Annotated in this window: 57 protein-coding genes, 1 pseudogene and 1 riboswitch (2 of these 59 only partly in view); of the genes and pseudogenes, 12 read left to right on the top strand and 46 right to left on the bottom strand. The window is 61.0% G+C overall.

Annotation, left to right across the window (positions count from 1 at the left end; genetic code table 11):
- Positions 1–533, bottom strand: partial view of a diaminopropionate ammonia-lyase gene (gene dpaL, locus DXD24_RS02915; protein WP_055252227.1) — the 5' portion only. Its footprint begins 682 nt before the window's first position; only the first 533 of its 1,215 coding nucleotides appear in the window; the start codon lies at positions 531–533; the stop codon falls past the left edge of the window.
- 277 nt (positions 534–810) lie between these two features.
- Here dpaL and DXD24_RS02910 point away from each other — a divergent pair, with 277 nt between their 5' ends.
- Together DXD24_RS02910 and DXD24_RS02905 are read left to right on the top strand one after the other, a co-directional pair.
- Positions 811–1,464, top strand: coding sequence for a transcriptional regulator (locus DXD24_RS02910; RefSeq protein WP_117564173.1), 654 nt, complete (start codon positions 811–813; stop codon positions 1,462–1,464).
- 123 nt (positions 1,465–1,587) lie between these two features.
- Positions 1,588–2,562, top strand: a complete 975-nt coding sequence (locus tag DXD24_RS02905) for a hypothetical protein (RefSeq protein ID WP_117564172.1) — start codon at positions 1,588–1,590, stop codon at positions 2,560–2,562.
- A gap of 37 nt (positions 2,563–2,599) precedes the next feature.
- Here the strand turns inward: DXD24_RS02905 and DXD24_RS02900 are convergent, their stop codons facing one another.
- Positions 2,600–3,922 (bottom strand): ATP-binding protein, encoded by a 1,323-nt coding sequence (locus DXD24_RS02900; RefSeq protein WP_117564171.1) that lies wholly within the window; start codon positions 3,920–3,922, stop codon positions 2,600–2,602.
- Between the two features lie 269 nt (positions 3,923–4,191).
- A riboswitch (SAM riboswitch) is annotated at positions 4,192–4,282 on the top strand.
- 8 nt (positions 4,283–4,290) lie between these two features.
- On the opposite strand from DXD24_RS02900, the gene DXD24_RS02895 reads away from it, so the two are divergent.
- The 4 genes from DXD24_RS02895 (at position 4,291) to DXD24_RS02880 (ending at position 6,551) form a co-directional block, all read left to right on the top strand.
- On the top strand, positions 4,291–4,713 hold the full coding sequence (locus DXD24_RS02895; RefSeq protein ID WP_117564170.1) for a hypothetical protein: 423 nt from the start codon (positions 4,291–4,293) through the stop codon (positions 4,711–4,713).
- A gap of 572 nt (positions 4,714–5,285) precedes the next feature.
- Positions 5,286–5,741 (top strand): helix-turn-helix transcriptional regulator, encoded by a 456-nt coding sequence (locus DXD24_RS02890; protein ID WP_117564169.1) that lies wholly within the window; start codon positions 5,286–5,288, stop codon positions 5,739–5,741.
- 12 nt (positions 5,742–5,753) lie between these two features.
- Entirely contained in the window at positions 5,754–6,281 is a 528-nt protein-coding gene (locus DXD24_RS02885; protein ID WP_117564168.1) for a hypothetical protein, read from the top strand.
- Positions 6,282–6,332: 51 nt separating this feature from the next.
- A complete protein-coding gene (locus DXD24_RS02880) occupies positions 6,333–6,551 on the top strand; it encodes a hypothetical protein (RefSeq protein ID WP_117564167.1) in 219 nt (72 codons plus the stop codon).
- 537 nt (positions 6,552–7,088) lie between these two features.
- Here DXD24_RS02880 and xdh read toward each other — a convergent pair.
- The 5 genes from xdh to DXD24_RS02855 form a co-directional block, all read right to left on the bottom strand.
- Positions 7,089–9,866, bottom strand: coding sequence for a selenium-dependent xanthine dehydrogenase (gene xdh / locus DXD24_RS02875; protein WP_117646112.1), 2,778 nt, complete (start codon positions 9,864–9,866; stop codon positions 7,089–7,091).
- Positions 9,867–9,878: 12 nt separating this feature from the next.
- Positions 9,879–10,358 (bottom strand): 4Fe-4S binding protein, encoded by a 480-nt coding sequence (locus tag DXD24_RS02870; protein WP_035137469.1) that lies wholly within the window; start codon positions 10,356–10,358, stop codon positions 9,879–9,881.
- Between the two features lie 11 nt (positions 10,359–10,369).
- Entirely contained in the window at positions 10,370–13,369 is a 3,000-nt protein-coding gene (gene ygfK, locus DXD24_RS02865) for a putative selenate reductase subunit YgfK (protein WP_117646111.1), read from the bottom strand.
- Between the two features lie 148 nt (positions 13,370–13,517).
- Entirely contained in the window at positions 13,518–14,873 is a 1,356-nt protein-coding gene (gene ssnA / locus DXD24_RS02860; protein ID WP_117564164.1) for a putative aminohydrolase SsnA, read from the bottom strand.
- Positions 14,874–15,068: 195 nt separating this feature from the next.
- Positions 15,069–16,463, bottom strand: coding sequence for a uracil-xanthine permease family protein (locus DXD24_RS02855; protein WP_055285183.1), 1,395 nt, complete (start codon positions 16,461–16,463; stop codon positions 15,069–15,071).
- 351 nt (positions 16,464–16,814) lie between these two features.
- Between DXD24_RS02855 and DXD24_RS02850 the strand changes: the two genes are divergently transcribed.
- Positions 16,815–17,471, top strand: coding sequence for a transcriptional regulator (locus tag DXD24_RS02850; RefSeq protein WP_233502309.1), 657 nt, complete (start codon positions 16,815–16,817; stop codon positions 17,469–17,471).
- A gap of 122 nt (positions 17,472–17,593) precedes the next feature.
- On the opposite strand, the gene DXD24_RS02845 is transcribed toward DXD24_RS02850, so the two are convergent.
- Complete coding sequence (locus DXD24_RS02845; protein WP_089572469.1) at positions 17,594–17,971, bottom strand: RidA family protein; 378 nt, start codon at positions 17,969–17,971, stop codon at positions 17,594–17,596.
- 298 nt (positions 17,972–18,269) lie between these two features.
- Between DXD24_RS02845 and DXD24_RS02840 the strand changes: the two genes are divergently transcribed.
- Together DXD24_RS02840 and DXD24_RS02835 are read left to right on the top strand one after the other, a co-directional pair.
- Positions 18,270–20,765, top strand: coding sequence for a U32 family peptidase (locus DXD24_RS02840; protein ID WP_117646110.1), 2,496 nt, complete (start codon positions 18,270–18,272; stop codon positions 20,763–20,765).
- 15 nt (positions 20,766–20,780) lie between these two features.
- Positions 20,781–21,440: an RluA family pseudouridine synthase gene (locus DXD24_RS02835; protein ID WP_231500732.1), complete on the top strand. Its 660-nt coding sequence runs from the start codon at positions 20,781–20,783 to the stop codon at positions 21,438–21,440.
- 395 nt (positions 21,441–21,835) lie between these two features.
- Here the strand turns inward: DXD24_RS02835 and DXD24_RS02830 are convergent, their stop codons facing one another.
- Together DXD24_RS02830 and DXD24_RS02825 are read right to left on the bottom strand one after the other, a co-directional pair.
- The gene (locus DXD24_RS02830; protein WP_117646108.1) at positions 21,836–22,582 is read right to left on the bottom strand and encodes a DeoR/GlpR family DNA-binding transcription regulator; all 747 of its coding nucleotides are present in this window, start codon (positions 22,580–22,582) and stop codon (positions 21,836–21,838) included.
- A gap of 3 nt (positions 22,583–22,585) precedes the next feature.
- Positions 22,586–23,665 carry a Gfo/Idh/MocA family protein gene (locus DXD24_RS02825; RefSeq protein WP_117646107.1) on the bottom strand — a complete coding sequence of 360 codons (1,080 nt, stop codon included), beginning with the start codon at positions 23,663–23,665 and terminating at the stop codon, positions 22,586–22,588.
- Positions 23,666–24,296: 631 nt separating this feature from the next.
- Here DXD24_RS02825 and DXD24_RS02820 point away from each other — a divergent pair.
- On the top strand, positions 24,297–24,533 hold the full coding sequence (locus tag DXD24_RS02820) for a hypothetical protein (protein WP_147326344.1): 237 nt from the start codon (positions 24,297–24,299) through the stop codon (positions 24,531–24,533).
- A gap of 116 nt (positions 24,534–24,649) precedes the next feature.
- On the opposite strand, the gene DXD24_RS02815 is transcribed toward DXD24_RS02820, so the two are convergent.
- The 8 genes from DXD24_RS02815 to DXD24_RS02780 all read right to left on the bottom strand — a co-directional run bounded on the left by DXD24_RS02815 (position 24,650) and on the right by DXD24_RS02780 (position 32,683).
- Entirely contained in the window at positions 24,650–25,534 is an 885-nt protein-coding gene (locus DXD24_RS02815) for an ROK family protein (RefSeq protein ID WP_197032144.1), read from the bottom strand.
- 79 nt (positions 25,535–25,613) lie between these two features.
- Positions 25,614–26,738, bottom strand: coding sequence for a glycoside hydrolase family 172 protein (locus DXD24_RS02810; protein WP_117646105.1), 1,125 nt, complete (start codon positions 26,736–26,738; stop codon positions 25,614–25,616).
- Between the two features lie 12 nt (positions 26,739–26,750).
- Entirely contained in the window at positions 26,751–27,149 is a 399-nt protein-coding gene (locus DXD24_RS02805; protein ID WP_089572475.1) for a PTS sugar transporter subunit IIA, read from the bottom strand.
- Positions 27,150–27,175: 26 nt separating this feature from the next.
- On the bottom strand, positions 27,176–28,009 hold the full coding sequence (locus DXD24_RS02800) for a PTS system mannose/fructose/sorbose family transporter subunit IID (protein WP_089572476.1): 834 nt from the start codon (positions 28,007–28,009) through the stop codon (positions 27,176–27,178).
- A 2-nt stretch (positions 28,010–28,011) separates the two neighbouring features.
- The gene (locus DXD24_RS02795) at positions 28,012–28,797 is read right to left on the bottom strand and encodes a PTS sugar transporter subunit IIC (RefSeq protein WP_089572477.1); all 786 of its coding nucleotides are present in this window, start codon (positions 28,795–28,797) and stop codon (positions 28,012–28,014) included.
- A gap of 9 nt (positions 28,798–28,806) precedes the next feature.
- A complete protein-coding gene (locus DXD24_RS02790; protein ID WP_117646104.1) occupies positions 28,807–29,280 on the bottom strand; it encodes a PTS sugar transporter subunit IIB in 474 nt (157 codons plus the stop codon).
- A 123-nt stretch (positions 29,281–29,403) separates the two neighbouring features.
- Positions 29,404–32,145, bottom strand: coding sequence for a PRD domain-containing protein (locus DXD24_RS02785; protein ID WP_117646103.1), 2,742 nt, complete (start codon positions 32,143–32,145; stop codon positions 29,404–29,406).
- Positions 32,146–32,338: 193 nt separating this feature from the next.
- Positions 32,339–32,683: a 5'-methylthioadenosine/S-adenosylhomocysteine nucleosidase gene (locus DXD24_RS02780; protein ID WP_233502308.1), complete on the bottom strand. Its 345-nt coding sequence runs from the start codon at positions 32,681–32,683 to the stop codon at positions 32,339–32,341.
- A gap of 329 nt (positions 32,684–33,012) precedes the next feature.
- On the opposite strand from DXD24_RS02780, the gene DXD24_RS10230 reads away from it, so the two are divergent.
- Entirely contained in the window at positions 33,013–33,114 is a 102-nt protein-coding gene (locus tag DXD24_RS10230; protein WP_231501554.1) for an IS3 family transposase, read from the top strand.
- A 768-nt stretch (positions 33,115–33,882) separates the two neighbouring features.
- Here the strand turns inward: DXD24_RS10230 and rplX are convergent.
- The 25 genes and pseudogenes from rplX to DXD24_RS02650 form a co-directional block, all read right to left on the bottom strand.
- The gene (gene rplX / locus DXD24_RS02770) at positions 33,883–34,188 is read right to left on the bottom strand and encodes a 50S ribosomal protein L24 (RefSeq protein WP_006235043.1); all 306 of its coding nucleotides are present in this window, start codon (positions 34,186–34,188) and stop codon (positions 33,883–33,885) included.
- Between the two features lie 13 nt (positions 34,189–34,201).
- Entirely contained in the window at positions 34,202–34,570 is a 369-nt protein-coding gene (rplN, locus tag DXD24_RS02765; RefSeq protein ID WP_006235041.1) for a 50S ribosomal protein L14, read from the bottom strand.
- Positions 34,571–34,688: 118 nt separating this feature from the next.
- Positions 34,689–34,949, bottom strand: a complete 261-nt coding sequence (rpsQ, locus tag DXD24_RS02760; RefSeq protein ID WP_006235040.1) for a 30S ribosomal protein S17 — start codon at positions 34,947–34,949, stop codon at positions 34,689–34,691.
- 16 nt (positions 34,950–34,965) lie between these two features.
- The gene (rpmC, locus tag DXD24_RS02755; protein WP_006235039.1) at positions 34,966–35,181 is read right to left on the bottom strand and encodes a 50S ribosomal protein L29; all 216 of its coding nucleotides are present in this window, start codon (positions 35,179–35,181) and stop codon (positions 34,966–34,968) included.
- A 107-nt stretch (positions 35,182–35,288) separates the two neighbouring features.
- Positions 35,289–35,684: pseudogene (gene rplP, locus DXD24_RS02750) on the bottom strand (50S ribosomal protein L16); the annotation flags it as partial.
- Positions 35,684–36,394 carry a 30S ribosomal protein S3 gene (rpsC, locus tag DXD24_RS02745; RefSeq protein WP_006235037.1) on the bottom strand — a complete coding sequence of 237 codons (711 nt, stop codon included), beginning with the start codon at positions 36,392–36,394 and terminating at the stop codon, positions 35,684–35,686. The pseudogene rplP and the gene rpsC, both read right to left, overlap by 1 nt.
- Before the next feature lie 6 nt (positions 36,395–36,400).
- Entirely contained in the window at positions 36,401–36,772 is a 372-nt protein-coding gene (rplV, locus tag DXD24_RS02740) for a 50S ribosomal protein L22 (RefSeq protein ID WP_006235036.1), read from the bottom strand.
- 14 nt (positions 36,773–36,786) lie between these two features.
- A complete protein-coding gene (gene rpsS / locus DXD24_RS02735; protein ID WP_006235035.1) occupies positions 36,787–37,047 on the bottom strand; it encodes a 30S ribosomal protein S19 in 261 nt (86 codons plus the stop codon).
- A gap of 32 nt (positions 37,048–37,079) precedes the next feature.
- Positions 37,080–37,910, bottom strand: a complete 831-nt coding sequence (rplB, locus tag DXD24_RS02730) for a 50S ribosomal protein L2 (protein ID WP_055250219.1) — start codon at positions 37,908–37,910, stop codon at positions 37,080–37,082.
- Between the two features lie 179 nt (positions 37,911–38,089).
- Positions 38,090–38,377, bottom strand: coding sequence for a 50S ribosomal protein L23 (gene rplW / locus DXD24_RS02725; RefSeq protein WP_006235033.1), 288 nt, complete (start codon positions 38,375–38,377; stop codon positions 38,090–38,092).
- The gene (gene rplD, locus DXD24_RS02720; protein WP_006235032.1) at positions 38,378–39,004 is read right to left on the bottom strand and encodes a 50S ribosomal protein L4; all 627 of its coding nucleotides are present in this window, start codon (positions 39,002–39,004) and stop codon (positions 38,378–38,380) included.
- 46 nt (positions 39,005–39,050) lie between these two features.
- Positions 39,051–39,671, bottom strand: coding sequence for a 50S ribosomal protein L3 (rplC, locus tag DXD24_RS02715; protein ID WP_117646102.1), 621 nt, complete (start codon positions 39,669–39,671; stop codon positions 39,051–39,053).
- Between the two features lie 448 nt (positions 39,672–40,119).
- Complete coding sequence (locus tag DXD24_RS02710; RefSeq protein ID WP_117646101.1) at positions 40,120–40,746, bottom strand: histidine phosphatase family protein; 627 nt, start codon at positions 40,744–40,746, stop codon at positions 40,120–40,122.
- Between the two features lie 39 nt (positions 40,747–40,785).
- Positions 40,786–41,940 carry a cation diffusion facilitator family transporter gene (locus tag DXD24_RS02705; RefSeq protein ID WP_117646100.1) on the bottom strand — a complete coding sequence of 385 codons (1,155 nt, stop codon included), beginning with the start codon at positions 41,938–41,940 and terminating at the stop codon, positions 40,786–40,788.
- Between the two features lie 149 nt (positions 41,941–42,089).
- Positions 42,090–43,304, bottom strand: a complete 1,215-nt coding sequence (locus DXD24_RS02700; protein WP_158550127.1) for a PTS transporter subunit EIIC — start codon at positions 43,302–43,304, stop codon at positions 42,090–42,092.
- A 40-nt stretch (positions 43,305–43,344) separates the two neighbouring features.
- Complete coding sequence (gene accD, locus DXD24_RS02695; protein WP_117646098.1) at positions 43,345–45,069, bottom strand: acetyl-CoA carboxylase, carboxyltransferase subunit beta; 1,725 nt, start codon at positions 45,067–45,069, stop codon at positions 43,345–43,347.
- Positions 45,056–46,399, bottom strand: a complete 1,344-nt coding sequence (locus DXD24_RS02690) for an acetyl/propionyl/methylcrotonyl-CoA carboxylase subunit alpha (RefSeq protein ID WP_035137491.1) — start codon at positions 46,397–46,399, stop codon at positions 45,056–45,058. Before DXD24_RS02690 ends, accD begins: the two co-directional genes overlap by 14 nt.
- A 10-nt stretch (positions 46,400–46,409) precedes the next feature.
- Complete coding sequence (gene fabZ / locus DXD24_RS02685; RefSeq protein WP_117646097.1) at positions 46,410–46,832, bottom strand: 3-hydroxyacyl-ACP dehydratase FabZ; 423 nt, start codon at positions 46,830–46,832, stop codon at positions 46,410–46,412.
- 9 nt (positions 46,833–46,841) lie between these two features.
- Positions 46,842–47,315 (bottom strand): acetyl-CoA carboxylase biotin carboxyl carrier protein, encoded by a 474-nt coding sequence (gene accB, locus DXD24_RS02680; protein ID WP_117646096.1) that lies wholly within the window; start codon positions 47,313–47,315, stop codon positions 46,842–46,844.
- 3 nt (positions 47,316–47,318) lie between these two features.
- The gene (gene fabF / locus DXD24_RS02675; protein WP_117646095.1) at positions 47,319–48,566 is read right to left on the bottom strand and encodes a beta-ketoacyl-ACP synthase II; all 1,248 of its coding nucleotides are present in this window, start codon (positions 48,564–48,566) and stop codon (positions 47,319–47,321) included.
- Positions 48,567–48,605: 39 nt separating this feature from the next.
- Complete coding sequence (fabG, locus tag DXD24_RS02670) at positions 48,606–49,379, bottom strand: 3-oxoacyl-[acyl-carrier-protein] reductase (protein WP_117646094.1); 774 nt, start codon at positions 49,377–49,379, stop codon at positions 48,606–48,608.
- Between the two features lie 30 nt (positions 49,380–49,409).
- Entirely contained in the window at positions 49,410–50,336 is a 927-nt protein-coding gene (locus DXD24_RS02665) for an ACP S-malonyltransferase (RefSeq protein WP_117646093.1), read from the bottom strand.
- Complete coding sequence (locus DXD24_RS02660; protein WP_117646092.1) at positions 50,324–51,268, bottom strand: nitronate monooxygenase; 945 nt, start codon at positions 51,266–51,268, stop codon at positions 50,324–50,326. Before DXD24_RS02660 ends, DXD24_RS02665 begins: the two co-directional genes overlap by 13 nt.
- Positions 51,269–51,270: 2 nt before the next feature.
- Entirely contained in the window at positions 51,271–51,507 is a 237-nt protein-coding gene (locus DXD24_RS02655) for an acyl carrier protein (protein WP_006235019.1), read from the bottom strand.
- 52 nt (positions 51,508–51,559) lie between these two features.
- Complete coding sequence (locus DXD24_RS02650; protein ID WP_117646091.1) at positions 51,560–52,519, bottom strand: 3-oxoacyl-ACP synthase III family protein; 960 nt, start codon at positions 52,517–52,519, stop codon at positions 51,560–51,562.
- A gap of 176 nt (positions 52,520–52,695) precedes the next feature.
- On the opposite strand from DXD24_RS02650, the gene DXD24_RS02645 reads away from it, so the two are divergent.
- Positions 52,696–53,472, top strand: coding sequence for a biotin--[acetyl-CoA-carboxylase] ligase (locus DXD24_RS02645; RefSeq protein ID WP_117646090.1), 777 nt, complete (start codon positions 52,696–52,698; stop codon positions 53,470–53,472).
- Positions 53,473–53,587: 115 nt separating this feature from the next.
- On the opposite strand, the gene rpsJ is transcribed toward DXD24_RS02645, so the two are convergent.
- The 3 genes in view from rpsJ to rpsG are tightly spaced (at most 60 nt apart) and all read right to left on the bottom strand, a layout consistent with a single transcriptional unit that may run on beyond the window.
- The gene (gene rpsJ / locus DXD24_RS02640; protein WP_022094184.1) at positions 53,588–53,896 is read right to left on the bottom strand and encodes a 30S ribosomal protein S10; all 309 of its coding nucleotides are present in this window, start codon (positions 53,894–53,896) and stop codon (positions 53,588–53,590) included.
- A 60-nt stretch (positions 53,897–53,956) separates the two neighbouring features.
- Complete coding sequence (gene fusA, locus DXD24_RS02635; protein WP_022094183.1) at positions 53,957–56,056, bottom strand: elongation factor G; 2,100 nt, start codon at positions 56,054–56,056, stop codon at positions 53,957–53,959.
- Between the two features lie 19 nt (positions 56,057–56,075).
- A protein-coding gene (rpsG, locus tag DXD24_RS02630) for a 30S ribosomal protein S7 (RefSeq protein ID WP_006235013.1) crosses the window boundary here: on the bottom strand, positions 56,076–56,268 show its final stretch. It continues 281 nt past the right edge of the window; only the last 193 of its 474 coding nucleotides appear in the window; its start codon lies beyond the right edge, outside the window — the gene reads right to left on this strand; it ends in the stop codon at positions 56,076–56,078.

The following is a 56,268-nucleotide window of genomic DNA, read 5'->3' as shown; positions in this document are numbered from 1 at the left end:
GCCATGCGCACGCACTCGTCGTAGTTGACCTCTTCGATGGTCACCGTGGCGCCCTCGGCGGCAATGTTATCGAAGCGGGGCTTGGTGGAACCCTTGGGCATGTGCACGACGGCCTTCTGGCCCAGCTTGTTGGCAGCCCATGCCACGCCGCGGCCATGGTTGCCGTCGGTGGCGGTAAAGAAGGTGGCCTGGCCAAAGTCCTTGGCAAGCTGATCGGAGGTCAGGTAATCGAAGGTGCACTCGGCAACGTCCTTGCCGGTCTCGTCGGCAATGTAGTTGGCCATGGCAAACGATCCGCCCAGGACCTTAAAGGCGTTGAGGCCAAAGCGATAGCTCTCGTCCTTAACGCACAGGTTGGACAGGCCTAGGCGCGCGGCCTGGCCATCCAGGCGGGCAAGCGGAGTGACGGTGTACTGGGGGAACGACTGGTGGAAGGCGCGGGCCTTCTTCACGTGGTCGAGGCTCATGATTCCCAAGTGCTTGTCATCGCTCTTGGGCATCGTGTTGCCCGCCCACTGGATCTTATCGGCCATACGGTGAACTCCTTAAGTTCTCTCTTGCCGGCCCCCGCATACGCGTTTCAGCCCGATCCCATTCACACGGCTGAACTTTTATGTGGATGCCAAACAAAAAGTTTGTTAGCACTGTTCTATCACACTTTTTGATTGGAAAACCTAACAAATTGTTTGTTGCCGTAATCGGTACCTTTTCGCCGCCGAACGGTCACATAACACAGCGACGCTTTCGTTATTTGCGAACAAGTGGGGTTTATGGCACAGTGAGCCCAAACTAATTTTTAGGAAGGCACCCATGACCCCCGCACAGATTGAGTTCTACAAGCGCCTTGCACACGGCCTGGCGCTCCAATTTGGCCCCAACTGCGAAGTCGTCGTCCACGACCTGGAGACCGAGGACGTGGACCGCTCCATCGTAGTGATCGAAAACGGCCACGTTAGCGGGCGCAAACTGGGTGACGGCCCCAGCCATATTGTGCTTGAATCCATGCACGAGGGCACCGCCGACGTGCACGACCGCGAGCCGTACCTCACCAAAACCGCCGATGGCAAGCTGCTCAAGTCCTCGACCATCTTTATCCGCAACGACGAGGGCAAGCCCGTCGGCATTTTGGGCATCAACTTTGACATTACGCTTATGAAGGCTTTTGAGCGTTCGCTCGACGCCTTTACCGGCACCGGCGGCACGGGCTACACCGAGCCCGAGCCCATTACCAAGAACATCGGCGACCTGCTCGAGGACCTGCTGCACGAGTGCGAGCAGTTTGTGGGCAAGCCCGCGGCGCTCATGACCAAAGACGAGCGCATTCGTGCCATTGGCTACCTCGACCGTCGCGGCGCCTTCCTCATTTCCAAGTCGAGCGAACGCGCCTGCGAGTTCTTTGGCATCTCCAAGTACAGCTTCTATAGCTACCTCAATGAGGCCAAGGCGGCAGCAGGCGACAAGTAGGCACTCGCCTGGATTGCCCCTCCCCTTTTGGGCGCGAGTTCTGGAAAGCATGAATCCAAGACCGAGCCGCTTGGAAAGTTCCATATAATCGATGTCATTAGTATTTCGGAAGGATGGAACAGAATGGCGTTGAGCAAGGCATCATGCACCGGTCGCGGATTGATTCCGGCAATTGGTGGACATGTGCACCGCATGTTCGATGAGGGTGAAGACGACCTGTTTTCGCTGAGCCTTGACGACGTGATGAATGATCGCCCGTGGACCGCCGACGAACTCATGGGCGGCGGGGCTCGTCCGTCAAGCCTCAATCCCGCACTTGCGCCTAAGCCCGCATCTGCGCCGACTCCTGCGCAGTCGCCTGTTTCGACGCCCGCACTCACTTCGGCGACCACGCCCGCTCCCCGCCCCGCAAGCGACCCGTCCGAAACGGCGGCATTTCTCGCTGCAGCGACGCAGGGCAAATCGGCCGACAGCACCGTTATGTACAGCGCCCAGCAGTTGCCTGTTCCTGCGGCACGCAAGCCTCCGGTCACAAGGCTCGATGAGCCCGTTGCCCATCAGGTTGCCTACGATTCCTGGGCTGCAACCGATCTGGATGAGACCTCTACCGGCATGCCGGCGCTCGACGTTCCAGTTAACCCGCTTTTTGCCGCCAACACGAGTGCCGCGGACTATGAGAGCGGTACGGCATTTTCCGATTATTCCGATGGCTATGCTGGCAACGGTCGCATCGAGACCGAGGATTATGGCACCGCATCGAGCGATTATCTCAACGATCCGTACGCTGCCACGCCTGCACCGGAATATGACCCGGAGGCCGCGTCCGCGCCGGTGTATACCAAAAGCACAGGCGAAGAATGCTTCGCCGATTATTACGCCGAGGAAAAGGCGCTGCGTTTCTCGGAATTTCCGCAGGCAGTCAAGGTTGCCTTTATCGCCATTGTCATTGCCCTGCTCGGTGTCATTGCGTTTGAGGGATTCCGGCTGTTCTCCGGCCCCACCCAAGCGGAGTCGGAGACCCAGCAAAAAGAGGACGATAACGAGTATCTGGACATCAACACCCTCAAGGGCGACCCCAACGACGGGGACGACGAGTAGCGAGGGCTAAGGGAGGGTCGGAAGAGTCGGCGGCACGTTACGGCTCCAAAAGCCCTGCCATAAAGATGGGCAGATACAGCACGTCACCATCGCGGTGAAGATTACATTCCGCAAGTACCAGGGCGCGATCGATTCCGTAGCCCTTCGTTGCCAGTGCGTTATCGAGCGCCGCGTGGGACTTAAAACTCTTGCCCGATTTGACCTCGATGGCGAGCACTTCCCCATCGAACGTCTCTTCCACAAAATCGAGCTCACCGACCTTTTTGGACGTAAAGTAGCGCAATCTAAATCCGTGGGCTTTGAGCTCTTGGGCAACGAAGCCCTCGAATGCCGCCCCCATATTCATGCCAAAGGGGCCTTCTGCCTCCCCATCAAAAACGCCTTGGGCGACCCTTTTGGAATACGACGACATAAGCATTCCGGTGTCCAAGTAAAACAGCTTAAACAGATTTCGTTGCTCCCCCAATAAAAGGGGTGCCACGGGCGCCGTTACGCTATACACAGGAAGCGCGACACCCGCCTCCGATAGCCAGAGGAAATGATCTGTCACCTGCGAAAAACGTTTGACACCGTTAATCGATGACAGTTTGAATCGCTTGTTTTTGGAACCGGCCTCGCTGGGAATCAGATCATAGATATCGCGAATAACCAAGCGCAGCTCGGGCGGAGCGTACTTTGCGATGTCATCGCGATACAGGGCGTGAAGATCGCGGTGGATGTTTCGAACCTCGTCGACATTGCGCGTCGCCAAGAAGGAATTGACCGCGTCGGGCATGCCTCCCACCACCACATACTGATGGAACAGATCGAGCAAGCGGTCATACAGATAGCCGGGAAGCTCCCCCTCATTCTTTAGACAGCCCCTGAGCATGTCAAACACGCTGGCACCAACGCCATTTGCCCAGCAAAACTCCTCAAAGTCGAGCGGGTACATCTGGACCTGCTCGACATACCCCACCGGCAGGGAATCGATGCCCTCGAGCTCAACGCCAAGGAGCGATCCGGTAAGGATGTATCGAAAGTCGCCGCGCTGGACCAGATATTTGATAAACGTCACCACGTTGGGGCATCGCTGCACCTCGTCGATAACCACAACGGTCTTGTTCGCAACCATCGGCTGCGTTGCAGCAATAGACATACGCATAAGCAGATCATCCGCACTTTTCGCCGCCAAAAACGAATCGCGCACGGACGCGTCGGCGATAAGGTCGAACGTCACGACATTTTCGAACGATTCATTTGCAAAGACGTTGACCAAATATGACTTTCCTACCTGTCGGGCGCCCTTGACCAAAAGAGCCTTGTTAGGCGACGAGGCAAGCCAAGATTCAAACTGTGCTTTCGCTTTTCTCTGTAGCATAAGCGCACCCCTTATTACGTGCTGTTTTAGCATTAGGATACACTTTTCCGTGGTTGCTAGATGCTCATTTCGACACTTTTTCGAGATTTTGAAGTGTGTATTACGATACTTTTCCGTACTTTTACACGGGATATTTCGACACTTTTTCGGATTTAAGCCTAACAGCAGCCGGCGAAATCAAGCGCCGTCTGCACATCATTTCGCAGGCGGCGCTTGATTTGTGTCCGCGCGCGCTGATAGACTCCATCGTGCCAGCAAGGAGCGGGCGCGTTTTATCCAGAGTCGGGGTAGAGAGTTGGCTCCACGATCCCGACGCCAACCGGCCAAGAGGCACGGTGGCCCTGCCAACATCGATGAAAGGAGTCCGTATGGACAATTTCTCCGTGCGCAGTGAGCGCAACTTCCACAACCTGGTAGCCAAGCCAAAACGAATGCATCTTCTGGACAAGCCGAACGGCTATGCCTCGGCCATGGTCAAGAGCAGCCTCTCCCACCAGATGCGCTTTACCGTGCAGGTGCTCGAGGAAGAGCTCTGCGTTGCCGGCGACCCGCACGTGCTACAGATCAAGCTGCTCGGAGACGACTCGCGCGAGTCGTCCAGCTGGAAGCTCTTTGCCGACGGCTCGTGCGTCGCAAGCGGCTCGGGTGACTTTGCCCGTGAGTGCTTCTGCGAGGGCGCCGAGGTGTTTTTGGACTTGTGTCGTGATGCCGTCGAGGCTGCCAAGCTGCACCAGTGGAGCCAGAGGGAGTATGAGCTGCTGAGTGCCGCGCGCGGGATTGCGGGGGTGTAAACAGGCGGAGCGCTCCTGAAGCCTTATTCCACACGATCGGGTGTACTCATCTGCAACTCGACTTGCTACCAGATGGTGCAATCACGTTCCACGTCGGTTAAGCCAGACCCCGGCCGGTCGTTGGCAAGTGAAACAACATCTCCCACCCATAGGCCTCTAAGACCGACCGTCCACTATAATCCAAGCGGTTAGCGTCTCCCAAAATCGCCATGGACACGTCTTCCAAGATGCCCTCTCAACTGTGCAGAAATAACAGCCGCCCATACGGTCGATGTGCTCCTTGCACGTCTCGCTGACCACGCAACGATGGAAAACAGGTTCCTGGACGGATGACCCCTGAGGGGATGCATGAAATCGGCATCGAGGCCATCGTCTGTCGAACAATACCTGCCCATACCTTTAAAACATGAGAACAAGACGCCGGCGTCGGTATCGTTTTCAATTCAGTTTAAAACTGAGGAGATTCAGGAGCCAGCCGAATAAACTAAGACTCACTTAGTAATTGCTAAATTTCTGACTGGGTATATAATATCTGACAGTAATAAGGATTCTTTACTATATGTGAGGCAGAAATGACTTCAACGGATGATGAACTAGTCAGCAGGCTCCAAGCTCACCTGTCAACCATTCGCAAGGCGGCGGGCTGGAGTGGCGAACGGCTTGCGAACGAACTAGGCATAACAAAGCAAACCGTCAGCAGCCTTGAGACGGGTAAAACGCAGATGACGAAGATGCACTATCTCGCCATCAGGGCGGTATTCAACAACGAAATCGCCGTCAGCGGAAACGAGGATCTGGCAAAAATAATTCAGCTATTCGTTGACCAACCAGTAGCACCCAAACTAGAGAAGATGCAAAATGCCCTTAAAGAAGGGGATGAGAAGGGGACACAACAAGAGGCAGCTACTAAGCAGAGCGCCATAGTTGGAGCAACCGCTCTCACCGCCGCCCTAATCCCCGCTTCATCGGCATTGATTCCGGCATTGGGCTCTCTTGCATATCAACTTGCAAAATCAATCAAGAAATGAGGTGTACAGAAATTGGAGTCGGAAAACACTGATCTGCCTGCAAAGAACAAAGGCCTCGTGTGGCTCGAGCAGCACAAAGTCCAGATTGGCATCGGTGTATTTGTGGCAATCAGTTCAATCGTTAGCATTACGATTGCCGCGAAAACGGGCCATACGCCTAAATTCAAAACTATTTGCAACGGCGCAGACAAAGGTGTTGCCACGATTGCTAAGGCAGCAGAAAAGGCCTCCTTGCCAGTGGTCAACCTTACCGGAGTCAAGAAGACTGCAACGGGACTCGGACATGACTTGCTTCTTTCGAATCAGGCAGTTAACAAGCGTCTCGTCTCCAGCGGAATGATGACAAAAGAGCCCTGGGGTTACAAGCTCACAGAAGTCGGCAAACTCTTTGGGAAAGAAACAGTCAAAGTAACGCGCGCCGGTTATACCTTCTCAAATATCGAATGGGATGAAGCGGTTGTCCCGTTTGTTTTTACTTCCGACGAACTTGCGAGCATTAACGCCAAAAAAACTCACATTGCGCAAGTCATAGCCCAGTAGTCAAATCTGATACACCGTGCGCCCCGCGTACGCAAACGAAAAGGAGACACCATGGTCATATACAGAACTCAAGAATGGAACGGATACGGAAAGCAAAACTACTACTGGAATGAATACCGCCGTGAGGGCGACACGGTTGTCAAATACAAGTGTAATAGGCGCAAGTTCTTCGATGGGGACGAAAGCAACTGGGAAGAAAGCGAGCATGAAGAAGATTCGTGGAGCATTGACGATCCCAATATGCCCGATTGGCTGAACGGCTACCTCTAATAACTATTAACTAGCAGCCCTTGAAAGCCCCACTTCCCACAGGGAACGTGGGGCTTGATATTGCCCTCCTGTCCGAAAGCACTTTCCATCTCAGCTTTCAATCTAGGCAACCACAATGGTATGGGCCATGGCCGTCAGTTCACCAATCTCAATAAACCTGTCTTTTGTAATGCGATTGACCAATGCGCCGACTCTCTGGTCGGTCGCATCGACATCACAAGCGATGCGCAGCCCGGGAGAGCCGCCAAAAGCAGCTGCTTGTCTGATGCACAAAAGCGCAGAAACCCGCATCCCGAATATGGTGGGATGCGGGCACGGACAATCGTGTGTCCCATTCCAGGCGCGGATTCTGGGATGCAATCTCCGCCGAGGGCTCCAAGGGGAAAGCGCATCCCATTCTGAGCGCCTATTCCGGGACACAGTTTCCGCTCCAAACAAAAGGCCCCGGCTCGCGATTGAACTGCGCCCCAAAGGCACAGCATATGCAGTTGATGGTGAGCGCGAACAGCCCGTCAGAAATGCCATCCGCGCTCTACCCTACCCGCGGTGACGGGCGCGGCTGTACGGCGTATCCACCATGGGCAGATCCGGACGCAGCTTGCCGTCAAATGCGCGATAGGCATTCTGTACGGCGGGCGCCGTGGGGATCGTTGCAATCTCGCCGATGCCCTTTCCGCCGTATGCCACGGGCAGCAGTTCGTCCTTCTCCACGTAGATGGCGTGGATATCCGGAATCTCGGGCGCACGGAACAGCCCGAGCGTGCCGTACCTTGCCTGGGGCACGCAGTCCTTGAGCGGCCAGTCCTCGGTAAGCGCATAGCCCATACCCATGAGCACGCCGCCTTCGATCTGACCCTGGATGGAGATGGGGTTGACCACCTTGCCGGAATCGTGCGCGGCATAGACCTCGCTCACGCGACCGTCATCATCCAGAATGACCACATGCGTGGCAAAACCGTAGCAGATGTGGCTCTTGGGGTTGGGAACGTCAGCGCCCAGCTTGTCAGTCGGCTCCAGGTACACGTAGCCAAACTCGCATCCCTCGAGCGCCTTGATGGCGGCCGCGGGATCCTGAGGATGCATGCCCTGGCCGGCGACGAGCTCCTGCGTGCGCAACTGATAGGCGCGACCGTCGTCGTACTCGATCTTGACGCCGTCACCATGCGCGCTCACAGGAACATCGGGTGCAGGCTTGCCGGCCTCGATGTCAAGCATGGCATCGCGCAGCAGGAAGGCGGCACCGCGCACGGCCTCGCCGGTCACGACCGTCTGTCGCGAGCCAGACGTGGTGCCGGAGTCGGGAGCGTTCTCGGTGGAGCACTCGCCATTGGCAATGCAGCTCAGCGGCAGACCGCACGCCTCGGCAACGTCCTGCAAAAAGACCGTGTTGCAGCCCTGGCCGATGTCGGACGTGGCGGCGTAGACCACGGCGCGGCCATCCTCGACGCGAATCTTGCAGCGGCCGGCATCGGGCAGGCCCACGCCCACGCCGGCGTTCTTCATGGCGCAGGCGATACCGGCGTGTCCGGGATGCGCATAGTAGGCATCCTTGACCTCAAGCAGCGTCTCCTTCAGCGCCGTGGAGCAGTCGGCAATCTGGCCGTTGGGCAAAACCTCGCCCGGCTCGATGGCGTTTCTGTAACGAATCTCCCACGGGTCCAGGCCGACCTTCTCTGCCAGCAAGTCGATCAAGCTCTCGAGCGCAAACTCGGACTGGCAAACGCCAAAGCCGCGGTACGCGCCGGCGGGCGGGTTGTTGGTGTAGTAGCCAAAGCCGCGAATGTCGGTGTTCTGGTACTTGTAGGGGCCAACGGCGTGCGTACAGGCGCGCTCGAGCACCGGGGCGCACAGCGAAGCGTAGGCGCCGGTATCAAAGTTGATCTCGCAATCAAGGCCGGTAAAGTTGCCCTCGGCGTCGCAACCCAGCGTAAAGGTACCGTCCATGGCATGGCGCTTAGGATGGAACGCAAGCGACTCAGCGCGCGTGAGCTTGCACTTCACAGGACGTTGGAACTTATATGCGGCGAGCGCGGCCAGGTGCTGGATGGACACGTCCTCCTTGCCGCCAAAGCCGCCACCCACGAGCATGGTTTCGACGACCACACGCTCGGGTTCGCTATCCCAGCCAAACATATGGGCACACTCTTTGCGCGTGTCGTAGGCACCCTGGTCGGTCGACTGCACCTTAACGCCGTTCTTGTACGGGAAGGCAACGGCGCACTCGGGCTCCAAGAAGGCATGCTCGGTAAAGGGCGTGGTAAAGCGCTGCGTCACGGTGAACGCGCTCTCTGCCAGCGCCTTGGCGGCGTCGCCGCGCGTCACGTGACGGCTCTGGCACACGTTGTCCTTGAGCTCCACCGTGTTGCCAAAGGCAAAGAAGCTGTCGTGCAGGCGCGGGGCGTCGGCAGCCCTGGCCTCGACAATGTTACGCACGGGCTCCAGCGGCTCGTAATCGATCTTTACGAGCTTCTTGGCCTTCTCGAGCGTCGCCTCGTCCTCGGCAACCACCAGCACGATGGCATCGCCCACGCAGCGGGTGATATCGCCCTGGGCGATCATGACGTCCCAGTCCTGGATAAGGTGGCCGACCTGGTTGACCGGCACGTCCTCGGCGCGCAGGATGCCCACCACACCGGGCAGGGCCTCGGCCTTGGAGGTGTCGATGGAGAGCACGCGGGCGCGCGGATACTTGGAGCGCACGGCGCTGGCGTAGGTCAGACCCGGCTGATCGAGCTCGTCGATGTCATCGGGATACTTGCCCTCGCCGAGCACCTTCTTGCGCACGTCGATACGGAAGGCGCGCTTGCCCACGCCGTAGTCGTCGCCGCGCTCCAGGTCCTCGTCGATCTGCTTTTCGCCGCGGAGCACCGCAGCTGCCAGCGAAATGCCCTCGATGATCTTCTTGTAGCCGGTGCAGCGGCAGACGTTGCCGCGGATGGCGTACTTGATCTGCTCCTCGGTGGGCTCGGGATCCTCGGCGATCAGCGCCGCACCCGCCATGACCATACCGGGGATGCAAAAACCGCACTGCACGGCGCCCACGGCGCCAAAGGCGTACACAAAGGCCTCGCGCACGTCCTCGGGCAGGCCCTCGATAGTCACGATGTTGCGGCCGGCGGCAAGGGCGGTGGTCAGCACGCACGCCTTGACGGCTGCACCGTCCACATGAATGGTGCAGGTGCCGCAAGCACCCTCGGAGCAGCCGTCCTTGGCTGAATGGATGTGCAGGTCGTCGCGCAGGTAGCGAAGCAGCGGTTTGTTTTGGGTCGTCGTGTGCTCGACGCCGTTAACGGTAAAAGTGAATTCCTGTGCCATGGTGATTCCCCTCTACACGCCGGCGGCGATGCCGGTGCGGTCGTGGATGGCGCCATGCGGGCAAACGACGGCGCACATGCCGCACGACAGGCAGTCCGCACCGTCGATGTGGGCACAGTTGTCCTCGATGCGGATAGCGCCGGCAGGGCACTTTTTGGCGCACATGCCGCAACCGATGCAGCTCGTGTCGCAAATCTTGCGGGCGATGGCGCCCTTATCGGTGTTGTTGCAGCGCACCAGGATGTTCTGGTAGCCGGGAACAAAGGCAATCACGCGCTGCGGGCACGCCATGCCGCACAGGCCGCAGCCCGTGCACTTGGAGCGGTCCACGCGGGCGACGCCGTCGACCAGTGCGATGGCGCCGTGGGGGCAGGCTGTGACGCAGGCGCCACAGCCAATGCAGCCTTCGCTGCAGCGGGCGTCGCCGCCTGCGGAGGCGCAACCGCTTCCGCAGGCAACGTAGGCCACGTTATGTTGAATGGATTTGGCCATAAGAGACTCGCCTATTTCTTAAGGAGGTACGAATAGCTGTCGCGCACGGCCTTGATGGTCAGGCGGACGGCCTCGGGCAGACCGGTATTGACGGCATCGACCGAGACGGTGCGGACCGTGCCGGCGACGCGGACCTTAAAGTGGTCCTCGTCCACAGCCAGGAAGCCCTCGTTCTCGGAGTTCTCCATGTCCTGCTCGCTCCAGAACAGGGTGAGCTTGTCCTTGTAGGGACGACCCTCCTGGTAGGGGCAGAACACGGCGCAGTTGCCGCACTCGTTGCACATGCCATCGACATGTACCACCTGATGCTTGGCCAGGCCCGGCACCTTAATGGCAACGTTGGCGCGGTTGGGGCACACGTCGCAGCAGACCTCGCACACCGAACCGCAGCCCAGGCAGCGGGTCTTGGTGCAGTTGCGCTTGTCGCGGCAGAGCGTCCCCTTGCGCTCGTAGCAGGTGTCCTCGCGACCGGCCTGCTCGTTGCAGTCGGCGTACTTGTTAAAGTCCACGCCGGCGATGGCACGGGCGACCTCGGCGGCGTCGGCGATAGCCTCGACCACGGTGGCAGGACCGCGGCGGCAGTCACCGGCAGCCCAAATGCCCTCGACGCCGGTGGAGGTGGCGGCAAGGCGGCCGCGACGGTCGTGCTCGACGCCCGCGGCATCGTACAGGCTGGCATCGATGCCCTCGCCCACGGCGCAAATCACCGTGGTGGCGGAAAGCTCGACGGTCTCGCCCGTGGCGACGGGGCTGCGACGACCGCTTGCATCCGGCTCGCCAAGCTCCATAACGTCGCAGGTCAGCACGGCGCCGTTGAGTACCTTGGGCGCCAGCAGCTCGCAGAACTCAACGCCGTCAGCAAGAGCAAGATCGAGCTCTTCCTCGTCGGCGGGCATCTGCTTCTTGGTGCGGCGATACACCAGGCGCACGTTCTTCACGCCTGCCAGGCGCTTGGCCACGCGGGCGGCGTCCATGGCGGTGTTGCCGGCACCAATGACCACGACGTCCTCGCCCAGCTCAAGCTTCTCGCCCTTCTTGGCGGCCTCGAGGAACTCCAGCACGTCGAGCTCGGCACCCTCGCCCAGGCCCGCAGAGCCGGGCATCCAGGCACCGGTGGCCACGACCACGTCGGTAAAGCCCTGGGCCTTGAGCTCGTCAATGGACTCCACGCGGGCGTTGAGCTGAACCTTGGCACCAAAGGCCAGGCAAAGCTCGGCGTCGTGGGAGATATCGTCGCTGGCAATACGGAACTCGGGGATCACGTGACGGACCACGCCGCCGAGCGAGTCGCGGGCCTCGAAGATGGTGACGGGCACGCCGGCGCGCGTCAGGAAGAACGCCGTCGCCAGGCCGGCCGGGCCGCCGCCGATAACGGCAACGTTGCGCTCGCCGTCGTTGGCGATGGCCTGGGCGCGCAGCTTGGGCAGCACGGCGGTCATGGCCTCGCGGGCGGCCTTGAGCTTGCTGGCGCGAATCTGGGCGCCCTCGGGCTCGTAGAATGCACGCTCGCAGGCACGGCCGCAGGGATGCGGGCAGATGGTGCCGGTAATGAACGGCAGGGCGTTGCGCTCGATGATGATGTTGAACGCGTCCTCGTAGCGACCCTCGTCAACAGCCGCCAGGTAGGCGGGAATATCCTGCTGGATGGGGCAGCTCGTGCGGCACGGCGTGGTAAAGCAGTCGGAAAGCGGGCTTTTGCCGGCGACCTTGCGGTCGGGCAGCGGGCGCAGCGGCTTCTTGTAGAGCGGGTTGGTGAGCGAGTCGGTCTGGATCGCAGTCACGGCCTCGAGCGAGACGCCCGCGAACGGCTTGCCGTCCAGGTCGGCAAACTCGCCGGCCATCTGGCTAAAGCGCTCGTAGCCACCGGGCTTGAGCACGTCAGTCGCCAGGGTAACGGGCCAAATGCCGGCGTCATACAGGGCACGGATGTTGTAGACCGTGGCACCGCCGGAGTAGCTGATGCGCAGCTTGCCATCGAACTGCTCGGTAATGCGGCGGGCGGCCTCGATGGTCAGCGAGAACAGCGAACGACCGGACATGTACATCTCGGTGGAGGGCAGCTCGTTCCTCGTCACGTCGACGGGGAACGTGTTGGTCAGCTTGACGCCAAACTCCAGGCCGCGCTCGGCGCACAGGGCAATCAGGCGCTCGAACATGGGCACGGCGTCGGCCCACTGCAGGTCCTCGCGGAAGTGCGTGTCATCGAAGACGATGTAGTCAAAGCCCAGCTCGTTGAGGCGCTGGCGGGCAAACTCATAGCCCAGCAGCGTGGGGTTGCACTTGATGTAGGTGTTGAGGCCCTTCTCGGTGATCAGATAGGTCGCGATGCGCTCGATCTCCGCTGGCGGGCAACCGTGCAGGGTAGACTCGGTGATAGAGTTGGAGACGCGCGCCGGGATGGACTCGACAAACGCGGCGTCGACATGCTCAAACTTGTCCAGGTTGGCGAGCGCCCATGCGCGGCACTCATTCCAGACGTCAGAGCCGCTGGCGTCCTTCATACCCTCGATGTAGGCGTCGACCTTGGGGCTCTTAATACCCTCGAGGTCATAACCCACGGACATGTTGAAGACAAAGCCGTCCGGGCTGCCCAGACCGTACTCGCGAGCGATCAGGTGGCAGGCAAACCATGCCTTCACGTACTCGGCAAAGGCCTGCGGAACCTCGAGCTCGGTCGACCATTCGCAGTTGTAGCACTCGTCCTGAGCCACGATGCAGGGCTTGTTCACACACTTGGAGAGCTCCTCGCCGTCCATAACCTGGACGGTCTTGAGCTCAAAGAAACGAGAACCGGCCACGTAGGATGCCACGATGTTCTGGGCAAGCTGCGTGTTGGGGCCGGCAGCCGGGCCAAACGGGGTCTCGATGCGCTCGTCAAAAATGGGAAGCGCGCCCTCCTGGTTGGTCGTGACCATCTTGCGCACGCCAAAGATGGCGTCCTGGGTCTTATGCTCCTCGATGATCCAGTTCATCAGCTGCGAAAACGGGATCGGCCTCATGATGTCGCTCATAGTGAGTTCCTCTCTGTAACGCCCGGCGAGACCGCGCGGCGGGCGCAAATACGGTGTAGCGCTAGCACAGCGCCGGCGACCCCGCGGAGGTCGCCTATACGCGCGTCGGATGCGGCGAAACATCCGGCGCGCGTGAATCTACTTGTAACTAGTAGGCGCGATCGTTGAGCGTGCTCCAGAGCTTTTTGGACTCAGCCATGGTCCACGCGTTGATCTTGTCCTCATCGATACCGACAAACTCGCGATCCTTGTACAGGACGCGGCCATTGATGATGGTGGTACGGCAGTTTTTACCCATCATGCCAAAGAGCATGTGGCCGTCGATGTTCTCCTCGCTCAGCGGCGTAAAGGGCTTGTAGTCCATAACGATGACGTCGGCGGCAGCGCCGGCCTCGAGCACGCCGAGCTTGCGATCGAAGTACTTGCTCGCCATCTTGGCGTTGTTCTCAAAGAGCATCGTCATGGCCTCGCACCAGCCCACGTTGGGCATGGCGGCGTTGTGGCGCTGAATGATCAGGAAGACCTTGAGGCTCTCGAGCATATCGTGGGTGTAGGCGTCGGTGCCCATGCACACGGGGATGCCGCGGCGGAAGAACTCGAGCACGGGGGCGCAGCCCACGGCGTTGCCCATATTGGATTCGGGGTTGTTGACGAGCCAGGTGCCAGACTCCTTGACGATATCCATCTCGGCAGGCGTCACGTGGATGCAGTGGCCGAGCATGGTGTCGGGACCCAGAAGGTTATGCTGCAGCAAGCGCTCGACGGGGCTGATGCCGCCGCGGTTGAGGCGGGAGTCCCACACGTCATTCATGCCCTCGCACACATGGATGTGGAAGCCGGTCAGGCCGTTGTTGGCCTCGGCCATCTTGTCCATGGTCTCGTCCGAAAGCGTAAAGGTGGCGTGACCGCCAAACATGGCGGCGATCATGTGGTTGTCGTTATCGCGACGCTCCTTGGCGGCCCACTGGGCAAATTCGGCGTTCTCGGCAATGGCCTGGTCGCATTTTTCCTGACCGCGGCGGTCGGAGACCTCGTAGCACAGGCACGAACGCATGCCCAGCTCCTGCGCGGCATCCTTAATGGCAAAGAGGCTGCCCGGAATCTCGCAGAAGCTCGCGTGGTGATCGAAGATCGTGGTGACGCCATCGCGGATGGAGTCCAGAATCGTGGCATAGGCGCTGGCCTTGGTGCCGTCGAGCGTCAGGTTGTCGTCGATCTTCCACCACTGCTGCTCAAGATTCTCCAGGAAGTTGGTGGGGTTGCAGCCCTTAATGGCAAGGCCGCGAGCCAGACCCGAGTAGATGTGGGTGTGGCAGTTAATGAGTCCGGGCATGATGAGGTTGCCCTGGGCGTCGACGTACTCGGCATCCGGGTACTTGGCCTTGAGCTCGCACTCGGGGCCCACTTCGACGATCGTATCTCCGTCAATGGCGACCGCACCGTTGGGAATGAACGGGGTCTGAGCGTTGCGGGTAAAAACGGAACCGTTAGCGACCAGAAGCATGAATGCTCCCTTCAACATCAGAGGCGGGGTTTGACACCTCTGACATGGCGGAGTGCGAAGCGCCGGCCTACACCGGAAACGGGCCCTCTCCCGTCAACGCTTCACCAAAGGGACAAACCCTTTGAAGTGCGGCTTGACGCCGCATGACGTCGGCGGACGAGGCGATGCGTCCGCCGACGAATAGCACCGAATTGGTTACTTCTTGCTCTCGGGCAAGACCAGATCCACGGCAGCGTCCTTGGCAGCATCGATGTGCTGAGCCACGACCGGCGTCTGCGGAAGAATCAGGTTAAGGACGATGGCCATGATGGCGGTGGGGGTTACGGCATTGGAGCCGATGACGGTGGACACCCAGGCGGGCATACCCTCGCCGGCAAGGCAACCGCTGGCCATCCAGATACCCAGACCAAAGACGACGGAGGTACCGACGATGGTGGTAGTGCGCTGCGTGAGGCCCTCGCGGGTGAACATGCGCACGCCGTTCATGGTAATGGTGCCAAAGACGCCGACGGTCGCGCCGCCGATGACGGGCTGCGGGATAGCGGAAAGGACGGCAGAGAGCTGCGGGAACAGACCGGCGATGGCAAAGACGGCCGCGATGATCACAAAGACCCACTTGTTGACGACCTTGTTGGAGCAGATGATGCCCACGTTCTGGCCAAGGGCGCTGGTGGGAAGACCGCCCAGCAGGCCGCCGACCATAGAGGTGAGGCCCTGGGACACGATAGCGCCGGAGAGCTCGCGCTCGGTGGGCATACGGTCGATGGAGCCCAGGCAGGCGGCGGAGACGTCGCCGATAACCTGGATGGCAACCATGGGGAACACGACGGCGAGGGTAATGCAGACCTCGGGATCAAACTCGAGCGCATAGGGCATGAGCTTGGGAAGGGCGAAGACCTGAGCGGTGGCGACGCTTGAGAAGTCGATCATGCCAAAGGGGATGGAGACGATCATGCCAACGATCATGCCAAAGAACACGGATCCCAGCTTGAGCGTGCCCTTGCCAAAGTTGGCGAGCGCAAAGACCACGGCGAAGGTGATAAGAGCGACGCACCAGGCCTGCGGGGTGCCCCACAGTGGCGTACCCATACCGCCGGCCATATACTTGACGGCCGTGGGATACAGCGAAACGCCGATGGAGAAGATGACCGTACCGGTCACGACGGGTGGGAACAGCCACTTAATCTTGCTGTAGGCCAGACCAAAGAGGACCGCGACGGCACCGCCGACAATCTCGCCGCCCAACAGCGCGCCAAAGCTAAAGCCCGAGGCGCCCATGGCCTGCAGGGCCGGGAGGAACGCGAACGAAACGCCCATGACGATGGGCAGGCCGCCGCCGATGCGACGGAAGGGGGCAAAGGCCTGAAGGGCCGTGTCGATCGCCGAAAGAATGAGCGCGACCTGGATGATGTCGGTGCTCTGCTGGCTATTAAAGCCGTAGACGCCGGCCATGATGACAGCCGGGGTGATGATGCCGGCAAACGATGCCAGTACGTGCTGAAGGGCACACGGGATCATTTCCTTAACGGGAGGCATGCCTTCACGAGTGAACAGGGCTTCAGTGCCGTTCGTAACCGTCTCCTGGGTCATTTGACCACCAATCCTCGAAATAGTTGTTTTCGCATCTAACGCCCTATTGTGACGCAGTGCGGGGTTGAGGTTGTGCCTTCGTTGCATATCGTATTAAAGATGATTCTCATTCTCAATAATAATTTTTTGTTATCAGACTATTCTTCAGCTGAGATAATGCATTTCCGCAGGTCAGGAAAGTGTCTGGTCAAAATAGCATCTAACTTTTCTTTTGGTCAACCGTTTACCGCCAAAATCATACCGTTCGTCTGCATTACGTCATGTACCTGCGGATATACGAGATGATGAGCAGCGTGTTACCATGAGAAAAAATTGTTATGAAACTTCCGCTTTCACCCAAAGGAGTTGCCCGTGAACGAGACCGTACGTCGCTTTTTGCCGATGGTCGATTTCCTGGAGCAGATACTCGGCAAAAACAGCGAGATCGTGCTGCACGATTTCTCGGATCCCGACCACGCCATCGTCGATATTCGCAACGGCATCGTGAGCGGCCGTAAGGTCGGCGGTCCCGCCACCGATCTGGCGCTCAAGATCATGCACGACCCAAAGTATCGCGACCTGCCGTTTATTACGGGCTATGAGGGGCGCGGTGCCGGTGGCAAGACGTTGGAGTCAGCGACGTACTTTATCCGCGAGGATAAAGAGATCGTCGGCATGCTCTGCGTCAACACCGATCTCTCGACCGTGCGCTCCATCAACGCCATGGCACAGCAGCTCATGGCCTGCTTCGACGCGGCGCCGACGCGCACGGAGCCCGCCCCTATCGAGGTCGAAAGCCTTTCGGAGTCCACACAGGAGCTCATCGACCGCAGCATTGCCGAGTTGCTGAGCGCGCGCGGGCTGGATGTAGCGTCGCTTGGCCAGAGCGACCGCGTGGACGTCATTCGCCACCTCAACGGCAACGGCGTGTTTATGCTCAAGGGCGCCGTGGCCTGCGCCGCCACCGCGCTGGGCATCTCGGAGCCCAGCGTCTACCGCTACCTGCAAAAAGTTCGCAAGGAGGGCTAAACGTGATCCCTTGGGGACGAAGGGAAACGGATCATTTTTGTCGCATCGCTTGACAAAAGACCCTGCAGCTCGCACGCGCTGCAGGGTCTTTTTGCATGTCATGTTTAGTTGTTACCAACACCTTAGAGAGCGGCGACAACCTCGATCTCGACCAGACCGCCAGCCGGAAGGGCGGCAACCTGGAAAGCGCTGCGCGCGGGGAACGGGGCCTCGAACTTGGAGGCGTAGATCTCGTTTACGGCAGCGAAGTCGGCAATGTCAGCCAGGTAGACTGTGGTCTTGACGACATCGGCAAAGGTGGCGCCGGCAGCGGTCAGCAGGGCCTCGACATTAGCAAGGGACTGCTTAGCCTGGGCCTCGACACCCTCGGGCAGCTTGCCGGTCGCGGGATCGATGCCCAGCTGGCCGGACAGAAACACCATGTTGCCAGTCTGGATACCGGGGGAATACGGGCCGATGGCTGCGGGTGCGTTATCGGAAGACACGACGGTCTTGCTCATGTTTTTCTCCTTACAAGTAAAAGGGAACGGGAGCGCGGCGTTCACACCGGGAGGCACAGTTCGGTCTGAACACCGCGCTTGATTGGGATAGTACTCAAGGTTTCCGCGCGATGCAAGATTATTATCACGTTGCGAGAATATTTTATCGCCCAACGGTTTCCCCGGACCGCTGAACGGTTCTCATGTGAAGCAGCCAGTCCAAGCTGCTGAAGACTTTATCCCGCTTAGAGCACGGGCATCGCCTGCCGCGACGGCACCACTATACTTTTGAGTATCTGAGCATTTTGAAAGGCAGGATATGACCGCAACCGCCAGTCGAACCACCAACCGCAGACCCGAGCTTTTGGCGCCCGCCGGAGGGCCCGAGCCCTTTGCCGCCGCACTCGCCGCCGGGGCAGACGCCATCTACTGCGGCATGGGCAGCTTCAACGCACGCCGCAAGGCCACCAACTTTACCGACGAGGCCTTTGAGCAGGCCTGCCGCGCCGCGCATCTGGCCGGCTCACGCGTCTACGTCACGGTCAACATCATCATCAAGGAATCCGAGATGAGCGATGTGCTGCAGCTCATCCATCGCTGCTCAACGCTGGGCGCCGACGCCTTCATCATCCAGGACTGGGGCCTGTTCTTTGAGGTCAAGCGCACCATGCCCGGCATCGAGACGCATATCTCGACCCAGGCGAACATCCACGACGACCGCGGAACCCTTTGGTGCCGCGAGCAAGGCGCCGACCGCGTGACCCTCTCGCGCGAGCTTTCCATCGACGAGATCGCCGCCATTCACCATGCCGCGCCCGATGTGGACCTTGAGGTCTTTAGCCATGGCGCCATCTGCTTTTGCTACTCGGGCCTGTGCCTGCTATCGAGCTTTGCCATGGCGGGCCGCTCGGCCAACCGCGGCATGTGCGCTCAGCCCTGTCGCCTGCCTTACGAGCTGATCGACGAGAACGGCCGCGCGCTCTCCCCTGCCGGACGCGAGCGCGCTCTATGCCCGCGCGACACCAACACTTCGCAGCTCGTTCGCCGTCTGTATGACGCCGGCGCCGCATCGCTCAAGCTCGAGGGCCGCATGAAGGCGCCCGATTACGTGTACTCCATCGTCGATGTGTATCGTCATCAAATCGATGACATGCTGGCCGGGGTCGCCGTAGATAAGCACGAGAACGCCGCTCGCCAGCGCCAACTCAAGCGCTGCTTTAACCGCGACTTTACGCACGCCTATCAGGACGGCACCTCGGGCGACGAGATGATGAGTTACGAGCGCTCCAACAACCGCGGCCAGATTGTGGGCACGGTACTGGGCAGCCGCCTGGCCAACCGCGACGTGCGCGGGCTCAAACCCGACGATCGTCGTCGCCGCGCCGCCATCGCCCGCATTGAGCTGTTTGAGCCCGTGGGCAAGGGCGACTTGTTGGAACTTCGCCACGACGACGAGTTCGATCAGTTCCTAACCACTATCGCTACCGATGATGCCGCCGCCGGTGACATCATCGAATGTCGCGTGCCCCGCAGCATGCCCGAGGGCTGCCGCGTGCGCATCATCCGCAGCCAGCGCGCCATCGACGCCGCCGGCGCCGCGCTCAAGCGCGACGTGCTGCGCCGCCGCGCCGTTGATGTAACCGTTGTGGCGCGTTTGGGCGAACCGTTTGTCGTCACGCTCACCTGCTGCGACGCCCCATCGCTTACGGCCACGGCCACGGGCTTTACCGTCGAGGCTGCCAAGACCCGCGCCGTCGAGGCATCCGATCTGGTTGAGCATGTGGGCCGCATGGGCTCCTCTCCCTTTGAGGCCGCGAGCTTTGATGTGGCGCTCGATGAAGGCTGCGGCATGGGCTTCTCCGCTGTGCACAAGGTACGCACCGCCGCTTGCAAGGCGCTGGAAAAGGCCATTCTGGCGCCGTACGAGGAGCGTGCCCGCACGCTCGAGCTGCCGGCGATTGTCACCAGTGATTCCCGCCCCGCGCCCGAGCACTACCGCGATGAGCCGCAGATCTGCGCCACCGTCACCTCGCTCGAGGCCGCCGAGGCCGCTCGCGCCGAGGGTGCAACGCGCATCTACATGACCACCGACGCGCTCGATGCGGCCGAGCTCTCCCCCGCCGATGCGCTTGAGCAGGGCATCGTACCCGTACTCGACGAGGTCTGCCGCGCCGTTGACCACGTACGCGTCGACCCGTGGGTTGTTGCCGGCGCCACGGTCGCTATTGGCAACATCTCTGAGCTTGCCCTGGCCGCCCAGGTTGGCGCCACGGCGGAGATCCGCTCTTGCCTGCCCGTGCACAACACCCCTTGCATGGAGGCACTTGCCGAGCGCGGAGCCGGCGCGTTTTGGCTCTCGCCCGAGATCACGCTCGACGAGATCGTCTCGCTTGGCACCTCCGCGCCCGCAGCCCTGGGCATCACCGTGTTCGGCCGCCCGCGCGTTATGACGAGCGAGCACTGCATCCTGCAGGTGGCCAATGGCTGCATCCACGATTGCGCCAACTGCCGTCTGCGCGCCCGCAAGCTGTCGCTCAAGAATATCGACGGCAAGGTCATGCCCGTGCGCACCGACATCCATGGCCGCTCTCGCTTGTACGACGCCTACCCCATCGACCACACGCCGCAGGTGCCACAGCTGCTCGACGCCGGCGTCCGTCGTCTTATGGTGGACGGCACGCTGCTCGAGACGGATGAGTTGGGCCGCGCCGTCGCACGCGTCCGTCGCGCCGTCGAGGCCGCGCAGGCCGGCCGTAAGCCCGCCGCCCGCCTGCGCGGGGCCACCTCGGGCTGCATGTTTGTGGGAATTAGCTAACCGAAAGGCTTACACGTGAACGAAGAACCTCAAGTCCTCTACTGCGACGCCTGGCTCATGGCCATCGACAAGCCCGCCGGCATGATCGTCCACGGCGACGGCACCGGCGAGCGCACGCTTACCGACTACGCCAGCGACTTGCTGCTTGCCATGGGCGACGGCTTTGCCGCAACCGACATGCAGCCGCTTAACCGCCTGGACCGCAACACCACCGGCGTGGTGCTGTTCTCGCTCGACAAGCAGACGCAGCCCGCCTTTGACCAGATGGTCATCGACCACGCTTTCGAAAAGCACTACCTGGCGCTCGCCGAGGGCAAGATCGACTGGAACGAAAAGCTCATCGACAAGCCCATCGCCCGCGACCGACACGACAGTCGAAAGATGCGCGTCGGCGCCAGCGGCAAGCCGTCTCAAACGCGCGTGAAGGTGCTCAAGCGCCTCAAGAGCCGCCGAGGCCTGCCCACGCGCTCGTATATCGATGTCGAGCTTCTCACCGGCCGCAAGCACCAGATCCGCGTGCATCTGGCCAGCGAGCGTCATCCCCTGGTTGGCGACGACCTGTACGGAACGCCGCGCCCCTGCGGCCTCATGCTCCATGCCCACAGCGTGTCCTTTACGCATCCCGTAACCGGCGAGCACATCCACATCGAAGCCCCTTGCCCCTGGGAGCCCTAAACCACCACAAAGGGGACAGGCACCTTTGTGGTGGTTTTGCCGCGATGGCCCTGCCGGATTCCCAAACATCTCGATCTGTAACAGCTGAAGCCCATTTTGCGGTCTATCTGTTACAGATCGAGACATTCGAATTCCCTCAAGGGAATAGTCTCAATCTGTAACAGTAACTCGGCAAAATCAGTCCCAGATGTTACAGATTGAGACAAAGGGACGGCGCGGTTCGTAAGTATCTCGATCTGTAACATCTAGCCTGCTTTTAACGGTCTGGTTGTTACAGATTTAGATAAACCGGTAGACAACAAAAGCGGCAGCGCCCGGGATGGTCGTTGCCGCTTTTCCATTGACCCACCACAAAGGTGCCTGTCCCCTTTGTGGTGGTTGTGGCCTTCCCGTCGCTAGACCGTGATGACGTTGTCCATTGCCCGGTACTTGGCGGGGACCTCGCCTGCGGTAATAATCGTTGCGTCGCGGAAGTCCGCGAACTTGACGGGCGCCACCATGCCAAATTTGCTGGCATCCGAGATTACGAAGCGTTTGGCCGTATGGCGCATCGAGATGCGCTTGACCTGTGCCTCCTCGATATCGGGCGTCGTAAAGCCCTGCTCGGCGGCAATGCCGTTGGAACCCCAAAAGCCGCAGTTGAAGTTGTAGCGGTCTAGAGTTGCCAAGGCATCGGGGCCAACGAGCGCCTCGGTCTCGGGTTTGAGCTCGCCGCCCAGCACCACGGTACGCATGCCGCGCAAAGCGAGATGCTGAGCATGGAGCACGGAATCAGTCACATAGGTGACACCTTCGAGATGCGGAAGATGCTCGATGAGCCTGAGCGTCGTCGAACCCGAGTCGATGTATACAAAGCTCTCGGGCTCCACAAGTGCCGCCGCACGGGCGCAGATACGCTCCTTGTCGTCGTTATGGAGATCGCTGCGCTCATTAAGCGTTAGGTCGCGCGTCACGTGCGCGCGCTCCAGACTTGTCGCGCCTCCGTGCACCTTGGCGATACGGTGTGCTCGGTCGAGCGTCTGCAGGTCGCGCCGAATGGTAGACGCCGTCACGCCCAGGGCTTCGGCAAGCTCCGGCACGGTAACCGAGCCGGCCTGCTGAACCATCGACACGATCGCGTTGAGCCTATCTTCCGCTAGCATCGCTTACTCCTCCTCGGGGTACACGACTCCCCAATCGGCGCGAAGCTTGGTCATAAGCTCCATAACATCAGAAGCATAGCCCAGAAGCTCACGCTTCGAATCATCGCCGGCAACGGCCCTCTCCAGGTCGGCCATCTCGTAGCACAGAGCGTATGCCTCGGTGCCAGCGTGGACCTCCTCACGGTGACCGTCTGCAGTCCACACGATGGTCGCGTGATCGGCACGCGGATAATCGTTGACCTCGATATAGCACTTGTCGAAGCTAATGACCGAGCGCTTGGGCTGCTTGGAGTGAAGCGTAAGGCTCACGACGCCCAGCTGCTGCTCGGCATTGCGGCAGACGATGCCGCCCGCAACATCGACGCCAGTCTCGCAGGTGTTGCCTAGAGACACGACCTCGGCGGGCTGGCTCGCCATAAACAGGCGCATGACGGACAGGGCATACACACCAATATCGAGCATGGCACCGCCGGCAAGGTTGCGATTGTAGAAACGGTTGGTCAGGTCGCCGTACTCCTTGTAGCTACCAAAGTTGAGCTGAGCGAGGTTCATGCGGCCGAACTCGCCGGCATCCATGCGGCGACGCAGCTCTTGATACAAGGGCATGTGGAGCACCGTGGTAGCGTCCATAAGGACCACGTTGTGCTCGGCGGCAATGGCACGGGCCTCATCGAGTTCAGCGGAATTGAGGGTAATGGCCTTCTCGCAGAGCACGTGCTTGCCGGCTGCCAGGGCAGCGCGCAGATAGGTGATATGAGTGTTGTGCGGGGTAGTGATGTAGACGGCGTCGATGCCAGGATCGGCGTAGAGGTCCTCAACCGTGTCGTAGACCTTCTCGATGCCATACTGCTCGGCAAAAGCCTGAGCCTTGGACAGCGTACGGTTGGCGACGCCCGCAAGCTTGCGACCGGCAAGAGCAAGGGACTGAGCCATCTGGTTGGCGATAACGCCGCAACCGATGACGGCCCAATGGAGCTCGGGAGCCGTAAAAATATCGTCGGGGAACGGCTTGTCCTGGACCGAAGCGAACGCTGCTTTGGCGGCTGCCGCGGCGTCGAGCGGAGCCTGCTTGAAATCTGCCATTATGTGCCTCCTGTGTCATAGAACGCCTTGCTTTCTGACAGCTCTATATTCGCACAAACACGCGCTTCTGTGCGCGTTTTTGCGTATCTCACCGCTAAACGGTCATTGTTGTCCCGAAAACGGCGCATCTATACGCATATTCACGCAATCCCACGCACGCAAATACGCACAAATGCGAACCGGTCATTGCTCAGAGACAGGGGCTTATGCTTAGAACTCAAAAGACAGGATGATCCGCTTCGCCTCGTCGCTCATGGCGCGCTGCAGCTCTAAGGACCGTCCCAAACTGCCGACAGAAAAGGAACGTTCCAAACTGCAGACAGAAAAAGAACGTCCCCAGGCGCCGGCATTTCAAGAGTACTCATTTAAGTCTGTCCCCAATGAGTGGGAGTAATCAGAGACCCTTTGCGAGGGAGGCCGGACGTGGCCTTCCTCGTTTTTATTCATGGACTTTAGTCCGTGCCGCGCGGCACGCGCGGCATAGAAAGCCACCCGCTCAGCGGGTGGAGGCCAATTTCCGCTACGCGACAAAAACCTTCCCCCTAGCATGAGGATTGTTCAGGTCATCATACTAGGGGGAGGTGATTGCTGTGGCCCAGAAAGCCAACAGCCTCGCGTACACGAAATGGCTGTGCAAGTACCGCATCGCACCGAGGTCAAGATCATCGCCGCCATCGTCGAGAAGCACCCCAAGGTGCGCTTTGCCGCGAGCCGCACCTCGGCCCACGCCGACCTCTACGACCGCATGGAGCAGGCCCTGTGCGAGCGCGTGGCCAACGCGGAGGAGGTCGTCCGCTCCGACATCAGCCCCGCGCTTCTTGTCCACACCGGTCCAAACCTCGTGGGTGTGGCGGTCCAGGGACTCTAGCGGAGGCGGGGCGTCCTGCCCCAAAAACAAATGCAAAAGACGAGCACTTCTTGCCGCTCAATTGGCAAGAAGCGCTCGTCTTTTCTTAACGCGTTGTATGGCGGAGAGAGCGCAAGTTACGCGAGCGCCCTTCTTGCCAGCTCGGCCGCGCCGAGGATTCCTTGGTCGCCGCCGCAGCCCGGGGCGCAGATGTAGCTCTCCATGTCCTTAAGCTCGGCGGTCTGGATGTAGCCACCCAGATATTCGAGGGTCTTCTTGCGGACGATGCCGTAGAGCTGCTCCTGGTGCATCACGCCGCCGCCGAGGACGATGCGGCGAGGCGAGTACATGAGCACGAGGTTCGCACACATCTGCCCCAGATAATCCCCCTCGAGCGCCCACACCTCATCGTTATCCGCGAGCTCGGCCGCGGGCTTTCCCCAGCGCGCGGCGATGGCGGGGCCGGAGGCGAGCCCCTCGAGACAGCTCGCGTGGCTCGGGCAGACGCAGCGTCCCTCCTCGATGGGACGGGTCCTTACCAGCATGTGACCGGCCTCGGGGTGCAGCATGCCGTGAAGGAGTCTGCCCGCGCACATGACGCCCGCGCCCACGCCGGTGCCGATGGTCACGTAGACGGCGTCCTCGAGCCCCTTGCAGCAGCCGAAGACCACTTCGCCGAGGCAGGCAACGTTCACGTCCGTGTCGTAGGCCACCGGAATCCCGAGGGCGTCGGCGAACGCGGCGCGAAGACCATGGCCTCGCCACGCGAGCTTGGGCGTCTGGAGGATGGAGCCGTAGCGCTCGTCGTTGGGGTTGACGCAGGTCGGGCCGAAGGCGCCGATGCCCAACGCGTCCACATCGCGGGCGGTGAACCACTCGATCATCTGCGGGACGGTCTCGGCGGGCGTAAGCGTCGGGGTCTCCATACGGTCGAGGACCTCGCCGTCGCCGGACACCACGGCACAGACCATCTTGGTCCCGCCGGCTTCGAGGGCGCCGAGCCTCATTTGCTTTTCGCTCATGTGATCCTCCTTACAAAGGGACGCCCGCAGTCATGGTCAACCGCGGGCGCCCATAACGTTGGCTTGTTTCGAGGCGACCCTACCTGGGCACGCGGTCCTGCCTTGCGGCAAACGGGGCGAGCACGGCGTGCGGCTCGCTTTGGTACCAGTAGGCGACGGTGGAGATGTCGTCCTCGCGCTCGTAGAGCTTGATGTCGTCGTTGCCGAGGTCCTGGAACGTCACGCGCAGGTCCTCCTTGAACGAGATCGGGTCGGGAAGGTGCCACCTGTAGAGGCCGTGCCTGGGCAGCGCGTCGTCGTTAGTCGCGAGCATCGGATTCGGGTTCGGCTTGCCCGCGCTGAAGCGGTCGCGCGTGGCGTCGCGCGTCGAGCGGTACGGGTAGCCGGCGAACAGCGTGTTGAAGCACTGCGCCTCGGGCAGCGCGTGGGGCGGCCTGTCGAGGAAGGCCCAGGCACCGCCGAAGTAGTCCTCGGCTCCCGTCGAGGTGACCGTGGGGAACTCCTCGTCGCCGTCGAGGAAGAACTTCATCTCGCCCTCGCCCCACCAATAGCGCTCCAGGGCGCACAGGGCCATGTAGGTGCCGACGTAGTAGCCCTTGCCGCGCACGCCGTCGAGCACGGTGTAGTCGACGCCCCTGCGGGTGCTGCGCTCGCGGTTAAAGCGGGCGTGGAAGTACATGGCGTCGTCCGGCACGTCGGTGAGCGCGTAGTTGAACGTGTAGAAGATGTACTTAATGAACCCGGGGTGCTCGCTCGTAAGCGTGACCTTGGCGTGCTTCCTGAAGGGCATCTCGAAGTAGCAGTTCATGCCGCCCGTCGGGTTCACGCAGATGGGCATCGAGTTGACGATGGCGCGCTCACCGAAGCCGTTGCAGAAGAAGTCGCCGACAGGGCACTCGACCGAGGGGGTCTCCTCGTCGTCCCAGTAGAAGCGCAGCACGAGGTCACGCATGACGAAGCTGCCGGCGGCGGTCTTGTCGGGGACGGTCATCCAGATGTGGCGGATGATGCCGGGTCCCTCGATGTCCGCGAGCGTGATGGTCTCGCCGGACTCAAGGGGCACGCAGCACGAGCCCTTGCGGCCGACGCCGAGGTGGCTGGCCGACATGGCGGCGCGGCCCTTCTCGCCCGTGATGTTCTCGGGGGTGATGGCGCGGCTTTCCTCACCGCCGTGTATCCACACGTCCTTAAGGAACTCTCTCATCGTCGACCTCCTCTATTCGTCGTCGTCGCACTCGGCGGAACTGGCACCGTTCACGTAGATGATCTGCTGGCGCGCCTCGTTGACGAGGGCGTCGAAGTCGAGTTTCTCGTCGGGGCGCGCGAGCGCGACCGTCATGGCGAGCGGGAGGTTGACACCCGCGATCACGTGGATCCGGTCGGAGGCGAAGCGGGAAAAGCGCTGGTTCACGCTGCCGCCGTACGCGTCGGTGAGGACGACGACCTCGTCAGTGCCCGAAAGAGCCGCCTCGACCGCCGCGTCGAGCCCCTCGCCGTTGTCGTTCACGTAGGCGCACACGGCGTTGACGGCGTCGCCCTTACCCGTAAGGAACTCGAGGGTGTCCTTGAAGCCCTGGGCGAGAAGGGAATGGCTCGCCACAACTATCTTTCTCATTGATTCACCAATCTCTTGGGTCGAAGCTAGGCGAGGATGCCGGCGGCGGAGGCGACCATCGCGAGGACGATCACCACGAGGATGAGGGCCGTCATGCTCGCGTTCTTCTTGGTAAGAAGGTAATACGCGCTTCCCGTGATGGCGGCGGGGATCATGGCAGGCAGGATCTTGTCGAGCAGCGGCTGAATCTCCATCGCGACGTCGCCGAAGCTGAAGCTAATCGGGCAGGTGACGCCGATGACCGAGGCGATGAGGCAGCCGACCACGGTGAGGCCGAGCACGGAGGCGGCGGCAGTGAGGTTGGGAAGCTTCTCGCTGAAGTCGGTGACGAGCTTCACGCCCTGCTTGTAGCCGAACTCGAGGGCGTGCATGCGGACCCAGAAGATGGCCAGGATGAGCGCGAACCAGATGCCGGCTCCCACGGGGTTGCCCTCGATGGCCATGTAGGCGGCGATGGAGCCCATGATGGTCGGGATCATGGTCATGAGCAGGGAGTCGCCGACGCCGGCGAGCGGTCCCATGGTGCCGATCTTCAGGTCTTGGACGGCGTCCGCCGCCGCTAGGCCGTCGCGCTCCTCCATGGCCACGCAGGCGCCAAGGATGATGGCGGCGAGCCAAGGCTGGGTGTTGTAGTAGCGGAAGTGGTTGTTGAGCGCTTGCTTATAGTCCTCGTCGTTCGTGTAGATCTTCCTCAGGACCGGCGAGAGGGCGTAGGCGACTGAGGCGCCCTGCTGGGTCTGGTAGTTGAAGGTGCACACGCTCATGAGCCAGCGCCAGTTCGCGTTGCGCAGGTCCTTCTTGGTGACCTTGTAGCCGGAGGGCTTGCCCTCAGCGACGGCGGTGATGTTCTCGTTTTCCATGGTTACTCATCCTCTCCGATGAAGGCGTCTGCGGAAGCGTGGGCGGCGAGCTCGGTGTCCCTCTCGGCACGCTGGTAGAACGCAATCGCGAGGGCAACGCCGACGATGGCGGCGCCGATGATGGGCACGTTCAGGAAGGCCGAGAGGAAGAAGCCGGCGAGCAGGTACTGGAAGTACTTGGCGGTTGGCATGTAGCGGAGCAGCATGGCGATACCGACGGCCGGGAGCATCTTGCCGGCGAGGGTGAGGCCGGAGAGGAACCACTGGGGCATGACCTCGAGGAGCCAGTTGACGGCGGGCTGGCCGAGCGTCACGGAGACAAAGACGGGCAGGGCGGCGCACAGGCCGAAGAGCGCGGGGCAGACCCACAGGATGGCGTTCATCTGATTGAACTTACCCTCGTTGCAGAACTTCTGGGACTTCTCGACGACAAAGCCGTTGAGGATCTTGGCGACGACGTCGAGCTGGATGCCGAGCATGCCGACCGGCAGGCCGATGGCGAGGCCCGTGTCGGAGCCCAGGGTCACGCCGTAGGCGGTGGCGATGATGGCCATCGTGCCGTAGTCGGGAATGGAGGAGCCGCCGAAGCCCGCGACGCCGAGCTGCATGAGCTGAATGGTGCCGCCGATGACAAGGCCGGTCTTCCAGTCGCCCATGACGACTCCGGTGATGAGGCCCCAGAAAACGGCGTAATTGACGAAGATCATCGGGATGCCGTAGTAGTCCACGTGCTTGATGAAGGCCAGCAGGGTCAAAAGGACGACCTGCAGGATAGTGAAGTTGACCATATTTCCCCCTTAGATGAGGTCTGCGACGGAGACGGGCTTGTCGGCGGGCACGAACTGGGCCGTCACCTTGACGCCACGGGCGATGAGCGCCTTGTAGCTCTGGACGTTCTCGGCGGAGGCGTAGGCGCGCTGGGTGAGCTGGATGCCGTCCTCCTTGACGAGCGAGCCGCCGACGACCAGCGACGGGAGCTCGACGCCCGACTCGACCAGGCGAAGCATCGTCTCGGGCTCCTTGGCGATGACGAAGACCCTCTCGCGGTCGTACTTGCCCGCGGCGAAGTTCTTGAGCGCGGTCTGCTCGGAGATGATCGAAACGGCCATGCCCGCGGGGCGCGCCATCCTCATGGTGGACTTCAGGACCTCGTCGCCGGCGACCTTGTCGTCGATGACCATGACTCGGGTCGCGCCCGACACCGGGGCCCACTGCGTCACGATGATGCCGTGAAGCAGGCGATTGTCGATTCGTGCCATAACAACACTCATGTTTGCTCCTATCAAATGAAGTTTTGCGTTCGGTACTGCCTCGGCGCTATCCGGATTCGCGCCGGGCAAGGGGTTATCGGATTATTGAGGACGCGCGGTCAGCTTGCGGCGGCGCGGGGAAGGTCACTCGTCGAGCAGGAGGTCCGAGGAGCCAAGGCGCTCTTCTCGCGCCGGGGCGGCGCTCACGCTTATGTAGTCGAAGACATATGCGATCTCGCTTACGGGAACCTCTACGCGATAGCGCGTCGAGATGCTCGAGAAGCTCTGCCTGAAGGACTCGATGAAATCGGCGCGTTCCTCCTCGAAGCGGTCCTGGCCAACGTAGGTCTCAATGGGGTTTCTGGTAACAAGGCGCTCGACGAGACAGCAGAGGTGAACGTAGAGCCCAATGATGGCGTTGCTGCCGATCTTCTCGCCTGTCCTGCGCTGAAGCTCGTGCACGGCGCTCTCGATCTCATGGAATAGCCGCTCCGGGTCGAGGATGGTGATGGAGCGGATGACGTTCTGCAGCGTCATGTTCGAGAGCAGCTTCTCGTGGAAAGAAGAGAGCTCGGAAGCGTCAAGCCACCTGCCGAACACGGCATCAACCTTAGAGGCGGACGCCGTCGACATGATGTCCTCGAGGGCGACGAAGGGGACGGAGGCGACCCCGGGGTCTCCCGTGCCGATGACGGCGCAGACGCGGTGCTCGGAGAAAACGGCGTCGTTCGACCCGTTCGCGACGAGCTGCTTGAAGGGCCTCGTGAGCAGGCGCGCGCCTATGGTGCGCGGGAGGCTCTGCGAGACGAGCTGGCGTATCCTCTCCGCGGCGTCGACCCCGGACTCGGAGCAGAAGACGATGGCGTCCTCACGGTTGACGCGCTCGATCACCTTGCAGTGCGTCACGCACGCGGCGGTCGCATCGCCAAGAACCTCGGCGATGGACTTGCCGCCGAGCAGCCCGACCCCGATCTCGAGCGCAAGACCGGTAGAGACGTTGTTCACCACGCCGATAGTGGAGTCGGTAACGTTCTCGAGGGCCTTATAGGCCTCCTCCAAGGAGCCCATGTCGACGAGGAACACGACCCCGGTGCAGTAGGAATGGCGGTCGACGAGGCGCTGGAGCGGACCGACGATGTCCTTCAGCTGCTGGTCGTAGGGCATGTCGACAGCCTCGTACACATGCATGCCGAGCATACGGTTCGCCGCGTCGGCGATGCTCGTCGCCGTTGAGTAGCCGTGGGACAAGATGACGCAGAGCGTCCGAAGGGCCTTCGCATCGCGAGACTCCGATGCGACGCACAGCGTCAGAAGCGTCTTCGTGAAGTGATCGAGCGAGATTCCCAGCGCCCCTTCCACGTCTGCGGCGACCTGATCGGAGACACTCGAGGCAAACGGCAATTCGGAGGTCACGGCACCGAGGAGATGGGAGATTTGCTCCGCACAGGCAGACTTTCGCTTAGCCAGGCCGATACCCGGCCACAACTGCAGGCAAATCTCCTGGGCCAGTAGAAAAGCGACCTTCCTCGAAAGCTCGATGCCATAAGAAGAGCCTGCGTCGGCAAGGACCGCGCCCACGACGCGCTCGAAGGCGCGCGACCTCGAGGAGGCGACGCCGTGGTCGAAGATCAAGTGATCCTCAACGCCGCGCACAGCGGAGACAGCTTGTGAGACAAGCTCGGAGACAGAGAGCTCCCCGGCGAAGAATCGCTCATCGAGGGAGCACAGGGCATCGAGCGCCTGCTCGACCGGCCCTGTGCTCTCGGCGGCATCCAGAGACGCGTCGATCAGAACGCCATCGTCGGGCTGTTGATCGATCTGCGCGGAGGAGAGGAGCCCGCTGGGAAGAAGATACGGGCGAACGACGACGTAGTCGCCCTCGCGATTGAGGAACGCTTTGGCGCAGCAGTTCGTCACGCAGGCGCGCAAGCCGGCGATGTTATCGGAAAAGTCCGCGTTCACGAGGCGACGGTATGCGCCGCGGCTGATCTTCACATCAGAACCGATTCGGCACCCCTCGCTGCGCAGGAAGCTCAAGATGAAATCCTCGCGCTCCTCGGGGGTCCGCTCCTTGAGTGAGGGGACGCGGGCACAGATGGGCATTTTGCTGTAGGCCGAGGAAACCTTCAGGTCATCGGCGGAAAGCGTCGTCGAAAGAACGAGGCGAGCGCGCGGCGCATCCTGGGAGGCATCGAGCCCGAGGGCCGTCGCAAGGCAGTGCTCCATCGCAGAGGGAGAGAGTGCCTCGATGCCGTTGACAAAGACCACACCCCCGCGCGCTTTCGCGATCGACTCGTCAAGAAGCCCGTTGAACGAGGCGGCGTCCGGGACCCCGGCGCAGTCGATGCGCACATAGGAGGAGTCGCAGGACAGCAAGCCCTGGTTCTTGCCGTACTCGTACACAAGGCGAGAAAGGAAAGACTTACCGACACCCACGCCGCCGCTCAAGAGGATGGGCAGGCCAAACGGAGGGTACTGAACCGCAGCCTTGCACTGCTCGACAACGGAGCTGAGGCTCATGTCGAAGCCCACGGCACGCGCGAAGTCGCGGTGATCGGCGATTCCCGTCGCCTGGATGAGGTCGGCGAGCGAGGCGTACTCGCTTGCAGAGAGCTTTACCTGAAAACGCTTCTGGAACGCGCGGCGATGAAAATAACGGACAGGCCTGCCCGCCACCTTAACCACAAGACCGGCGCGAACAAGGTCGTTGAGGTACTGGCTCGCCAGGCTCCTGGAGATGATGAGCGTCTCGGCGATGTCGGAGGTGGACAGACGGGCAAGGTCGTCGAGCGAGACGGCAGAGGTGAGGGCCTCGAGATGCTCGAGAATCCTGTCCCTCATGTCGACGGGTTTCTTTGCCAAGCTGTCCTGTGTGGTCTTGTCCATGACTTCTTACCTCCTCGTACAAGGAGTATAAGGGGAGAACAGAGAACGGAAGGGGGCGCGTGGGGGAATCAACAGCTCCGAGGAAAAGTCCACCACTTGAGGGGCAGAAAACAACGGCCATTGAACATTCAGGGCCGACGCTCAACACTTCGGCTCGACACTTCGCTTTGGAAAGGGCCCCGGCGCGCAGGGCCTAAAGCTTAACCATGCGCGCGGCGATGCGGGCGCAGTCGCAGGCGGCCTTCTTCTCGAAGGTGTTGTAGTCGACGACCCGGCCCTCGGCGCAGGGCTTGTCGCTGATGGCGCGCACGACGACGAGGGGCACGCCGTTGAGATAGGCGGCCTGCGCGATGGTGCAGCCCTCCATCTCGCAGCACAGGTCGCCGAAGGTCGCGAGGATTCGCTCCTTCTGTTCCGCGGGCGAGACGAACTGGTCGCCGGAGACGACGCGGCCCTTGAGGACCTTAATGTCGGGGGCGACGGCGGCCGCGGCGGCGCACGCCGCCAGCAAGGGCCGGAACGGATCGCGCAAGATCAAGGCGTCGCCCGGGAGGTCGGGCGTTACCGTCAGCCGGCGCCGCGTCTGCCGCATCATGAGGGAGAACGGCCTGGCCGGCGCATACGGCAGGAAGAGGTTCAAGGCGCACCCCGGGGCGGTCAACGAGGCCGACGTGTCGAACGTCGTCGCGCGCGGCTTCGGCGGCAGGGCGCCGTGCACCCATATATGCAGCGACTTGGCCTGCGTGCGCGTCGGGACGTCGTGGAACTACGTCTGCCTGCTCGTCGACCTCTGCAACGGGGAGATCGTCGGCCACTCCGAAGGACCGAGGAGGGACGCGCGAGCTCCGAGCCAAGCTCTTGGATTACGTGCACTGGTACAACAACTTCAGGATCCACTCGACGCTGGGCTACATGTCGCCGGTCGAGTTCAGGGAGGCGGGGCCGTCCCTCCCGGAATCGTCCAAATAAGTGTTGCCAATCCATAGCCAATCCAGCCATCATCTCCGCGAAGGCGGACGTCAGGAAAAGCTCGGCTTGAGCTCGGTCGGACGCGGTCTGTGGGGCATCATTCAGGCTCAGGGGGTCTCCTTGTCTTCTTCGGTCGCAACCTGAATGATAGGGACGGCCCCTTCTCTCTTTCCCCTTCGTTTTCGACGCGTCACCCTCTCGGCGGGCTTAAGGCCCGCGCTCGCGGGTGCAGGGGCTACGCCCAAACCCCAAAAACGTAACGCCGTGCTCGAAGCGTTTCCGGACGTCAGCGTAATCTCAAATCCCGTTCGTCAACTCATGGGCAAGCCACCTGAGACTACTCATTTCTCCTACTGGCAATGAAGACCTGCGACCTGCAGTTTTGCAAACTGCTTGAAAGCCACCTGCGTTGATTCACTTCCTATTGCAGCTGGCGGCTTGCACGCGAAAAGGCATTTAAGTTTCAAAACGGGCGTTTTCGGCGCTATCGAGCCTCCAAAGGCATCCCGCCGCGCCCTTTGGGACAAAAACAAAAACTCAAAGCCCTGAGTTCGAAAATAGTTTTTGGAGTTGTCCCGACTTTTGTCCCCGAAGCCGACGAAACGCGACAGGGTGTCACCTGGCGGCACTCGATTCGAGACGGCACCGAAAACTGGATGCAACCGGAATGACGGGACGGCAGAACCGAAGCCATCGAGTGGGGATAGAAAAAGGCCCGGGTGCCGTGGCATCCGGGCCTTTGCTAGCAACTTAACTGTTGCGGGCAGCTTAGAACTTGTGGCCGCACTTCTTGCAGACGCGCAGCTTGTTCTTGCCGTCCTTCTCGTGACCGACGCGGGTAACCTTACCGCACTCGGGGCAGACGAGATTGACGTTGGAGGCGTCGATGGGAGCCTCCTGCGAAACGATGCCGCCCTGCTGGTTGGCAGCGTTGGGCTTGACGGCCTTCTTGACGACCGAAACGCCCTCGACAACGACCTTGTTCTCGGCGGGGAGAGCACGCAGGACAACGCCCTGCTTGCCGCGATCCTTACCAGAGAGAACCTGGACCTTATCGCCCTTCTTGATATACATATATCTCCCCTAACTACAGGGTCTCGGGAGCGAGCGAGACGATCTTCATGTACTTCTTGTCACGAAGCTCGCGAGCGACGGGCCCGAAGATACGGGTGCCGACGGGCGAACCATCGTTGTTGATGACAACGCAGGCGTTCTCATCAAAGCGAATGTAGGAGCCATCCTTGCGGCGGATCTCCTTAACGGTGCGAACGACGACGCAACGGACAACGTCCTTCTTCTTGACGTTGGCGCCAGGGGTAGCCTCCTGGACAGCACCGATGAACACATCGCCGATGCCTGCATAACGACGCTTGGAACCGCCAAGCACCTTGATGCAGCGAATCTTGCGAGCGCCGGAGTTGTCGGCGACGTTCAGCATGGTTTGCATCTGAATCATGGTAGATGTTCCTCCGAACTAAGAACCGAAGAGAGGTGCGCAGCCTTTATACGGCCCGTGGTATGCAAGCCAGGCATACGCACATCTTCGGAAACGTACAAGTCGTAAGAGCGACTGCTTATTTAGCGCGCTCGACGACCTCGATGAGGCGCCAACGCTTCATCTTGGACATAGGACGGGTCTCCATAACGCGGACGGTATCGCCCACGCCAGCCGTGCACTCCTCGTCGTGAGCGTGCAGCTTCTTGGAGCTGGTCATCATCTTGCCGTACTTGGGGTGACGCTTGCGCTCGGTGATGGTGACAACAATGGTCTTGGCACCGGAGACGGAGGTAACGACACCCGTACGGACCTTACGCGAGTTACGCGAATCAGTCATGTTCTCTCCTTAGGTCCTACTCGGCGACAGCGGACTTCTCCGCTGCGATCTCGCGGGCGCGCTGCTCCGTGAGGACGCGAGCGATGTCCTTCTTCACGGTGTTTACGCGAGCGGTGTTGTCCAGCTGGCTGGTGGCCATCTGGAAACGAAGGTTAAAGAGCTCGGCGCGCATTTCCTTCAGCTTCTCAACGAGCTGAGCGTCCGAGAGCTCACGAATCTCTGCGGGCTTCATTAGTTCTCCTCCTTGGCGGCGGCGGCGTCCTCAGCAGCCCACTTGGCCTCGAGAGCGGCCTCCTCAGCCATCTCCTTCTCGATGCGCTGCTCAGCGTTCTTAGCAGCAACAATCTTGGTCTTGATGGGAAGCTTGTGCTGTGCAAGACGCAGAGCCTCGCGAGCGACCTCCTCGGGCACGCCCTTGACCTCGAACATGATGCGGCCGGGCTTGACGACGGCCACCCACTCCTCGGGGTTACCCTTACCAGAACCCATGCGAGTCTCGGCAGGCTTCTTGGTGATGGGCTTATCGGGGAAGATCGTGATGTAGACACGACCGCCACGCTTCATGTAGCGGGTCATGGCAATACGAGCGGCCTCGATCTGACGGTTGGTGATCCAATGGGCCTCGAGAGCCTGGATACCAAACTCGCCGAAATGCAGCTCGGTATTACCCTTGGCCTGGCCCTTCATGGAGCCACGCTGCACCTTGCGGTGAAGAATACGCTTAGGGGCAAGCACTACTGACCCCTCCTCTCGGAGTTACGACGACGAGGACGGGAAGAGCCCTCGAGTGCAGGGTTGGGAACAGGCTGGCCCGGGAGCTTCTCGCCCAGGTAGATCCAGACCTTCACGCCGCAAGCGCCCATGGTGGTGCTGGCGACAGCCGTGCCGTAGTCGATCTTGGCACGGAGGGTGTGCAGAGGCACGCGACCCTCGCGGTACCACTCACGACGGCCCATCTCGGCACCGCCGAGACGACCGGAGCACTGGATACGGATGCCCTTAGCGCCGGCCTTGCGGGCAGACTGGACAGCCTTGCGCATAGCGCGACGGAAGGCAACGCGGCCCTCGAGCTGCTCGGCGATAGACTGAGCAACGAGGTTGGCGTCGAGCTCGGGGCGTTTGATCTCGACAACGTCGACGGAGAGCTGGCCCTTGGAGACGCCAGCGACCTTCTCGAGCTCGGTGCGGAGGGTATCGATCTCGGCACCCTTCTTACCGATGACAACGCCGGGGCGAGCGGTGAGGATGATGACCTTCACCTTGTCGCCAGCGCGCTCGATCTCGACGCGAGAGACAGCTGCGCGGGAAAGACGCTTCTCGAGGTACTTGCGGATCTCGAGATCGTTACCGAGGGTCTTAGCGTAATCCTTCTCTGCGAACCAGCGGGAGCGCCAGTTCTCGGTGATGCCAAGACGGAAGCCGGTGGGGTAGACTTTCTGACCCATACAGCCTTACGCCTCCTTTCGAGGAGCAACGACGACGGTGATGTGGGAAGTACGCTTCAGAATGCGAGAAGCGGAACCCTTGGCGCGGGGACGGATGCGCTTAAGCGTCGGACCCTCGTCAACATAGGCAGCGGCGACAACCAGGTTGTCGGCACGCAGACCGTTGTTGTTCTCGGCGTTCGCAACGGCGGAACGGAGAACCTTCTCGACATCCACGGCGACGGCGCGGTCGCAGAAGTGGAGGATGTCGAAGGCCTGAGCGACAGGCTTGCGGCGGATCAGATCGACCACCAGGCGGGCCTTGCTGGGGGAAACACGCACGTACTTAGCGACGGCGCGAACCTCGGTGGCCTCAGTTTCAATAGACTTAGTTGCCATTTACGGTTAACCCCCTATTTGGCCTTGTGGCCACGGAACGTACGAGTCGGCGCGAACTCGCCGAGCTTGTGACCAACCATGGACTCGGTAACATACACGGGCACATGCTTGCGGCCGTCGTGGACGGCGATGGTGTGACCAACCATCTCGGGGAAGATGGTGGACGCGCGGGACCAGGTCTTCACGACGTCCTTCTTGCCAGCCTCGTTCATCGCGGTGATACGCGAGAGAAGGCGAGTCTCCACGAACGGGCCCTTTTTGAGACTTCTGCTCATAAGTGCTTTCTCCTAAAACTCGGTATCCGAAATTACTTCTTACGGCGACGAATGATGTGCTGGTTCGAGACCTTCTTCTTCTTGCGCGTACGAAGGCCCTTCGTCGGCTTACCCCAGGGGGTAACAGAGGGACGACCAGAGGTGTGGTTCTTGCCCTCGCCACCGCCGTGCGGGTGGTCGACAGGGTTCATGACGGTACCGCGGACGGTCGGGCGCACGTTCATGTGACGCTTACGGCCGGCCTTGCCGATGACGATGTTGGCGTGATCGGCGTTGCCGACCTCACCGACGGTGGCGCGGCAGGTAACGAGGATGCGGCGCATCTCGGAGGAAGGCATACGGACGATAGCGTACTTGCCCTCCTTACCCATCAGCTGGCAGGAGTTACCGGCGGAACGGGCGATAGCAGCGCCCTTGCCCGGCTGGAACTCGACGGCGTGGATGAGCGTACCGACGGGGATGTCGGCGAGGGGCAGGGCGTTGCCCGGCTTGATGTCGGCGTCAGAACCGGACATGATGGTCTGACCGACCTCGAGGCCCTTGGGGGCCAGGATGTAGCGCTTCTCACCGTCAGCGTAGTGCAGCAGAGCGATGCGAGCGGAACGGTTCGGATCGTACTCGATCGTGGCAACCTTGGCGGGCACGCCGTCCTTGTTGCGCTTGAAGTCGATCACGCGGTAACGACGCTTCACGCCGCCGCCCTGGTGGCGGGTGGTGATGCGGCCGTTGTTGTTACGACCGGCCTTCTTGGGCAGGGGCTCGAGAAGGGACTTCTCGGGCTTGGTGCAGGTGATCTCAGAGAAATCGGAGATCGTCTGCCAACGCCTACCAGCGGAGGTCGGCTTAAGGTGCTTTACAGCCATTACAATCCCTTTCAATAGGAATCCGTTAGCCATCGCAGACAGGGATTCGAGGTTCTGCCTCGGGTGCGATGACACCGGACGTATACACGGTTCCGGGCGTGTCCATTTTATACGCCCGAAACCTTGAGCTCTCGCCTCCCCTATTTGGGAGGCATGAGCTCACTCAACAGCAGCGAGTCTTAGGCCTGGTTGCCAAAGACCTCGATGGTGTCGCCCTCGGCCAGCGTGACGATGGCCTTCTTCCAAGAACGGGTCTTGCCGGCGACATAGCGCACGCGCTTGGTCTTGGGCTTGACCGTCAAGGTGTTCACGCGAACGACCTTGACGCCGAAGATCTCCTCGACAGCGTCCTTGATCTGATACTTGTTAGCATCCTTGGCGACCTCGAACGTGTACTTGTTCTGCTCCATGCCGGAGAAGGAACGCTCGGACACGATCGGACGGATGATGATCTCGTGGGCGGTCATTTATGCAAGCACCTCCCCGAAGTGAGCGGCGATGTCGGCGGGCATCAGCACAGCGTTGTTGTTGACGAGATCGTAGGTGTTGGCCTCGTCAGCGGTGATGATGAACGTCTTGGGAATATTGCGGAACGACAGGTAGGCGTTGACGTCCTCATCGCGAACGATGATGGTCAGACGCTTGCCCTCAAGGCCAAGAGCCTTGAGCATGGCAACGGCAGCCTTGGTGGAAGGCTTCTCGAAGCCGTAGTCGTCGACGAGCACGAGCTCGCCATCGGCCAGCTTGGCGGACAGCGCGGAGCGCATAGCCAGCTTGACCTCCTTGTTGTTCATACGCTTAGCGTAGGAACGGGGCTTGGGGGCGAAGACAACGCCACCGTGACGCCACTGGGCAGCACGGATGGAACCCTGGCGGGCACGGCCGGTGCCCTTCTGACGCCAAGGCTTCTTGCCGCCACCGGAAACCTCAGAGCGGCCCTTAGCGGACTGGGTGCCCTGACGCCAAGAGGCCATCTGGCACTTGACGATGTGGTGCATAACGTGGATGTTCGGCTCGATGCCGTACACCTCAGCGGCGAGCTCGGCCTCGGCGACCTTCTTGCCCTCGCTGTTCTTTACTTCAAACTTTGCCATTTAAGTGTTCTCCTTGGTATGACGCTGGGCTAAATGGGCTGGGCCCTTAGGCCATACGGATGGCGACGAGACCATTCTTGGCACCCGGGACAGCGCCCTTGACCAAGATGAGGTTCTGCTCGACATCGATGCGGACAACGGAAAGGTTCTTGACGGTAACGCGCTCGTTACCCATGTGACCGGCCATCTTGACGCCCTTGAGGACGCGCGCAGGATAGGCGCACTGACCGATAGAACCGGGGTGACGCTGGAAGTGAGAACCATGCGTCATAGGACCGCGGCGCTGACCCCAGCGCTTGATGCGACCCTGGAAGCCCTTACCCTTGGAGGTACCGATGACGTCGACCTTCTCGACATCAGCGAAATCAGCGACGGTGACGACCTCGCCGACCTTGTGCTCCTCGCCGTTCTCGACGCGGACCTCACGAAGGAAGCGGACAGGCTCGACGCCGGCCTTGGCGAAGTGACCAGCCATGGGCTTGTTCACGTTCTTGGCCTTGATGTCGCCGAAACCGATCTGGACGGCGTCATAGCCGTCGGTTGCCTGAGTTTTAACCTGCGAGACAGCGCAGGGGCCAGCCTGGATGACCGTGACGGGAACGACGTTGTCGTCCTCGTCCCAAACCTGGGTCATGCCAATCTTGCGGCCGAGAATCATGCTGATCAAGATATGATCCCAACTCTCGCGTGGTCTTGGGACAATGCGTACACCACCGAGCGTACGCCCCTAGAGGACCACTACTTACACGACGTGCTCCCCAGTCTTGTATTGCGTCCGGACTACCTGACAACCCTATTAAGCAGGCATTTTGTCCAGCCAGAATACTCCCCTGGTTACACACAGCTGTTTAGTATACACGGCTGCGGGCGTATCCATCGAGATTCATATTTCACTCACATTGTTTACGCAGGTAAAGTGCGTGGAGTCGCCTGGGCTTGGCAGAGGGGCGGCGAAATATATTAAGTTTGCTGCTCTACAGTCCTGCGCAAGACGGAAAGCACATTAAGTGCTTTCCTTTGCGTGCGGAACTCGCGACAAACTTAATATATTTCGCCGCCCCTCTGCCAAGCTCGGGAGACGACACGTTGATGTCTGCTTAACTCTGCTCGCTCAGCTAATTACTTTGTTGAGGGTCCACTATTTGCTGGAGGGTGAACTGGCATTGCATTGGCTCGCCTTCTGCTTGTGGCTTTGCCTCTTCAAAACCGAAGATCATGATGGCGCAGTTGGGGAGTTTTGCTGGGAGCTCGAAGCCCTCTGGAGCTGCAGCCTTGATGAATTGGCGGCTGGCGCTGCCGTGGCTTACTGCTAAGAGGGTTTCGATGCCCTCGGAGCCCATGATATTGGTGAGGGTGGCTACCATGCGTTCTTGTAACGCTTTGCTTCCCTCTCCTCCGAAGGGGACCAGGTCCTCGCCCGGATCCCAGACGTCGGTGGGCAGGGCGTCGTGGGGGCCTTCTTCGAAGGTGCCGTAGCAGCGCTCGATGATGCCTTCGCAGGACTCGACTGCTGCGTCCGGGCCGAGGAGCTCGGTTGCGACGAGGCCTGCCGTGGCCATGGCTCGGCCCAAAGGTGAGGAGACCACTTTGTCGGGGACGACGTTGTGGGCTTTGAGCCATGCGGCTGCCATTCCCGCTTGTTTGCGGCCCAGGTCGGTCAAAGGTGAATCGCAGCGGCCCTGGACCAGCTTTTTGACGTTGAATTCCGTCTGGCCGTGACGGAGTAGATAGAGACGCTTCATGCTCTCCCCTTCTGCTTCGATAGCTTGCGTGGCGCAATCCTATTCGTGGGTATGCCCTACGTAGTCTTCGTCGATCGTAATCTTGGCAATCGACTTGGGATATTCCGATTCGACCCTCTGGGCCAGCGCGTGTTTTAGGTCCTCGGCATCCATGCTCAAATCCGAGGGACGCACGCAGTCAAAGATCACATTGGTGTGCGTGGGACCCGGCACGCAACGCAGATCGTGAATCGAAAGGCGGCTATCGATCTCTTGAGCCATAGCATTGATGCGCAGGCGCATGCTCGCCACATTTGAATCGTCGGTCACGATGGGATCGTAATGGAGCGTGACGATCATGCCGTCCTCGTCCCTAAACGACTGCTCTATGTTATCGAGCGTGTCATGACTTTCCAGCGGGCTGGCCTCGGCCGCCATCTCGGCGTGCGCACTTGCAAACTTCCTACCCGGACCGTAATCGTGAACCATCAGGTCATGAACGCCCAAAACGCCGGGGTAGCTCATGATCTTGTCTCGGATGTGTTTAACCAACTTGGGATCGGGTGCCTGGCCCAAAAGCGGACTCACCGTATCTTGGATAAGCTCAAAGCCGCTCCAGCCAATATAGGCGCCAACGGCAAGACCGACCCATGCGTCAAGATTGATGTGCGTCACCTGCGAAACAATTGCGCACGCCAGCACAGCACCCGTAGCAAGAACATCGTTCTTTGAGTCCTGAGCCGTCGCATGCAGCGTCTCGGACTCAATGCGATCACCGAGCTTTTGGTTGAGGGCCGCCATCCACAGCTTTACAACCATCGAAAGCGCCAGAACTGCCACCAGGGCAAGCGAGAACTCGACAGGTTCGGGGTGGATGATGCGCTCAAACGAGGACTTGATAAGCTCAAGGCCGATCAGCAGCACGAGCGCCGCCACGACCAGGCCAGAAAGATACTCGTAGCGACCATGTCCGTAAGGATGCTCGGGATCGGCCGGCTTGCTCGCCAGCTTAAAGCCCAGCACGCTCACGATATTCGAGCTGGCATCGGACAAGTTGTTCATGGCGTCCGCCACAATCGAAACCGATCCCGACAGCACGCCAATTGCGCCCTTCGCAGCACAAAGTGCAACATTAGCGAGAATACACACCACGCCCGTCAACGTGCCCACGCGCGCACGGTCACCCTGCGCACGACGAACAATCCACTCGACCATCTATATCCGCCCCCACGGCACTACCCATATATCTATTGCTCAAACGGATTGTAGTGTAGCCACTTTGTCCCCCAGATACAAAAGGCCGCAACCCACACGAGCCGCGGCCTTGGAACATGACAATGGAATCGTCCTTTTGTCGCACAGGTCTATGCGCTTGCTTCAGCAGCGCTCACCACTGTTTCGGGCGAATCGGCTTCGTCTTCTGCCGTCTGCTCCTTCGTCGGCACCACGCCAAAGCAGTAGCTCAGCGCCGCAGACACCGCAAATGCCGTGCCGCCGGCAGCGCAGCACCACAGCAGGTTCGAAATACCGCCCGTGGCAAAGCCAATGACCATGAGGACATTCGTCATGCCGATGGTATAGGCCGTAACGTGGCCCACGGCCGCAACAAGGCCTCCGACGGCGCCGCCAATGGCCATGCACGTCAGGCACCTGCCATATTTAAAGCCGCAACCGTACAGCGCCGGCTCGCTTACGCCGCCAAGCACGCCCGAGATTGAATAGCCCAGCATGAGCGCCTTCTCGTCCTCATTCGCAATGCGAAGCGCAGCGCCAAAGGGCATGCCCCAAACAGCGAACGTTGCCATTGTCGCGGCGATCAGGATGCACGAATCCGTTCCCACACTCATAAACTGCGCGTACGCAAGCGATAGGACAACATTGCTGACGCCCGCGATCTTTAGGAACTCCCAGCCAGCGGCAAGCCCCATAAGCGTGAGCAGCGACACGATGCCACCGGAATTGCCAAGCATAAACATAAGCTGGCCCAACAGCATGCCCAGATAGCTGCCCGCCGGCGCCGTAATGCACAGCGAAACCGGAACCATGACAAGCATGGTTGCAAACGGAACGAACGAAAACGCCACGGCCTTAGGGATAACGCGCTTAAAGAAACACTCCACTCGCCATAGCACGGGCACCGAGATGAGAACCGGAATAACAGTCGTCGTGTAATCGTTGACCGGCGCGGGAAGCAGACCATACACGGAAGTCATCGATGCCCCCGTCGTCGAGGCGGCATCAACGAGCTTAAGCAGATCGGGTGCAATCAATACGCCGCCCAGCATCATGCCCAGCTGCTCCGAGCAACCGAGCTGGCGGGCGGCCGCCCAACCAAGATAAATGGGCAAAAAGTAGTAGCCGGCGTTATAGAGCCAACTGTAGAACAGGCGATAGATTTCGGAATCGGCAGACCACAGGCCCAGCATCCCCTCGCCCATAATGACGGCGACGGTGCGGAACAACGCCGCGCAAACAATAAACGGCAGCGCCGACATCATGCTTTTGGACAGATAGTCCACCACGGCCATGGCGTTTGATGAAACCGTCGTTGCAAACGTGGTGTTGGAAACTTGTGACATGGAACGCCTTTCCCAATGTGACATGCGGGCTGCCCCTTTGTCACATCGTGCGGTACTGACCGATTGCGCGGTACTTTTCGTAGCGGAGGTTTGTGAGGGTCGCCTCGTCGAGCTGCCCAAGCGTATCGAAGGCATCAAATGCCGAGGACATGACGGCACCGGCGATCTCCTCATGCGACAGGCCCCTATCGTCAACAATGCCGTCGATGATGCCGAGCGCCAACAGATCGGGAGCCGTGAGCTTCAGCGCCTCGGCGGCCTCATTCGCGCGGTCGGTATCCTTCCATAGGATCGACGCACAGGCCTCGGGGCTCACGACCGAATAGGCCGAGCTCGAGAGCATCAGGATGCGGTCGGCCACGGATAGCGCCAGCGCGCCACCAGAGCCGCCCTCGCCTGTCACCACCGAGACAATCGGCGTCTTAAGGCCGCTCATCTCCATGAGATTCTGGGCAATCGCCTCGCCCTGGCCGCGTTCCTCGGCACCGATGCCGCAAAACGCGCCCGAAGTATCGACCAGGCACAGAACCGGTCGACCAAACTTTTCGGCCTGGCGCATAAGGCGACGCGCTTTGCGGTAGCCCTCGGGATGTGCCATGCCAAAGTTGCGACGCATGCGCTCTTTGGTCGTGGTGCCGCGCTCGATGGCGATGACCGTTACGGGGCGCCCGTCTTTCCAGCCAATGCCAGCCACCACAGCGGCGTCGTCGCCAAAGTAGCGGTCGCCGTGCAGCTCCACAAATCCATCCAGGCCCAGCGAGATCATCTCGCCTGCCGTGGCGCGATCTGCCGAGCGGGTCTGTTTGACAATCTCGAGCGCGGTTTTTGGTGCGGCCGAGCGCTTAAACAAGTGTCCCAGCTTTTTGCCGCGGCGACCCGTATGCACAATCTCATGCGGTGCCCCCAGGCCGGGTGCGTGTCCTTTGTGCAACGCCAGCAGCTCGCCTACCGTGAGCGCAATCTCGCCACGCGGAACAACGGCATCGCAAAAGCCGTGCTCCAGCAAAAACTCGGAACGCTGGAACCCCTTGGGCAAGCGCTTATGCATGTTCTGCTCGATCACGCGCGGGCCGGCAAATGCCGTCAGGGCATCGGGCTCGGCCAGGATAATGTCGCCCTCCATGGCAAAGCTCGCGGTTACGCCGCCGGTCGTGGGGTCGGTGAGCACCGTGATATACAGGCCGCCCGCCTCGCTGTGGCGCCTAACCGCCGCAGAAATCTTGGCCATCTGCATAAGCGATGTCACGCCCTCTTGCATGCGCGCACCACCCGAAACGGTAAAGCCGACAACTGGCAATCCCAGCTCGATCGCATGCTCAAATGTGCGGCAGATCTTCTCGCCCACCACGGAGCCCATCGAGCCCATCATAAAGTTGGCATCCATAAAGAAGAGCGCCGTATCGCAGCCGCAGATTTTACCCCTGCCGCACACAACGGCATCGCGCTCGCCCGAACGCTCGACCGCGCCCTTGAGCTTGTCTGCATAACCGGGAAACGAGAGGAAGTCCTCCGACGCCAGATTGGCATCCCATTCCTCAAACGTGCCCTCGTCAACCGTCATGCGCATACGGTCGCGCCCGCTCACGCGAAAATGCTTGCCGCAACGAGGGCAGACCTCAAGGTTGTCGTGCAGGCGCGCCTCATCGATCACACGACGGCACTCCGGGCACTTGATAAACACGTGGCGCGCGGGAAACTCGGCGCACGACTCGGTCATCGGCCCCTCGAGGACGTTGACCGTCTTCGCTTTTCTATTCATCAGCATAGAGATGCCCCATCAGATCGGTGTGGTACATGCCCGACAAGAACTCATCGTTTGCCAGCACGTCGAGCTGCAGTTCGCTGTTTTCGCTCACGCCCTCAATCACGAGCTCGCCCAGGGCCGAGCGCATCTTGCGAATGGCGCCGTCACGCGTGGGCGCACACACGATGAGCTTGCCAAGCATGGAGTCGTAGTACGGCGGAACTTTCGCACCGGTAAACATGGCGGAATCCCAGCGCACGCGCGGACCACCCGGCACACGCAACGCGGTGACCGTTCCGCATGACGGCAGAAAGTCCGGCGTTTCGGCATTGATGCGGCACTCCATGGCGTGGTTGCGGACCGGCATGTCCTCCTGCTCAAAGGGCAGAGGCTGGCCGGCTGCCACGCGCAGCTGCCACTTGACCAAGTCGGTATCGGTCACAAACTCCGTAACCGGATGCTCCACCTGCAAGCGCGTGTTCATTTCCATAAAGTAGAAATTGCCGTCGTCCGAATACAGGAACTCGATGGTACCGGCTCCTTCGTAGCCGACGGCACGAGCCAGGTCACGCGCTGCCTTGTGCATGCGAGCACGAATGTCGTCGTGTCCGTCGAGGCACGGCGCGGGGCTCTCCTCGATTAGCTTTTGGTTGCGCCGCTGCACCGAGCACTCGCGCTCGCCGAGCGAAAACACATGGCCCTGCTTATCGGCCATAATCTGCACCTCAACGTGATGCGCCGGCGCGACGAACTTCTCCATGTAGCACTCGCCGTCGCCAAAAACGGCCTCGCCCTCGGCACGCGCCTCGATGAACGCCTTTGCCGCATCTTCCACGCGCTCGACCTTGCGAATGCCGCGACCGCCGCCACCTGCACGCGCCTTAATAAGCACGGGGCAGCCAATGCGCTCGGCCTCGGCCGTCGCCTCCTCGGGGCTTTTGAGCAAATCGCAGCCCGGTACGATGGGCACGCCCGCCGCGGCAGCCGTTCGACGTGCGGCGTCCTTGTCGCCCATGCTGTCGATCACCTCGGCCGAAGGACCGACAAACGCCAGGCCATACTTGTCGCAGTCGCGCACGAAGCTCGCCTTCTCGGAGAAAAAGCCGTAGCCGGGATGAATTGCCTTAGCTCCCGACTTTACGGCACAGGTAAGCACGGCATCGTCGTTGAGGTAGCTCTCGGCAAGACGCGGGCCGCCGATGCAATACGCCTCGTCGGCAAGCTGCACGTGCAGCGCGTCCGCATCGGCCGTGGAATAAACAGCGACGGTCTTGATGCCCATATCACGGCACGCGCGGATAACACGGACCGCGACTTCGCCGCGGTTGGCGATGAGCACTTTATCGAACATGAAGCCTTCCTTAACTTTCGTGCATGAGTGCAAAAGACATATCGGCGCGGCAGCAAACCTCACCGTTGACGCTCGCAGTACCCGTCGCAAAGCGGAACGGCCCGCGCGCACGCGTGATGGAGCACACCAGATCCACCGTGTCGCCCGGGCGCACCGGACGCTTAAAGCGCACCTTGTCCAGACTCGTGTAGAACGGCGTCGCGCCGCGCGCCTCCTCATCGCCCATCAGCAGCACGCAGCAGTTCTGGGCGAGCATCTCGCACTGAATCACGCCGGGGACGACCGGGTTTCCCGGAAAATGCCCCTGCAAAAAGTACTCGTCGCCCGTAATCGTGATCTTGCCGTGGGCCTCCTCGCCCACCAGCTCGGCTTCGTCGAGCAAAAGCATCGGCTCGCGATGCGGTAACAGTTCTTTAAGCTCTTCTTTGTTCATGGATATCACCTATCCGATCCTCATGAGGCAACTGCCAAACTCCACGAGGTCGCCGTCGGCCACGCAGATCTCGAGCACCTCGCCATCCGCCTCTGCCGTCACCTCGTTGAGAACCTTCATGGCCTCGATGATGCAGAGGGTCTCGCCGGCCTTGACCTTGGAGCCCACGTGCACAAACGGCTCGTCGCCCGGCGCCGGGGCAGCGTAGAAAACGCCGACCATGGGAGCGGTCACCTCGGTGCCCTTGGGCTCCGATGCGGCGGCAGGCGCCTGCGCGGCGGGCTCCGGTGCGGCAGGCGCGACTGTGGGAGCTGCAACTGGAGCGGCCATAGCGCTCGGCATGGGCATGGGCACGGCAACCGGCTGTGCGGCGCTCGCGCGCTCGAGTTCGACCGCGGTGCCATCGGGCTCCTCAACGCGCACGCGCGTGAGGCCGCGGTCCTCCATCACATCGGCTATCTCGGCAAGTCTTTTGGAATCCATGCTCTAGCTCCTTGCATATCTACGCAGCGCGATGGCGGCGTTGTGCCCGCCAAAGCCCAGATTGGTCGAAAGCGCCCAGGTAAGGTCGGCGCGAACTGCGCGATTGGGCGTGTAGTCAAGATCGCAGGCGGGATCGGGCGTGTGGTAGTTAATAGTCGGCGGCACCACACCCTGCTCGAGCGCCATGGCACAGGCCATGACCTCGATGGCACCCGTGGCGCCGATCATATGGCCGGTCATCGACTTGGTCGACGAGACGTGCGCGGCGCGCGCCGCATCCTCGCCGAGTGCTCGCTTGATGCCCGCCGTCTCGGACGAATCGTTGAGTTTGGTCGAGGTGCCGTGAGCGTTGATGTAGAGGCCCTCAGAAGGCTTAACGTCGCCCTCGGCCACCGCCAGCGATATCGCACGGGCGATACCTGCCGCGTCCGGGTCGGGACTCGTGATGTGGTAGGCGTCATCGGTGTTGCCGTAGCCCACGACCTCGGCGTAAATGTGCGCACCGCGGGCCTGTGCGTGCTCCATACCCTCGAGCACGAGCACGCAGGCGCCCTCGCCCATCACAAAGCCGTCGCGGTCTGCATCGAACGGGCGGCAAGCCGTCGCGGGATCGGGGTTGGTGGTCAATGCGCGGCAGGACGTAAAGCCCGCAACGGCATCGGGGATAATGGCGGCCTCGGCGCCGCCGGCCAGGATTGCATCGGCATAGCCGTGCTTGATGGCGCGGAACGCCTCGCCCACCGCATGGGCAGAAGTCGCGCAGGCGGTCACGACGGGCAGGGTCGGGCCCTTTGCCTTATGGCGAATCGCAATGTTGCCCGAAGCCATGTTGGGAATCATCATCGCAATCATGTAGGGCGATGCGCGACGAGGCCCGCGATCGGCAATCGTATGGACGTTGTCGACAAGCGTCTGCATGCCGCCCACGCCCGAGCCCACATAGACACCCAGGCGATCGCGATCGACCGCGCCCTCAACATCGAGGCCCGCATCGTGCATGGCCTCGTCCGACGCCGCCATCGCAAACTGAACACAGGGGTCGAGATGCTTGGCGTCATGCTTGCCAAAGTAATCGTTGCCGTCAAAACCCTTGACCTCGGCCGCCACCTTGACGGCAAATGCATCGGTATCAAAGTGCGTGATCGGACCGATGCCACACGTTCCGGCGCACATGGCCGCCCAGGTGGCAAGCGCGGTGTTGCCGAGCGGCGACACGGCACCTATGCCGGTGATTGCAACTCTCTGTTCCATCATGGTCTCCTCATCCAAGCCGCTTACCCGGCTTGCTTTCTACATCGCCATTCCGCCGTCGACGCGTATGACTTCGCCCGTAATGTAAGCGGCCGCATCGCTCGCTAAAAAGCGCACCACACCGGCCACCTCCTCGGGCTGCGCCATACGCTTAAGGGGAATCTGCTCCTCGGTTGCCGCACGCACCTTATCCGAGAGCTTTGCCGTCATATCCGTCTCGACAAACCCGGGGGCGACCGCGTTCACCCGTACGCCGCGAGGCGCAAGCTCGCGCGCCACCGCCTTGGTCAGGCCGATCACGCCCGCCTTGGAGGCCGCGTAGTTGGCCTGTCCGGCATTGCCCATCAGGCCCACGACCGAGCTCATGTTGACGACGCAGCCGCCGCGCTGGCGCATAAAGGTCTTGGTGAGTGCGCGTGTCGTGTTAAACGTTCCTTTTAGATTGACATCGAGCACGCGATCGAAGGCGTCGTCGCCCATGCGCATGAGCAGCCCATCGCGAGTGATCCCGGCATTGTTGACGAGCACCCAAATAGAGCCAAAGTCGTTGAGAACCGCTTCCGCGCACGCGTTGACGGCATCGGAGTCGGCCACATCGCATTGATACGCGCGCGCCGTGGCGCCAGCGGCCTCGCAGGCTTCGCACGTCTCGCGCGCCGCATCGACGCTACCGGCATAGACGACGGCGATATCAAAGCCGTCCTCCGCCAGGCCAACCGCACAAGCGCGGCCGATACCACGCGAGCCGCCCGTGATCAGTGCCACACGACGCGAATCGTTGCGCTCGAGCGCGCCGTTGTTCAAGTTGCCCATGTCATTCCTTTCGGGTTACAGCCCTGTGGACTATGCGAGCTCGTCGGCAATAGCTGCGACCTGCTCGGCCGTCTCGCACGAATACACACGAACGTCGCTCAACGTACGCTTGATCAGGCCGGACAGCGTTTTGCCGGGGCCGACCTCAATAAATGTGTCGATGCCTTGATCCTGCAGAGCATGCAGCGTATCGACCCAGCGCACGGCATGGCTCACCTGATTGGCCAAGACATCCGATGCCGTCTGGGGGTCCGCCGGATAGGGCGCCGCTGTCATATTTGCCAAAACAGGAATGAGCAACGGGGACGGCGCGTGACCGGCCTCAATATATGCGGCAAGGCCACAGGTCGCCTCGGCCATATAGGGGCTATGAAATGCACCCGACACCGCGACCTTCATGGCGCGGCCGCCAGCCTCTTTTACTAGGACGTCGAGGGTCTGCAGCGCATCGGGCGCTCCGGCCACAACCGTCTGCTGGGGACTGTTGTAGTTGACCGGCCAGCAGTCCTCGCCGGCCTGCGCAGCCAGGTTCTCGACTTGCGCAGCATCAAGTTTGATGACGGCGCGCATGCCGCCAGGGTGACGCTCGGCCGCCGTGGCCATCAATGCCGCGCGCTCACACACGAGCTCAAAACCCGCTCGCGTATCGAATGCCCCCGCAAAGCTGAGTGCGGAGACCTCGCCCAGCGAAAATCCCGCACAGGCGGCAGGCACCACGCCGCGCTCGCGCAGGGCGACGGCGACAGCCAAGTCGTGCACGAACACGCAGGGCTGCGTGTTCTCGGTCTGCGAGAGCTCCTCCTTGGAGGCGCTCCGGCACTGCTCGCTCGTCCCCGGGCGCACCTCATCGGCAATGGCGAACACCTCGGCGGCCGCCGGCGATTTCTCGATCAAGTCGACGCCCATCGCGGGGTGCTGGGCACCCTGGCCGGCAAACAAAAACGCTACGCCACCCATGCACACGCACCCTTCAGGACGTGCTCGGCGCCATCGACCAGGTCGTCAACGATTTCGCGTGCGCTCTGGCGTTCGTTGACCATGCCGGCAATCTGTCCACACAAAAACGAACCCTCTTCGTAGTTGCCGTCCTTGGCGGCCTTACGCAGCGCACCGGTTCCCATAGCACCGAGCTCCTCGGCACTCGCGCCGGAACCCTCGCTCTTGGCATAGGCGTTGGTGAAGGGGCTCTTGAGGGCGCGCACTGGATGTCCCGTCGAGCGACCGGTCGCACGCGTCGAAGTGTCGTTGGCCTTCAGGACCATCTCTTTGTACTGTTCGGATACGGTGCACTCGTTTGCGACCAGAAAGCGTGTTCCCACCTGGACGCCAGCGGCGCCAAGCATAAAGGCCGCTGCCACGCCGCGACCATCGGCGATACCGCCAGCTGCCACAACGGGGACATCGACCGCGTCGACAACCTGCGGAACGAGCGCCATCGTCGATGTCTCGCCAATATGTCCACCCGATTCGGTGCCTTCGGCAACCACGGCGGTGGCCCCACGACGCGCCACGAGACGCGCCAGCGCCACCGAGGCAACGACCGGGATGACCTTGATGCCGGCGTCGTTCCAAGCCTTCATGTACTTGGTGGGATTGCCGGCACCCGTCACGACGACCGGCACCTGCTCGTCAATCACAACCTGCGCGACCTGGTCGGCAAACGGGCTCATAAGCATGACGTTCACACCAAAGGGCTTATCCGTCTTGGTGCGCAGCTCGTGAATCTGATCGCACAGCCAGTTGGAGTCGGCATTCATGGCCGCGATGATTCCCAACCCGCCGGCCTCGGACACGGCCGATGCCAGCGAGGCATCGGCAATCCAGGCCATGCCGCCCTGGAACACGGGCTTTTCGATGCCGAGCAGCTCGCAGAGAGGAGTCTTGAGCATCTCTACTTCTCCAATGCCGCCTCGACCGTATCGGCGAACTCGCCGACCGTCTTGGGGTTCTCCTCGGTATCGAGCTGGATGCCAAACTCGTCCTCAACGGCGACGAGGATCTCGACGGTGCCCAGACTGTCGAGACCAATCTCCTCGAGCGTGGACTCGGGCTTCATCTCGACGTCGTCAAGACCGGCGGTCTCGCGGATAACATCGCAAACGCGCTCGAAGGTCTTCTGATCTGCCATGGTAGTTCTCCTTTGTTTGTGCCCTAGGGGCGTTTTTATTACCTATGTGCGACTACTTCCAACGAAGTAGATAGCCACCTATATCCAGACCGGCGCCAAATCCAACGAGGGCGATGGTGTCGCCCGTGTGAAGTGCACCGGCGTTTGCCAGCCGGTCGAGGGCAAGCGGAATGCATGCGCTCGAAATGTTGCCGGTCTCGCGCAGCGTTCGAACCACGCGCTTGTCTGGCACACCGAGGCGCTTGACCGCCTGACTCAGGATTCGTTCGTTAGCCTGATGGAATACAAAATGGTCGATGTCCTCGACCGAAATGCCCGCATCGCTCGCAAGCTTATGGACCGTGTCGCAAATCGCGTTGACGCCGAACTTGAACACGCGGCGGCCATTCATGGACAGCACGCTCTCGCTATCTGCGGAGGCCTTAAACGGCGAGGTGCCGACCAGACCGGGAACGCACAACGTCTCGACGTCGGGCGCCGTCGAAAGCTCAACGGCAAGGGGGCTGTCTCCCCCAGCCTCAATCACCGCGGCGCCTGCCCCATCGCCAAAGAGCACACAGGTGGCGCGGTCGGTCCAGTCGAGCGCGCGCGTCATCTGCTCGGCGGCAACGACAAGCACATGCTTGGCTCGTCCTCGGGCGATATAGCCCTCGGCGACATCGAGCGCAAATACGAAGCCGGCGCAGGCAGCCGAGACATCGAAAGCAGGGCACGTCGCGCCCAGTCGCTCAGCAACGGCACACGCCTCAGCGGGAACAAGGTGGTCACCCGTCGTCGTCGAGCAGACGATCAGATCCAGCTGGCTCGCGTCGATTCCGGACACCTGGAGTGCCCGCTCGCTCGCCGCTACGGCAAGGTCATCAAGTGACTCGGTGGTGCATACATGGCGGCTCTTGATACCTGTGCGGGTAAAAATCCACTCATCCGAGGTATCGAGGAACTCGGACAGCTCGTCATTGGAAACACTGCGCTTAGGAAGCGCCGAGCCTGTTCCAAGAATCGTGAAACCCATCACTAACCTCCTTTGAGTTGTTGACGTGTTTACATCGACCAAGAGAGGATAGCGCAATTTAGTCGTTGTTGACGTGTTAACATTAAATTGTCCAAATGCGACAAAGGCTTCACATTGTGTCTATCTCTCGACACCATTGCACGATTGCTTTATTAACTTAGGAGGTAGCAGCCGTTATGGATGCCAAATTAACGATAGTCGACGTAACCGGATCGACCAACGATGACCTGCTCGAAGCAGGAAAACAGGGAGCGACGCACGGCACAGGACTTGCCGCCCGGGCTCAGACAGCAGGACGCGGCCGGCGCGGCCACAAGTGGGATTCAACCGCCGGCAACCTATTGCTTTCGATTGTCCTGCGTCCATGCGTTAATCCTGCAAAGTACTCTGGTCTTGCCGCCGTCAGCGGCCTAGCGGTGCTCGAGGCGCTCGGAAAGCAGGGTCTTGCAAACGAGATTGGTCTCAAATGGCCCAACGACCTGGTCGCGCGAGGACGCAAGCTCGGCGGCATTCTGGTCGAGGCCGCACGCGATAACGAAGGCAGGCCCTTCGCCGTCTGCGGCATTGGCGTCAACGTAAACTATGTGCCCTCGGAGGTTCCCGATGGCGGGCTGGCGGCAATCGGCCTCTCGGATCTCAACAAGAATGTTCCCACGGTCGATACGCTGCTCGATGCGGTCTACCATGCGGTCGTTGAGGGTGTAGACACTTGGGAGAAGTGCCTTAATACAATGGAGAGTAGCGTCGGCCCGCTTGCGCCCATCCTCGATGATTATGTCGCCCGCCTCAATTGGATTGGGAACCACGTAATTGCCCGCTCCCCCGCTGGAGAAGAGCTGGCGCGAGGAATATTCAGAACGGTCGACGATTATGGTCGCGCGAACATCGAGACGGAGGGCGGGCTCCGCGCATTCCACTTCGAAGAAGCATCCTTGCGCCCTTTGAGCGCATAGGGTGCCAAAGCCATCCTCTCAGCAGCATTATTCGCCTCTTAAAACCTAAGCTCAAAACAAAAGGGCCCCGCTACCGTAACGGCAGCGGGGCCCTTTAAGCTATGAGCGATATCGCTTAGAGCTTGATGTCGATGTCGACGCCAGCGGGGAGGTCGAGACGCATGAGCGAATCAACGGTGCCCGAGGTGGGGTCGAGGATGTCGATGAGACGCTTGTGGGTGCGCATCTCGAACTGCTCACGGGAGTCCTTGTTCACGTGCGGCGAGCGGATAACCGTGTACAGGTTGCGCTCGGTGGGCAGGGGGACAGGACCGGAAACGCGAGCGCCGGTCTTCTGAGCGGTCTCGACGATGAGCTTCGCGGACTGATCGACGACCTCGTGATCATAGCCCTTGAGGCGAATGCGGATCTTCTGGGTAGCCAACTTAAACCTCCAAAGAGTGCGAGAGATGCTCTCGCGGATTACGTAACAGGGAGCTCGAACTTAGGCGTTCTTGCTCATGACCTCGTCCACGATGGACTTGGGCGCGGGCTCATAAGAGTCGAACTGCATCGTGTAGGATGCACGGCCCTGGGTCTGGGAGCGAAGGTCGGTAGCGTAACCGAACATCTCGCCCAGCGGCACCTTGGCACGGATGAGCTTGCTGTTCTTGCGATCCTCCATGCCCTCGATCTTGCCGCGGCGACCGGAGAGGTTGCCCATAACGTCGCCCATGTACTGCTCGGGGGTCTCGACCTCGACAGCCATGATCGGCTCGAGCAGCTGCGGGTCGGACTTCTTGAGGGCGTCCTTGATAGCCATGGAACCGGCGATCTTAAAGGCGGCCTCGGAGGAGTCGACCTCGTGGTAAGAACCGTCGAACAGGGTGACCTTGACGTCGAGGACCGGGAAGCCGGCGATAACACCGGTGTTCAGGGCCTCCTGGATGCCCTTGTCGATGGACGGGATGTACTCCTTGGGCACGACGCCGCCGACGATAGCGTTGACGAACTCGTAGCCGAAGCCCTCCTCCATCTTCTCGAGCTTGATGACGGCGTGGCCGTACTGACCGCGACCACCGGACTGACGGACGAACTTGCCCTCAGCCTTCTCGACGTCGTGACCAGCGGTCTCGCGGTAGGCGACCTGGGGCTTACCGACGTTAGCGTCAACCTTGAACTCGCGGAGCAGACGGTCGACGATGATCTCGAGGTGCAGCTCGCCCATGCCGGCGATGATGGTCTGGCCGGTCTCGTGGTTGGTGGACACCTGGAAGGTCGGGTCCTCCTCGGCGAGCTTGGTCAGAGCCAGGGACATCTTGTCCTGCTCGGCCTTGGTCTTGGGCTCGATGGCAACGTCGATAACGGGCTTAGCGAACTCGATCTTCTCGAGGACGATCTCCTTGCCCTCGGCGCACAGGGTGTCACCGGTGGTGGAGTTCTTGAAGCCGACGCAAGCGACGATGTCGCCGGCGGCAGCGTCGTCACGGTCGATACGCTCGGCGGCGTTCATCTCGAGGATGCGGCCGAGGCGCTCGCGCTGACCGTTGGAAGCGTTGACCACGTAGGAGCCGGACTCGGCGCGGCCGGAGTAAACGCGGACGTAGGTGAGCTTACCGACGAACGGGTCGGTCATGATCTTGAAGACCAGGCCGGAGAAGGGCTCGTCGAAGGAAGGATGACGCTGGATCTCCTCGCCGGTGTCCGGATCGGTACCGGTGACAGCCTCGACGTCGAGCGGGCTGGGCAGGTAGTCGACGACAGCGTCGAGCAGCTCCTGGACGCCCTTGTTCTTGTAGGCGGAGCCCACGAAGACGAGGTTGAGCTCATTGGCCAGAACGCCCTTGCGCAGAGCAGCCTTGAGCTCCTCGACGGTGAAGTCCTCCTCCATGAGGATCTTCTCCATGAGCTCGTCGTCAAAGCTGGCAGCAGCGTCGAGGAGCTCCTCGCGCTTGGTGGCAGCGATGTCGGCAAACTCAGCCGGGATCTCGTCCATCGGCTCAGGGTAGGTCATGCCCTTCTCGTCGGCCTTGAAGTCCCATGCAGTCATGGTAACGAGGTCGATGACGCCCCAGAAGTTGTCCTCGGCGCCCATCGGGACCTGAGCGGCCACGGCGTTAGCGTCGAGACGATCCTTCATGGTCTCGATAGCGTTGAAGAAGTCAGCGCCCACGCGGTCATACTTGTTGATGAAGGCGATGCGGGGGACGTTGAAAGTAGAAGCCTGACGCCAAACGGTCTCAGACTGGGGCTGAACGCCGGCAACGGCGTCAAAGACGGCAACAGCGCCATCGAGGACGCGCAGGCAGCGCTCGACCTCGGCGGTGAAGTCAACGTGGCCCGGGGTGTCGATGATCTGGATGCGGTAGTCCTTACCGTCCTTGTTCCAGAAGCAGGTGGTAGCAGCGGAGGTAATGGTTACGCCGCGCTCCTGCTCCTGAACCATCCAGTCCATGGTGGCAGCGCCCTCATGAACCTCACCGATCTTGTGGGTCTTACCGGTGTAGTAAAGAATACGCTCGGTCGTGGTGGTCTTACCGGCATCGATGTGAGCCATGATGCCGATGTTACGGGTATCGGAAAGCTTGTACTTAGGCTTAGCCATGTTAGTTCCTTACCTTAACTTACCAACGATAGTGAGAGAACGCGCGGTTGGCCTCGGCCATCTTGAAGACGTCCTCACGCTTCTTGACGGAAGCGCCCAGGCCGTTGGAGGCGTCGAGGATCTCGTTGGCGAGACGCTCGGCCATGGTCTTCTCCTTGCGAGCGCGGGAGAAGTTGACGATCCAGCGGATACCCAGAGCGGTGGAACGACGG

It is taken from the genome of Collinsella sp. TF12-2AT (assembly GCF_003436735.1).
In the GTDB taxonomy this organism is placed as follows: domain Bacteria; phylum Actinomycetota; class Coriobacteriia; order Coriobacteriales; family Coriobacteriaceae; genus Collinsella.
This window is presented reverse-complemented; position numbering and strand designations above follow the sequence as displayed.

Excerpts from the sequence above, each read along its gene's own strand:
- DXD24_RS02800 (WP_089572476.1), bottom strand. The coding sequence starts at position 28,009 with ATGGAAAACGAGAACATCACCGCCGTCGCTGAGGGCAAGCCCTCCGGC.
- rpsS (WP_006235035.1), bottom strand. The coding sequence starts at position 37,047 with ATGAGCAGAAGTCTCAAAAAGGGCCCGTTCGTGGAGACTCGCCTTCTC.
- DXD24_RS02855 (WP_055285183.1), bottom strand. The coding sequence starts at position 16,463 with ATGACCCAGGAGACGGTTACGAACGGCACTGAAGCCCTGTTCACTCGT.
- ssnA (WP_117564164.1), bottom strand. The coding sequence starts at position 14,873 with ATGCTTCTGGTCGCTAACGGTTCCGTTTTTACCCGCAACGCTCAGACC.
- DXD24_RS02870 (WP_035137469.1), bottom strand. The coding sequence starts at position 10,358 with ATGGCCAAATCCATTCAACATAACGTGGCCTACGTTGCCTGCGGAAGC.
- fabG (WP_117646094.1), bottom strand. The coding sequence starts at position 49,379 with ATGGGCAACTTGAACAACGGCGCGCTCGAGCGCAACGATTCGCGTCGT.
- DXD24_RS02895 (WP_117564170.1), top strand. The coding sequence starts at position 4,291 with ATGGACAATTTCTCCGTGCGCAGTGAGCGCAACTTCCACAACCTGGTA.
- DXD24_RS02810 (WP_117646105.1), bottom strand. The coding sequence starts at position 26,738 with ATGAGAGAGTTCCTTAAGGACGTGTGGATACACGGCGGTGAGGAAAGC.
- rplX (WP_006235043.1), bottom strand. The coding sequence starts at position 34,188 with ATGTATATCAAGAAGGGCGATAAGGTCCAGGTTCTCTCTGGTAAGGAT.
- DXD24_RS02710 (WP_117646101.1), bottom strand. The coding sequence starts at position 40,746 with ATGAAGCGTCTCTATCTACTCCGTCACGGCCAGACGGAATTCAACGTC.
- DXD24_RS02660 (WP_117646092.1), bottom strand. The coding sequence starts at position 51,268 with ATGCTCAAGACTCCTCTCTGCGAGCTGCTCGGCATCGAAAAGCCCGTG.
- DXD24_RS02795 (WP_089572477.1), bottom strand. The coding sequence starts at position 28,797 with ATGGTCAACTTCACTATCCTGCAGGTCGTCCTTTTGACCCTGCTGGCC.
- DXD24_RS02805 (WP_089572475.1), bottom strand. The coding sequence starts at position 27,149 with ATGAGAAAGATAGTTGTGGCGAGCCATTCCCTTCTCGCCCAGGGCTTC.
- DXD24_RS02890 (WP_117564169.1), top strand. The coding sequence starts at position 5,286 with ATGACTTCAACGGATGATGAACTAGTCAGCAGGCTCCAAGCTCACCTG.
- fabZ (WP_117646097.1), bottom strand. The coding sequence starts at position 46,832 with ATGAACAAAGAAGAGCTTAAAGAACTGTTACCGCATCGCGAGCCGATG.
- rpsC (WP_006235037.1), bottom strand. The coding sequence starts at position 36,394 with ATGGGTCAGAAAGTCTACCCCACCGGCTTCCGTCTTGGCATCACCGAG.
- DXD24_RS02690 (WP_035137491.1), bottom strand. The coding sequence starts at position 46,399 with ATGTTCGATAAAGTGCTCATCGCCAACCGCGGCGAAGTCGCGGTCCGT.
- DXD24_RS02645 (WP_117646090.1), top strand. The coding sequence starts at position 52,696 with ATGGATGCCAAATTAACGATAGTCGACGTAACCGGATCGACCAACGAT.
- rplD (WP_006235032.1), bottom strand. The coding sequence starts at position 39,004 with ATGGCAAAGTTTGAAGTAAAGAACAGCGAGGGCAAGAAGGTCGCCGAG.
- DXD24_RS02830 (WP_117646108.1), bottom strand. The coding sequence starts at position 22,582 with ATGCTAGCGGAAGATAGGCTCAACGCGATCGTGTCGATGGTTCAGCAG.
- rpmC (WP_006235039.1), bottom strand. The coding sequence starts at position 35,181 with ATGAAGCCCGCAGAGATTCGTGAGCTCTCGGACGCTCAGCTCGTTGAG.
- DXD24_RS02700 (WP_158550127.1), bottom strand. The coding sequence starts at position 43,304 with ATGTCACAAGTTTCCAACACCACGTTTGCAACGACGGTTTCATCAAAC.
- DXD24_RS02845 (WP_089572469.1), bottom strand. The coding sequence starts at position 17,971 with ATGAGCAAGACCGTCGTGTCTTCCGATAACGCACCCGCAGCCATCGGC.
- DXD24_RS02905 (WP_117564172.1), top strand. The coding sequence starts at position 1,588 with ATGGCGTTGAGCAAGGCATCATGCACCGGTCGCGGATTGATTCCGGCA.
- DXD24_RS02705 (WP_117646100.1), bottom strand. The coding sequence starts at position 41,940 with ATGGTCGAGTGGATTGTTCGTCGTGCGCAGGGTGACCGTGCGCGCGTG.
- accD (WP_117646098.1), bottom strand. The coding sequence starts at position 45,069 with ATGCTGATGAATAGAAAAGCGAAGACGGTCAACGTCCTCGAGGGGCCG.
- DXD24_RS02825 (WP_117646107.1), bottom strand. The coding sequence starts at position 23,665 with ATGGCAGATTTCAAGCAGGCTCCGCTCGACGCCGCGGCAGCCGCCAAA.
- DXD24_RS02785 (WP_117646103.1), bottom strand. The coding sequence starts at position 32,145 with ATGGACAAGACCACACAGGACAGCTTGGCAAAGAAACCCGTCGACATG.
- DXD24_RS02815 (WP_197032144.1), bottom strand. The coding sequence starts at position 25,534 with ATGAGCGAAAAGCAAATGAGGCTCGGCGCCCTCGAAGCCGGCGGGACC.
- DXD24_RS02880 (WP_117564167.1), top strand. The coding sequence starts at position 6,333 with ATGGTCATATACAGAACTCAAGAATGGAACGGATACGGAAAGCAAAAC.
- DXD24_RS02910 (WP_117564173.1), top strand. The coding sequence starts at position 811 with ATGACCCCCGCACAGATTGAGTTCTACAAGCGCCTTGCACACGGCCTG.
- DXD24_RS02790 (WP_117646104.1), bottom strand. The coding sequence starts at position 29,280 with ATGAGTGTTGTTATGGCACGAATCGACAATCGCCTGCTTCACGGCATC.
- rplV (WP_006235036.1), bottom strand. The coding sequence starts at position 36,772 with ATGGCAACTAAGTCTATTGAAACTGAGGCCACCGAGGTTCGCGCCGTC.
- DXD24_RS02650 (WP_117646091.1), bottom strand. The coding sequence starts at position 52,519 with ATGGGTTTCACGATTCTTGGAACAGGCTCGGCGCTTCCTAAGCGCAGT.
- rplN (WP_006235041.1), bottom strand. The coding sequence starts at position 34,570 with ATGATTCAGATGCAAACCATGCTGAACGTCGCCGACAACTCCGGCGCT.
- ygfK (WP_117646111.1), bottom strand. The coding sequence starts at position 13,369 with ATGAGCGACATCATGAGGCCGATCCCGTTTTCGCAGCTGATGAACTGG.
- DXD24_RS02655 (WP_006235019.1), bottom strand. The coding sequence starts at position 51,507 with ATGGCAGATCAGAAGACCTTCGAGCGCGTTTGCGATGTTATCCGCGAG.
- accB (WP_117646096.1), bottom strand. The coding sequence starts at position 47,315 with ATGGATTCCAAAAGACTTGCCGAGATAGCCGATGTGATGGAGGACCGC.
- fusA (WP_022094183.1), bottom strand. The coding sequence starts at position 56,056 with ATGGCTAAGCCTAAGTACAAGCTTTCCGATACCCGTAACATCGGCATC.
- fabF (WP_117646095.1), bottom strand. The coding sequence starts at position 48,566 with ATGGAACAGAGAGTTGCAATCACCGGCATAGGTGCCGTGTCGCCGCTC.
- DXD24_RS02900 (WP_117564171.1), bottom strand. The coding sequence starts at position 3,922 with ATGCTACAGAGAAAAGCGAAAGCACAGTTTGAATCTTGGCTTGCCTCG.
- xdh (WP_117646112.1), bottom strand. The coding sequence starts at position 9,866 with ATGGCACAGGAATTCACTTTTACCGTTAACGGCGTCGAGCACACGACG.
- DXD24_RS02840 (WP_117646110.1), top strand. The coding sequence starts at position 18,270 with ATGACCGCAACCGCCAGTCGAACCACCAACCGCAGACCCGAGCTTTTG.
- rplB (WP_055250219.1), bottom strand. The coding sequence starts at position 37,910 with ATGGCTGTAAAGCACCTTAAGCCGACCTCCGCTGGTAGGCGTTGGCAG.
- rplW (WP_006235033.1), bottom strand. The coding sequence starts at position 38,377 with ATGACCGCCCACGAGATCATCATCCGTCCGATCGTGTCCGAGCGTTCC.
- DXD24_RS02665 (WP_117646093.1), bottom strand. The coding sequence starts at position 50,336 with ATGGGTGGCGTAGCGTTTTTGTTTGCCGGCCAGGGTGCCCAGCACCCC.
- rpsQ (WP_006235040.1), bottom strand. The coding sequence starts at position 34,949 with ATGACTGATTCGCGTAACTCGCGTAAGGTCCGTACGGGTGTCGTTACC.